Origin of the sequence: Lacrimispora struthionigena (genome assembly GCF_048627165.1) — a bacterium.
Lineage (GTDB): Bacteria > Bacillota > Clostridia > Lachnospirales > Lachnospiraceae > Lacrimispora.
This window is the reverse complement of sequence record NZ_JBMBWP010000001.1, coordinates 57,672-115,342: the sequence shown is the minus strand read 5'-3', so window position 1 is coordinate 115,342 and position 57,671 is coordinate 57,672. Positions and strand designations below refer to the sequence as shown.

Annotated in this window: 49 protein-coding genes (2 of these 49 cut by a window edge); 10 read left to right on the top strand and 39 right to left on the bottom strand. The window is 42.1% G+C overall.

Annotated elements, in window-relative coordinates:
* Both ACOAOT_RS00535 and bglB read right to left on the bottom strand, forming a co-directional pair.
* Positions 1-417, bottom strand: partial view of a hypothetical protein gene (locus tag ACOAOT_RS00535; RefSeq protein ID WP_420215151.1) — the 5' portion only. The gene continues 267 nt to the left of window position 1, outside the view; only the first 417 of its 684 coding nucleotides appear in the window; the start codon lies at positions 415-417; the stop codon falls past the left edge of the window.
* Positions 418-476: 59 nt separating this feature from the next.
* Positions 477-1,553 (bottom strand): beta-galactosidase BglB, encoded by a 1,077-nt coding sequence (gene bglB, locus ACOAOT_RS00530; protein WP_420215150.1) that lies wholly within the window; start codon positions 1,551-1,553, stop codon positions 477-479.
* A gap of 170 nt (positions 1,554-1,723) precedes the next feature.
* Between bglB and ACOAOT_RS00525 the strand changes: the two genes are divergently transcribed.
* A complete protein-coding gene (locus tag ACOAOT_RS00525; protein ID WP_420215149.1) occupies positions 1,724-2,638 on the top strand; it encodes a helix-turn-helix transcriptional regulator in 915 nt (304 codons plus the stop codon).
* Positions 2,639-2,744: 106 nt separating this feature from the next.
* Here the strand turns inward: ACOAOT_RS00525 and ACOAOT_RS00520 are convergent, their stop codons facing one another.
* The 9 genes from ACOAOT_RS00520 to ACOAOT_RS00480 all read right to left on the bottom strand — a co-directional run bounded on the left by ACOAOT_RS00520 (position 2,745) and on the right by ACOAOT_RS00480 (position 16,522).
* Positions 2,745-4,367, bottom strand: coding sequence for an extracellular solute-binding protein (locus tag ACOAOT_RS00520; protein WP_420215148.1), 1,623 nt, complete (start codon positions 4,365-4,367; stop codon positions 2,745-2,747).
* Between the two features lie 49 nt (positions 4,368-4,416).
* Positions 4,417-5,283: a carbohydrate ABC transporter permease gene (locus ACOAOT_RS00515; RefSeq protein WP_420215147.1), complete on the bottom strand. Its 867-nt coding sequence runs from the start codon at positions 5,281-5,283 to the stop codon at positions 4,417-4,419.
* Entirely contained in the window at positions 5,283-6,218 is a 936-nt protein-coding gene (locus ACOAOT_RS00510) for an ABC transporter permease (protein ID WP_420215146.1), read from the bottom strand. Before ACOAOT_RS00510 ends, ACOAOT_RS00515 begins: the two co-directional genes overlap by 1 nt.
* Positions 6,219-6,236: 18 nt before the next feature.
* Entirely contained in the window at positions 6,237-6,779 is a 543-nt protein-coding gene (locus ACOAOT_RS00505; protein WP_104438282.1) for an HAD family hydrolase, read from the bottom strand.
* 130 nt (positions 6,780-6,909) lie between these two features.
* On the bottom strand, positions 6,910-10,008 hold the full coding sequence (locus ACOAOT_RS00500) for an alpha-mannosidase (protein WP_420215145.1): 3,099 nt from the start codon (positions 10,006-10,008) through the stop codon (positions 6,910-6,912).
* A 124-nt stretch (positions 10,009-10,132) separates the two neighbouring features.
* Positions 10,133-13,270, bottom strand: a complete 3,138-nt coding sequence (locus tag ACOAOT_RS00495) for an alpha-mannosidase (RefSeq protein ID WP_420215144.1) — start codon at positions 13,268-13,270, stop codon at positions 10,133-10,135.
* A gap of 80 nt (positions 13,271-13,350) precedes the next feature.
* Positions 13,351-14,205, bottom strand: coding sequence for a carbohydrate ABC transporter permease (locus tag ACOAOT_RS00490; RefSeq protein ID WP_420215143.1), 855 nt, complete (start codon positions 14,203-14,205; stop codon positions 13,351-13,353).
* Between the two features lie 6 nt (positions 14,206-14,211).
* Positions 14,212-15,141 (bottom strand): carbohydrate ABC transporter permease, encoded by a 930-nt coding sequence (locus ACOAOT_RS00485; protein ID WP_330590520.1) that lies wholly within the window; start codon positions 15,139-15,141, stop codon positions 14,212-14,214.
* Positions 15,142-15,166: 25 nt separating this feature from the next.
* Complete coding sequence (locus ACOAOT_RS00480; RefSeq protein ID WP_420215142.1) at positions 15,167-16,522, bottom strand: ABC transporter substrate-binding protein; 1,356 nt, start codon at positions 16,520-16,522, stop codon at positions 15,167-15,169.
* 187 nt (positions 16,523-16,709) lie between these two features.
* Between ACOAOT_RS00480 and ACOAOT_RS00475 the strand changes: the two genes are divergently transcribed.
* From ACOAOT_RS00475 to ACOAOT_RS00465, 3 genes are read left to right on the top strand one after another with little or no spacing between them, the layout of a single operon-like run.
* Positions 16,710-18,470, top strand: coding sequence for a sensor histidine kinase (locus tag ACOAOT_RS00475; protein WP_420215141.1), 1,761 nt, complete (start codon positions 16,710-16,712; stop codon positions 18,468-18,470).
* 1 nt (position 18,471) lies between these two features.
* On the top strand, positions 18,472-19,998 hold the full coding sequence (locus ACOAOT_RS00470) for a response regulator (protein ID WP_420215140.1): 1,527 nt from the start codon (positions 18,472-18,474) through the stop codon (positions 19,996-19,998).
* Positions 19,995-21,122: a glycoside hydrolase family 88/105 protein gene (locus tag ACOAOT_RS00465; protein ID WP_420215139.1), complete on the top strand. Its 1,128-nt coding sequence runs from the start codon at positions 19,995-19,997 to the stop codon at positions 21,120-21,122. The genes ACOAOT_RS00470 and ACOAOT_RS00465 overlap by 4 nt, the downstream gene beginning before the upstream one ends.
* Before the next feature lie 34 nt (positions 21,123-21,156).
* Here ACOAOT_RS00465 and ACOAOT_RS00460 read toward each other — a convergent pair whose 3' ends face one another.
* The gene (locus ACOAOT_RS00460) at positions 21,157-22,020 is read right to left on the bottom strand and encodes an AraC family transcriptional regulator (protein ID WP_420215138.1); all 864 of its coding nucleotides are present in this window, start codon (positions 22,018-22,020) and stop codon (positions 21,157-21,159) included.
* A 148-nt stretch (positions 22,021-22,168) separates the two neighbouring features.
* Here ACOAOT_RS00460 and ACOAOT_RS00455 point away from each other — a divergent pair, with 148 nt between their 5' ends.
* On the top strand, positions 22,169-23,566 hold the full coding sequence (locus ACOAOT_RS00455) for a family 4 glycosyl hydrolase (RefSeq protein ID WP_420215137.1): 1,398 nt from the start codon (positions 22,169-22,171) through the stop codon (positions 23,564-23,566).
* A 64-nt stretch (positions 23,567-23,630) separates the two neighbouring features.
* Here the strand turns inward: ACOAOT_RS00455 and ACOAOT_RS00450 are convergent, their stop codons facing one another.
* From ACOAOT_RS00450 to ACOAOT_RS00395, 12 genes are all read right to left on the bottom strand, one after another.
* Complete coding sequence (locus ACOAOT_RS00450; RefSeq protein ID WP_104438300.1) at positions 23,631-24,125, bottom strand: YfcE family phosphodiesterase; 495 nt, start codon at positions 24,123-24,125, stop codon at positions 23,631-23,633.
* Positions 24,103-24,735: an RdgB/HAM1 family non-canonical purine NTP pyrophosphatase gene (gene rdgB, locus ACOAOT_RS00445; RefSeq protein WP_420215136.1), complete on the bottom strand. Its 633-nt coding sequence runs from the start codon at positions 24,733-24,735 to the stop codon at positions 24,103-24,105. The genes ACOAOT_RS00450 and rdgB overlap by 23 nt, the downstream gene beginning before the upstream one ends.
* The gene (locus ACOAOT_RS00440; RefSeq protein ID WP_420216630.1) at positions 24,732-26,015 is read right to left on the bottom strand and encodes a lectin like domain-containing protein; all 1,284 of its coding nucleotides are present in this window, start codon (positions 26,013-26,015) and stop codon (positions 24,732-24,734) included. The genes rdgB and ACOAOT_RS00440 overlap by 4 nt, the downstream gene beginning before the upstream one ends.
* Before the next feature lie 46 nt (positions 26,016-26,061).
* Positions 26,062-27,231: a THUMP domain-containing class I SAM-dependent RNA methyltransferase gene (locus ACOAOT_RS00435; RefSeq protein WP_420215135.1), complete on the bottom strand. Its 1,170-nt coding sequence runs from the start codon at positions 27,229-27,231 to the stop codon at positions 26,062-26,064.
* Position 27,232: 1 nt separating this feature from the next.
* Positions 27,233-27,781, bottom strand: a complete 549-nt coding sequence (gene yfcE, locus ACOAOT_RS00430) for a phosphodiesterase (RefSeq protein ID WP_104438303.1) — start codon at positions 27,779-27,781, stop codon at positions 27,233-27,235.
* 69 nt (positions 27,782-27,850) lie between these two features.
* Positions 27,851-28,159 (bottom strand): rhodanese-like domain-containing protein, encoded by a 309-nt coding sequence (locus tag ACOAOT_RS00425; RefSeq protein WP_277405984.1) that lies wholly within the window; start codon positions 28,157-28,159, stop codon positions 27,851-27,853.
* A 123-nt stretch (positions 28,160-28,282) separates the two neighbouring features.
* A complete protein-coding gene (locus ACOAOT_RS00420; protein ID WP_420215134.1) occupies positions 28,283-28,510 on the bottom strand; it encodes a hypothetical protein in 228 nt (75 codons plus the stop codon).
* Positions 28,511-28,941: 431 nt separating this feature from the next.
* Positions 28,942-29,004 carry a putative holin-like toxin gene (locus tag ACOAOT_RS00415; protein ID WP_420216629.1) on the bottom strand — a complete coding sequence of 21 codons (63 nt, stop codon included), beginning with the start codon at positions 29,002-29,004 and terminating at the stop codon, positions 28,942-28,944.
* Between the two features lie 230 nt (positions 29,005-29,234).
* Complete coding sequence (locus ACOAOT_RS00410) at positions 29,235-29,966, bottom strand: C40 family peptidase (RefSeq protein ID WP_420215133.1); 732 nt, start codon at positions 29,964-29,966, stop codon at positions 29,235-29,237.
* A 132-nt stretch (positions 29,967-30,098) separates the two neighbouring features.
* Complete coding sequence (locus tag ACOAOT_RS00405) at positions 30,099-30,791, bottom strand: C40 family peptidase (RefSeq protein ID WP_420215132.1); 693 nt, start codon at positions 30,789-30,791, stop codon at positions 30,099-30,101.
* A 195-nt stretch (positions 30,792-30,986) separates the two neighbouring features.
* Entirely contained in the window at positions 30,987-31,460 is a 474-nt protein-coding gene (locus tag ACOAOT_RS00400; RefSeq protein ID WP_420215131.1) for a DUF1700 domain-containing protein, read from the bottom strand.
* A 110-nt stretch (positions 31,461-31,570) separates the two neighbouring features.
* Positions 31,571-33,508: a fructose-1,6-bisphosphatase gene (locus ACOAOT_RS00395; protein WP_420215130.1), complete on the bottom strand. Its 1,938-nt coding sequence runs from the start codon at positions 33,506-33,508 to the stop codon at positions 31,571-31,573.
* Between the two features lie 149 nt (positions 33,509-33,657).
* On the opposite strand from ACOAOT_RS00395, the gene ACOAOT_RS00390 reads away from it, so the two are divergent.
* Both ACOAOT_RS00390 and ACOAOT_RS00385 read left to right on the top strand, forming a co-directional pair.
* Entirely contained in the window at positions 33,658-34,470 is an 813-nt protein-coding gene (locus tag ACOAOT_RS00390) for an MBL fold metallo-hydrolase (RefSeq protein WP_420216628.1), read from the top strand.
* 69 nt (positions 34,471-34,539) lie between these two features.
* On the top strand, positions 34,540-34,833 hold the full coding sequence (locus ACOAOT_RS00385; RefSeq protein ID WP_104438311.1) for a hypothetical protein: 294 nt from the start codon (positions 34,540-34,542) through the stop codon (positions 34,831-34,833).
* A 55-nt stretch (positions 34,834-34,888) separates the two neighbouring features.
* Here ACOAOT_RS00385 and ACOAOT_RS00380 read toward each other — a convergent pair whose 3' ends face one another.
* Positions 34,889-36,076: an iron-containing alcohol dehydrogenase gene (locus ACOAOT_RS00380; protein ID WP_420215129.1), complete on the bottom strand. Its 1,188-nt coding sequence runs from the start codon at positions 36,074-36,076 to the stop codon at positions 34,889-34,891.
* Positions 36,077-36,274: 198 nt separating this feature from the next.
* Between ACOAOT_RS00380 and ACOAOT_RS00375 the strand changes: the two genes are divergently transcribed.
* Both ACOAOT_RS00375 and ACOAOT_RS00370 read left to right on the top strand, forming a co-directional pair.
* On the top strand, positions 36,275-37,444 hold the full coding sequence (locus tag ACOAOT_RS00375) for a M23 family metallopeptidase (RefSeq protein WP_420215128.1): 1,170 nt from the start codon (positions 36,275-36,277) through the stop codon (positions 37,442-37,444).
* A 130-nt stretch (positions 37,445-37,574) separates the two neighbouring features.
* Positions 37,575-39,107, top strand: coding sequence for a GH39 family glycosyl hydrolase (locus ACOAOT_RS00370; protein WP_420215127.1), 1,533 nt, complete (start codon positions 37,575-37,577; stop codon positions 39,105-39,107).
* Between the two features lie 3 nt (positions 39,108-39,110).
* Here the strand turns inward: ACOAOT_RS00370 and ACOAOT_RS00365 are convergent, their stop codons facing one another.
* The 9 genes from ACOAOT_RS00365 to arcC all read right to left on the bottom strand — a co-directional run bounded on the left by ACOAOT_RS00365 (position 39,111) and on the right by arcC (position 50,900).
* Positions 39,111-40,016 carry a carbohydrate ABC transporter permease gene (locus ACOAOT_RS00365; RefSeq protein ID WP_420215126.1) on the bottom strand — a complete coding sequence of 302 codons (906 nt, stop codon included), beginning with the start codon at positions 40,014-40,016 and terminating at the stop codon, positions 39,111-39,113.
* A gap of 11 nt (positions 40,017-40,027) precedes the next feature.
* On the bottom strand, positions 40,028-40,963 hold the full coding sequence (locus ACOAOT_RS00360; protein ID WP_420215125.1) for an ABC transporter permease: 936 nt from the start codon (positions 40,961-40,963) through the stop codon (positions 40,028-40,030).
* Between the two features lie 69 nt (positions 40,964-41,032).
* The gene (locus ACOAOT_RS00355; protein ID WP_420215124.1) at positions 41,033-42,721 is read right to left on the bottom strand and encodes a type 2 periplasmic-binding domain-containing protein; all 1,689 of its coding nucleotides are present in this window, start codon (positions 42,719-42,721) and stop codon (positions 41,033-41,035) included.
* Between the two features lie 117 nt (positions 42,722-42,838).
* Positions 42,839-44,437 (bottom strand): response regulator transcription factor, encoded by a 1,599-nt coding sequence (locus ACOAOT_RS00350; RefSeq protein ID WP_420215123.1) that lies wholly within the window; start codon positions 44,435-44,437, stop codon positions 42,839-42,841.
* 18 nt (positions 44,438-44,455) lie between these two features.
* The gene (locus ACOAOT_RS00345) at positions 44,456-46,219 is read right to left on the bottom strand and encodes a sensor histidine kinase (RefSeq protein WP_420215122.1); all 1,764 of its coding nucleotides are present in this window, start codon (positions 46,217-46,219) and stop codon (positions 44,456-44,458) included.
* A 192-nt stretch (positions 46,220-46,411) separates the two neighbouring features.
* A complete protein-coding gene (gene aguA, locus ACOAOT_RS00340; protein WP_104438321.1) occupies positions 46,412-47,512 on the bottom strand; it encodes an agmatine deiminase in 1,101 nt (366 codons plus the stop codon).
* A 17-nt stretch (positions 47,513-47,529) separates the two neighbouring features.
* Positions 47,530-48,891, bottom strand: a complete 1,362-nt coding sequence (locus tag ACOAOT_RS00335; RefSeq protein WP_420215121.1) for an APC family permease — start codon at positions 48,889-48,891, stop codon at positions 47,530-47,532.
* A 12-nt stretch (positions 48,892-48,903) separates the two neighbouring features.
* Entirely contained in the window at positions 48,904-49,932 is a 1,029-nt protein-coding gene (gene ptcA / locus ACOAOT_RS00330) for a putrescine carbamoyltransferase (RefSeq protein WP_420215120.1), read from the bottom strand.
* A gap of 23 nt (positions 49,933-49,955) precedes the next feature.
* Positions 49,956-50,900, bottom strand: coding sequence for a carbamate kinase (gene arcC / locus ACOAOT_RS00325; RefSeq protein ID WP_420215119.1), 945 nt, complete (start codon positions 50,898-50,900; stop codon positions 49,956-49,958).
* Positions 50,901-51,172: 272 nt separating this feature from the next.
* Here arcC and ACOAOT_RS00320 point away from each other — a divergent pair, with 272 nt between their 5' ends.
* Positions 51,173-52,189 carry a LuxR C-terminal-related transcriptional regulator gene (locus ACOAOT_RS00320; RefSeq protein WP_420215118.1) on the top strand — a complete coding sequence of 339 codons (1,017 nt, stop codon included), beginning with the start codon at positions 51,173-51,175 and terminating at the stop codon, positions 52,187-52,189.
* Between the two features lie 26 nt (positions 52,190-52,215).
* Here ACOAOT_RS00320 and ACOAOT_RS00315 read toward each other — a convergent pair whose 3' ends face one another.
* The 5 genes in view from ACOAOT_RS00315 to ilvD are tightly spaced (at most 48 nt apart) and all read right to left on the bottom strand, a layout consistent with a single transcriptional unit that may run on beyond the window.
* Positions 52,216-53,454, bottom strand: a complete 1,239-nt coding sequence (locus tag ACOAOT_RS00315) for a DUF1015 domain-containing protein (protein ID WP_420215117.1) — start codon at positions 53,452-53,454, stop codon at positions 52,216-52,218.
* Between the two features lie 10 nt (positions 53,455-53,464).
* Positions 53,465-54,628, bottom strand: coding sequence for a phosphoglycerate dehydrogenase (locus ACOAOT_RS00310; protein WP_420215116.1), 1,164 nt, complete (start codon positions 54,626-54,628; stop codon positions 53,465-53,467).
* A gap of 15 nt (positions 54,629-54,643) precedes the next feature.
* Positions 54,644-55,738, bottom strand: coding sequence for a 3-phosphoserine/phosphohydroxythreonine transaminase (gene serC / locus ACOAOT_RS00305; RefSeq protein WP_420215115.1), 1,095 nt, complete (start codon positions 55,736-55,738; stop codon positions 54,644-54,646).
* 48 nt (positions 55,739-55,786) lie between these two features.
* A complete protein-coding gene (gene ilvB / locus ACOAOT_RS00300; protein WP_420215114.1) occupies positions 55,787-57,466 on the bottom strand; it encodes a biosynthetic-type acetolactate synthase large subunit in 1,680 nt (559 codons plus the stop codon).
* A gap of 16 nt (positions 57,467-57,482) precedes the next feature.
* Positions 57,483-57,671, bottom strand: the 3' end of a protein-coding gene (ilvD, locus tag ACOAOT_RS00295; RefSeq protein ID WP_420215113.1) for a dihydroxy-acid dehydratase. It continues 1,473 nt past the right edge of the window; only the last 189 of its 1,662 coding nucleotides appear in the window; the start codon falls outside the window, past its right edge; it ends in the stop codon at positions 57,483-57,485.

The following is a 57,671-nucleotide window of genomic DNA, read 5'->3' as shown; positions in this document are numbered from 1 at the left end:
CGGTATCATTCTGATCACTCTGGGATCAGGCACCAGCGCGTGCTTGCCAGGCTGGGCATAGACCACTGGATGGGTACCGTCCTTAAGGATCAGCTCACCATTTTCTAAGTCTACCATATTTAAAAACTTGCCATGGAAGCTGGCTTCCACTTTTTTTACTCTGCCATTATAGTCAACATAAACCCAGACATGTTCCAGCTCGTATAAATGCTGGATATCAAAATCATACCAGATGGCATACTCGATTGCAAAATCCACTTCTTCCTTATTAATCACAATCTCACGTTTTGGAAATGATTCGCTTTTCTTTGTTTCCCGGAAAATAGTACATCCCATGGCTGTAATTACAAAAGGCTCTTTTTTATCCTGCATGATGACTGGTTTATAGGCTGCCAGTAATTCTAAGTCTGTGCTCATTTTTTCCTCCATAGTAAAAGAGCGGATTGCCGTAAAATGGGTCCGCCCTTTGTCTTTTATTATTTTGATGCTTCTAACAGGAACAGCATAGCCATTGCCTGTCCGTATGGCATTGGGCGAAGTTCAATATCTTTATAGAACTGTACACTTTCTCTTCCCATCGGTGTTCCATAGGATACCTGATGTACCACACCTTCTGTATCAATACACTGAAGAACGGGCAAAAGAGCCTTTCTGGCACTTGCCTCAAAAGAAGCATCTACAAGTCCTAAATGAACCGCCTTTAATATTCCATAACCAAAACCACAGGTTGCACTGGCCTCAACATAAGAGGTATTGTCATCAATGACTGTATGCCACATGCCGTTTTCGTTCTGGTAAGAAACCAACGCATCAATCTGATTTTTTAATGCTTCTGTTAAATAGTGTTTAACAGCACCGCTGCATGGAATGATGCCGAACAGCTCCGGAATCGCCATTGTGATCCAGCTGTTACCTCTTCCCCAGAATGCGCCGGCGAAGTTATGGCAGCCATGGAACGTCCAGCCATGATACCAGAGACCAGTCTTTTTGTCAGCCAGATATTTTACATGGATCAGGAACTGATATTCAGCCTCGTCAATCCATTCCTGTTTCTTAAGAATCACACCCATACGGGCAAGGAATAAAACGGACATAAAGAGGGTGTCATCCCAAAGTTCCTGCTCATTTAAGGTATCAGAAGTCAGGTGCTGAAATCCGCCTTCTTCTGTTTTGGGAAGTTCATCCACAAGCCACTGTGCCCAGTCCCGGCAGATTTCCATATAGGTCTCATTTCCGTCTTTCTCAACCAGATAGGTTAAAGCCAGAAGAGGAGCTGTTGTGTTAATATTACGGGCAGGCAAACCAATGGTAAGCTGTCTTTCATAATACTTGTTCAGTTTCTCTATAATTTCTTCTTCACCGGTTTCTTCATAGATCTTCCATAAACCGAATAAGCCTACTCCCTGTGTCCATTCCCAATAGCGATACCGTTCCGGATTGTCTCCAGCAAGATTATTTGTCTGCATGTTTTTTAAAAAGATATCATCTTCATCATACAGAATTTTCTCAAAGCTGGATACAAGCAGGTTTATTTTTTCTTTTAAATTTTCCATTCTTTTGCCACTTCCTTTCTGCTGCCATCCAACAAAATAGTTGGGGCACATTGCAATCTCTACAATATTTTTCTTTTTTATTTGCCAATGTATTGCACATCTTGTCATCATTCTGCTATAATGTATATCCGATACATGACTATTCCATAGAAAGTATAAAGGTGGTTCCTATGACAAATCCTGATGATACTCTGCTTTATAAAAAAAGACATAATATCACCATTAACGATATCCAGCATTCCCTATACTATTACTTCGATTATGATGAACGCTCCTTTGATATCAATATGCCATTTCAGCATTTCCATTCTTTTTATGAATTGATGATACTGATCAGTCCTCAGGCAAGCCATCTGGTAGAAGGTATTCCTTATTCCATACGTTCTGGAGATATTGTGCTTCTACGGCCATCGGTTCTGCACCGGTCTGAATATCAGAAAGGTGCTCCAAGCAAACGGCTTGTGATCGGCTTTTTATATCCCCCTGCACTTTGGGGCATGCCAGAAACTTACCAGAAGCTGTTTGAACCGTTTTATTCCCCACTTCCGATCTTCCGTTTTCCTTCTAAACAGCAGCAGCTGATTAACGAAAAGCTCAATCGCATTTACCGCTACTCCTTTCAGGACGAGGAACCGGAACTTAAATCATTGATTGTTCACGGAATGTTTGTGGAATTTCTCTATACTTTACGGCAGCTGGCACCATTTAACACCTATACCAACGAACCACTAAAGGATGAAGCTTCCCAAAAAATATACACCATTGCCAACTTCATTCATAATCATTATTCAGAAGAATTAACACTGGACTCCCTTTCCAGGGAATTTTATATCAGTCCCTACTATCTGTCCCATCAGTTTAAAGATGTGACAGGCTACACCCTGACCCAGTACATTCAGATGACACGGATCCGAAACGTACAATACCTGCTGTTAAACACGAAAAAGAAGATTTCTGAACTGGCGGAAGAATGCGGATTTACAAGCTTTTCACAATTTAACCGAATCTTTCAAAAGTATTGCAGCCAGTCGCCCTCTGAATTCCGTAAAGATGGTGGCGGAAACAGCATTCCGACAATTCTTTAACGATCAGATGGGCAGAAAAAGCCCGTTACAGCTTCCCGGCATCATCCTTATTTCGATGAGAAAGAGCTGTAACGAGCTTCTTATAGCCTGCTGCCCCGTTAAGGAATTACTTTATTGTGTCAAAATATTCTGCTCTTGCGTCAAGAATCTTCTGCAGCCCTGCATTTACAAGGTTGTCATATTCTGTCTTCTGCAGACTATCGAACTGATCCGGTGTACAGCTGATCAGCTTGTAAACATAACCTACCATTAAGTTCTCAACATTCTTACCGTAATCAGCTTCTGCCTGTGAAACGTTAGCATATACAGGGAAACGGAACTTTCCTTCGGAACGAACATCATAGAAATTAGAGAACCAGTCAGGGGTTTCCCACTCAACAGACTGATCTTTCACCCATTTAGAAACGATTGAATCCTTATTTTTAGTCCAATCCATAGCAAGGTTAACGATATTTAAGTCATCACAGGTTCCTGGATATCCCTTAGAAGAAAGCTCTTCACTGGATAACTTAATCGGAACTCCGTTTTCATCTCTCTTGTGTTCTGCGGTGAATACGATATTTTCAGCAACTGCCGGATCTGCCATCCAGTTTAAATACTTCATGCAGGCATCTGCCTTCTTCTCGCTGCTCTTTGGTACCATTACAAACATACCGTATCTAGGCTCAAATGGTGTACGATAAGAACCATCAGCCAGTTCAAAGCACTGTACAGGAACGAAAGTTCTTCCGCCTGCGCTCTGATTTAATACAGTGATATAGTTCCAAGGACTTTCTGTATCGTCAAGGAAGAAACCAACGTTACCAGCTGTTACCTGAGCCTTGTAAAGATCTTCGTTTGTATCAGTTGCAAAATCTTTATTAATAAGTCCTTTGTTATAAAGTTCATTTAATTTTTTAATACCATCAATAGCGCCAGGAGCTACAGCCATATAAGCTTCACTGTATACATAAGCATCCTTATCGCCTGCAAGATTTACATAAGAACCAAGGTAATTGATATAACCCTTTTCAGTATCATTACGTCCGCTCATGGCCCATGGAATTACATTGTCTACGCCACCAGGGTTTTTGTCTTTTACTGCCTGTAAATAAGCAGTAAGCTCTTCTTTGGTTTTTGGCATCTGCATTCCAAGTTTATCCAGCCAGTCCTGACGGATATAAGCTGTATGGCGAGGAGATTCAACACCTCTCTGTTTCATAATTGCAAACTGCTTTCCATCAATCTGTCCCATGTTCTGAGCATCTGCAACGAATTTCTTAATATCTGCGCCGTTCTTTTCATAAGCCTCAGTTAAATCGGTAAGACCGCCAGCCTGGGCAAAGCTGTTGAAGAGACCCTGATTATAGGTAAATACGATATCAGGAGCACTTCCGCCAGACATCATAATATTTACTTTTTCATCAGAAGAAGATCTTGGTACTGAAACGTACTCTACGTTAATATTGTACTTTTCTTTAACCTGTTTCTTTACCCATTCTGTCTGGGTATTATTCTCTACAGTTGTACCGGGAGCTGCATCACCTCTGTCCCAGATCATAACCTTGATTGTTACTTCTTCGCCCTTGTCAGCGGAAGAGGAAGCCTCTGCTGCCTTTGTTTCTGTACCGCCAGCTGCTGCGGTTGTTGCGGTTGTTGCATCTTTTGCTGCGCCGGAACCACATCCGGTTACCAGAGATGCTGCAGCTAAAACAGCTACACAGCTCTTTAATAATTTTGCTTTTTTCATTATAAAACCTCCCTTTCATAATCGTTTTTATTATTTAATTAATAAATAATCAACCTTTAACGGCACCAAGCATAATGCCCTTTGTAAAATATTTCTGAATAAATGGATATGCAATCACCATTGGTGTCATGGAAATTACAATACTTGCTGATTTAATATTATCTGCTACAAGCTGAGACTGGATACCTTCCTCCTGGGTCAGCTTTACTGCTTCAATCAGCTGTTTTAATACCATCTGTACGGTATACAGCTTAGAAGAGTTTACGTAGTAAAGAACATCGCTTAAACGGTTCCATCTACCCACTGCATAAAACAGTGCCAGTGTTGCCAGTGTTGGATAAACCAATGGGAGTGCTACTTTGAATAATGTCTGTACTTCATTACAGCCATCAATCTTTGCTGCTTCGTAAAGGGATGAATCCAGTCCCTTAAATGCAGTACACATGATGATCATGTTATACGCACTCAGTGCTTCAGGTATAATCAAAGCCCAAACGGTATCGATAAGTTTCAGGCTTTTTACGTTTAAATACTTCGGAATAATACCTGGATCTAAATACATAGTCAGTACAAACAAGGTCATAATCACTGCTCCGCCCTTTAAGTTCCTCTTAGAAAGGGGATAAGCTGCAAGTACGGTCATGATGATACATACAAAAGTAGATCCAAGCATCAGGAACACTGAGTAAATAAATGAGGATACGAAGCTTCCGCTGTGAAATGATCTGACATAAGCTTCCACGGTAAACTGGACAGGATAAAGGAAAACTTTACCACCCAGAATGGCATCCTTGGAACTTAATGACATGGATACAACCCTGATTATGGGAATCAATGCCACGATGCTGATTACTACGAAAAATGTGTTCCAGAAGAGCTGGAACCTTCTGTCTGCTTTGCTCTTTAATTCGCTCATTACATAATTCCCTCCTCTCCCATTTTTTTAGAAATCTGATTCACTGACAGAATCATAATGATTCCGACAACGGACTGGAAGAGACCCACGGCAGTAGCGAAATCGAAACGGCCTGCCTGAAGACCTACACTATAAACATAAGTACTGATAACGTCGGATGCACTTTTAACCAGTGTATTTCCCATCATAAATGGACGGTCAAAGTCGATGGAGACGATCTTACCAAGCTGCATAATAAGCATGATTGAAATGGTAGGTCTGATCTGTGGAATAGTCACATGCGCAATTCTCTGTAATCTGGTTGCGCCATCAATATAAGCTGCTTCTCCAAGAGATGGATCCGTAGCAGTAAGCGCCGCAAGATAAATAATCAGAGAATAACCTGCTGACTGCCAGATTCCTGCAAACCAGTAAACAAATCTCCATATAAAAGGACTACTTAAGAAGTTCACTTCCCGGGCTCCTACTTTGCGGAAAATATCATTTACAAGACCGCTTGTAGAGAACAGCTGGGTAATGATACCTGCAATAATAACCCAGGAAAGGAAGTTTGGAAGATATAAAATAGTCTGTGTGGCTTTTCTGATATGCACATTTCTGATTTCAAACAGGAATACAGCAATCAGTACTGGTACCGGGAATCCAATAATCAGGTCACCGATATTTAATATCAATGTATTGACTAACGCATTCCAGAAATCTTTGGAACCGAATGCCTCTTTAAAATGAGAAAAACCAACCCATGGGCTATTCCATATTCCAGCAAATACGTTAAATTTCTTAAAAGCAATAATTCCTCCGATCATTGGCTTATAACGGAACATAAGCATATAAATAACCGGAATCAGAAGCATTAAGTAAAGCTGCCAGGTATTGCGCACATACACCTTAAAAGGAATCTTACGTGCCTTTTCCTTGATTCTCTTTTCTTTCATAATATCCATACCCTCCTTCTATTCGTTTCCGTCTTTTTGAAGCTTAGCCTCCAGACTCTCAATCAGTGCCAGAAGCTCTTTTGGCTCATGGACGGTATAGTCCGGCGTTTCCCATTCATCAGCCGGATTCATATCATAGCGTGGAGACCAGTCAATGAGGATAGAGGTAATTCCAAAGCGGTTGGCTCCGGCTACGTCCTTTCTTACATTGTTTCCAATCATAACCACCCGTTTTTTATCTTCTTCGGTCAGGTGATTTTTCTCCATGGCATCTATAAACATTCTCTCGGAAGGTTTCTGGACCCCAACGATCTCGGAAATTGTTCTGGTGTGGAAGCAATAACCAAGGCCATTTTCTTCATAAACATTGGTGAAGGACTGTTCTTCTCCGTCAGCCACCATAGCAATGACATAACCGGCATCGTAAAGAGCTTTTAAGGTCTCTCCCGCACCGGGAATTAATTCTGCGTGGATCACAATATCCTCATCATTACGAATTTCAGTACCTTCGTCAATAATGGTATCCCCACTGTCTGTAAAAATGATTAGCTTCTTTTGCATTTTGTTAACTCCATATCAAATTTTGGTGTGTTTTTTCTTAAAGCTGATGAAAACATTATAATATTTTGGGTACATTGTTGCTATGCGTAATTTGTTTTTATTGAAACCATCTTACTCGCATTTTTTGCGTTTATAAAACTAAACGCAATGTTTTTATTTCAAATGGAGCAAAATCCAGGAGAATCTCACTTTTATTCTCAAGTAGTTTCACAGGCAGTGTAGTTGGGGGTGATATGATTTCTTCCATATTAGTCTCCCACAATTTGCTGATTTTAAAACGAGTTTTAACGACGCTGGAAGTATGCCTTCCAAAAGCCTCATAAAATCTTAAAATCAAATGATTTTCTCCGTCTTCTGCCATTTTAACAGTCTCCAGAATCACATTATCTGACGAAATACTAAAGTATTCTTTCGTACCTTCCCCTTTTCCCCAGAATTTAAGTGGGCTGTTCAGCTGCATTCCTTCACGAACCACACCGCTGCCCGCAAAATCACTGCCTGTTACATAAAAGGAGTAAGTAAATTCCTGCATCCCTTTATCTGCATACATATCCGGCCACACAGGTGCTTTTAACAAGGTCAGTTCCATTGCATTCCCGTCCGTACTGATTCCGTACTTGGAATCATTGAGCACTGCAGCTGTTCTTCCAGGCTCTGACATCGCAGTATAACGGTTATTGCACACCTCATACCGGTCTGCATCATAACGGCGGTTACGGTGAGTTGGCCGTTTCACATAACCAAACTGTATTTCTTCCAACGCTTCCTCTGCCCGTATCGTAACCGGAAACGAAGTTTTTAACAGCTTGTGGGTTTCCTGCCAGTCAATCTCTGTTGCAAAATCGATCCGCCTGCTGTGATAAGACAAAGAGATTCTCTGGGTCATGGCTGACTTATGAATCTGCCGCTTTACAAGAAGCACCACCTTCAAAGGGCCTGTCTCCTCGATGGAAATTGCTGCTTCCTGATTCAGTTTCACTGGCACATTTTTATAGAAAGAGCTGATTTCCCATGCATCGTAATCCACATTGATATCCTGATAAAGAAGAAACTGATTTGCAATTCCGTCAACAAATTCCGTTCCACTTTCCCGTTCCAGTACGCTCCGTACCTGTCCAATGTGATCAATGATTACTTTTAAAAGCTGGTTTTCCAAAATAAAGAATCCGTTTTCTTCATAGATTCTGCAAGTATCTTCCGAAATTGCACAGCTGTTTTCTACAATCTGTGCATAACCACAGGAAGGTACCTTTACGGGTATCAGCAATTGATCTCCAATTCTCTGACTTACCGGCAGTCTGCCACAGCTGATTAATTCCTCTCCTTCTTCAAGGGGAATCTCCACAAGTTCTTCCCGCTCCCAGGAAAGTGAGTTAAACACCAGCAATCCGTCCTCTTTTGAACCAGTGATCTTTTTCTTCGCTTCCTCGTAAAGACTGCGTGCATCCTCTCCAGCTTCTTTTAACTGGGCTTGTGCATCCTCATAAACTCTTGTGATGGAAGTTCCCGGTATAATATCATGGAACTGATTAAACAGAAGGACTTTCCACAAAGCTTCCAGTTCTTCTCTTTTATTCTCACCGCTCTCCACAATACACGCAATGGCATTAAGCATCTCCGCTTCCCGGAGCTTTCGTTCCATCGACCGGTTTTCCTTCTTAATCCGCGCCTGGGACGTATAGGTTCCTCTATGCCATGGAAGGTATAGTTCCCCTCTGTAAACCTCTTTTACAGAGTTTTCTTCTTCCAGTCTTTCAAAGAATTTAACCGGACTTTCCATGCGGGTACGGGGCGCACCTTCTAAATCCTTCACCCGTTTTGCCACCTCAGCCATCTCTCTGGTGGCACCGCCGCCGCCATCACCGAATCCAAACGGGAAAATAAAGGTATCAATATTTTCCTGCTGTACCCGGTCTTCCTCCCATCTGGTTATCAGATCAAGAGGATCCAGCCTTGCATTGTTCTTTTTATAAAAATGGGTCAGTATCCTGGTACCATCGATTCCTTCCCACCAAAAATTATTATAAGGGAAACCATCACAGCCCTTCAGCGCTCTGGCCATCTTCTGAGTTGCAAAATAACGGATTCCACAGCCTTTCATAATCTGGGGCAGCTGTCCGTTAAAGCCGAAGCAGTCCGGCAGCCAGACCATAACGCTTTCTATGCCAAGTTCTTTTCGAAACCACTTTCTTCCGTACAGACACTGACGGATCAGGCTCTCTCCCGATACCAGATTGGTATCAGGTTCCACATACATGCCGCCCTCAGGGATAAAGGATCCCTCTTCCACTTTCTTTAAAAGGCGTCCATATAACTCAGGATAATGTTCTTTTACATTCTCCATAATCGGCGGCTCACATAAGAGAAATTTATAATCTTCATATTCATCGGATAAGGCAATCTGGGTGGATAGGGTTCTTGCACATTTGCGTTTTGTCTCTTCCCATGGCCACAGCCATGCCAGATCCAGGTGGGATTGTCCGAAAATGGTGAACTCCGGAGCCGTTGATCCGTTTACGCAGGTAAGAAGTGGCGCCAGTTTTTTCCTGGCCTCACGAAACGATTCATTCCGTCCTTCCCGGTCCAGTTCAAAGTCAGCTGTAAATGTAAATTCCAAAAGTCCCTGATTTATTTTCATCGCTCTTAAGGATTTGGGATCAAGCCCCTCAGAAAGCTTACTTAATGTAAATACGTCCATAAGCAGCTGAAATGCATCTTCGTTCCAGATTCCAAAATCCGAATCTCCTACCTTAACCTGAAACTCCGGTGGTTCTGGAACCGCAGTACGAAAATCAGGGCATGGTCCGCCCTTTTCCAGTCTCGGTCCATGCCCTGCATAGCTTTCTGCCACAACAACAAAACGCTCACCTGCCGTTGCATGGCGTGTCAGTGTAATTCCATCGTGCTTTAAATCTCTGGAACCTGCCGTTTTCCCATTTACCCATAAAAGCATCTCACCGCCCACCTCCGGGTGAAGGAAAATCCGCTTTCCCTCCGCCTCTTTCGGCATAACGATCTCTGTTAAAAACCAGCCGTATTCCCATTTGCTGCCCCAGGGGGTTCCCTGAGGCATGGGGTAAAACTCCTGTTTTAGTGCTTCCTCATAAGAGAAATGCTCTTTTGTCGTAAAACCGGTAAAAGTCACTGATGAAAGTCTTTCAAATAAATGGTTTTTTAATTCTTCCATCCATATGTGAATCCGTCCGTTTCGTTCTGCAGCAAGCTCCATCTGCATATCCTCCCTTTTCTGATACAGTTATATTGCACCATTATATGATATCTCACAGGCAGTGACTATGCATAGTTTGTCAAGTTACTGTATATCTTTTGCAAATCTTGCAAAAATATAATTCCTACAATTGAATCTTTATGGTTTTTATTTCATAAGGCTTAAAGGAAAGAGCAATCCGTCCGTTTTCTGCCGGAACCTTATTCGTCTCCTCTTCCATACAGTTGCATTCGCTGATCTGTGCACCCTCTGTCATGGAGAATGTTACGTGGGTATTGGTCCGCATGCCATAAGACTCATAGAAACGTACAATCAGTCCATCCCCATCTTCACAACGCTTCACTGTGTCAGCCAGTATATTTTCATTCTCAATTTCTAAGAAGGAACAGGACAGAACACCATCTCCCTTAATTTCAGTAGAAGTAAGAGGACAGTTTAAGTCATACGCTTCCTGTATTACTCTGCCAGTACGGAAATCTCCTTTATGAGGCAGCAGAGAATAGGTAAATGTATGCTCACCCTGATCTGCATCCGGATTTGGGAAAATGCCGGATTTTAATAACGTAAGGCGAATGACAGAATCTTGAACGTCATAACCGTATTTGCAGTCATTTAAAACAGCAGCGCCATACCCTGCTTCTGAAACATCCGCCCATTTATGGGCACATACTTCAAATCTTGCCTGATCCCAGGTGGTATTTTTGTGTGTCGGCCGGCTTACATTACCAAACTGAATGTCATAATTGGCCTCGTTACACAGAATATCCAGAGGGAAGGCAGCCTTTAACAGCATTTGATGCTCATTCCAGTCGATTCTGGTCTTAAAATCAATTCTCTTTGTATGACTGTAAAAGCAGATCTGCTGTTCAATGACAGAATCCATGAATTTCCGTTTTACAAGTACCACTGCTCTGACCGGGCCATTTTCTAACAGCTTTATTTCCGTTACGTCATTTACCTGCCACTGTTTCTCCTCAAAGGTAGAATCAATATTCCATGCATCAAATTCCAGTGGCCGGTCTTCAAATACAAGCAGTTCATTACCCGCTTTTCCTTCCTTTAACAGACTTCTTTCTTCTGTTCTGTCGTAGATACGGGATAGATTTCCTTGCTGGTCAAATTCCACCTCATAATATGGGCTGACTGCCTTTATCACAGCTCCCTCTTCCCTGCATTCCACAGAAGTAAATACGGACTCTGCCTTCTCCAATGAATCACCTGCCGAAAGTACCGTTACACCCTTTGATGGCACAGCCTCAGCCAATGCGATCATGTGTCCGTCAAAGGTTTGCTGGGTGATCGCTGAAAGATTCTTAACCGCAGTCTCAAATTCAACAATTCCGGTTCTTTTAAAACTTAGAGAGTTCCATACTGCAAGGGCAGTCGGGTTCTTTCTTTCACATTCAAATCCAGATACCTTCAAAATACTTTCATGGCTCTGATTAATTATATCAAGATCTGATTCCATGATTTTCTTATACTGAATCTCAGAATCCTCATATACCTCTTTAATGGATGATCCTGGGAGAATATCATGAAACTGGTTTAACAACAGAAGCTTCCAGTTTTCATCCAGCTGACTCTTTGGATATTTCCCGCTTTTGGTAAGAAGGGATTGAAGAACAGAGTAAAACTCTGCATCTCCGTTTAGAAACTCGCAGGTTCTATTGTATTTCTTGTTTTTTGCCATGGAGGTATAAGTTCCCCGATGGAATTCCAGATACAATTCACCAGCCCATACAGGAAGCCGTTTTTTATCCAGCCCCTCCTCCAGCTTGTGAAAAAAGTCCTTAACAAAAGTTTGTTCCGTCTTTGGACAGCGGGCCACATTTAATTCCATTCTACGGCTCTGTTCCAGCATTTCTTCTGTTGGGCCGCCGCCTCCGTCACCATATCCGTAGCAGGTCAGTACATCACGGCTGACGTCCTTGTTCTGGAATCTCTGCCAGGTCCCCATGATCTGTTTGGGATCCTGTCTGCCGTTGTAGGTGGTGCTGTAGCCTTTGGATGGCTGGTCTTTCTTGTGGTAATCCTTGGTGGAAATCAGATAAGTCAAAACCTCACTGCCGTCAATTCCACGCCACACAAAGGTATCATAGGGAAACTGATTGTATTCGTTCCAGCCAAGCTTCGTTGTCATAAAATAAGACAATCCGGACTGCTTCATAATCTGTGGAATGGCAGCGCTGTAGCCGAATACATCCGGAAGCCAGAGCACTTCGTTTACAGGACCGGAAAGTTCCTTTTCGAAGAATCGTCTTCCATAAAGAATATGACGGACTAAGGATTCACCTGATGCTAAGTTACAGTCCGGTTCCAGCCACATAGCACCCTCTGTCTCCCAGCGTCCCTCTTTTATTTTTTCCTTTATTTCTTCAAAAAGCTCCGGAGCCTCTTCTTTTACAAATTCATAAAGCTGGGGCTGACTGGACATAAATTTGTATTCCGGATACCGCTCCATAAGATTTAGAACTGTACGGAAACTTCTGACTGCTTTTTGTCTTGTCTGTTTTAAAGGCCATTTCCAGGCGACATCGATATGAGTATGCCCGATGCTGTGAACAGTCACCGGATTTTCCGGTCTGTCCTTATAGTAGGCATTCATAAGGAATTCATCTGCTTCTTTTACGGATATAAAGAACTGTTTGGAATGGGGTCTGGTAAAGTCAATCCGGTTCACTGCCTCTGACAGAACCTTAAATCCCTCAATCTGCTCCAAGTCATCTTCTTCCAGAAGATCTGCTGCTTCAAATGGAACTGCAAGATCATAATAGAGCTTTGCTACCTCTTCTTCGTAGGCTCCGATTTCCAGATGAAAGAAATTCGTGCGTCCAGAACTGTTGGAATAGGCATAAAATGCCAGCTCATGAGTTTCACCCTCGTTTGCATGGTCTGTCACAATAAAATCCTGATGATTCATATCCATGGTTCCGGAGTGCTTTCCGTCTAAAAACACCATGATCTGAGGATTGTCTGTATTCCAGATATCCGTCGCTCCCGTGTTTAAGACTGCTCTTACCTGCGCTCCTTTTAAATCAGACGGTACCGTAATACAGGTCTTAAACCAGTAATGCCGATCCGATCCTCCCCAGGTCTCATCCCTGCCAAAAGACTCCCAATTTAAAATGCTGCTGTCAAACTCTTCTTTCCACTCATAACTTCCGGGGCTGATCCACATTTCTTCTGCCGGTTTTAAATTGGAATAGCATAGCGGTTTCAGTGCTTCCAGCGCCGCCAATAATCTGTTTCTGATCGGATTCATTCGTCATTCCACCTTTTGTCTTAAATTTTAAAAAAGGCAGGAAACACCGCATATGCGGGTCTCCCACCTAAAAAGCCTTATTAGCCCTTTATTCCTGTAGAGGCGATTCCTTCCACCAGATATTTCTGCATAGTCAAGAAAATAACAAAGATCGGAATCAAAGATAAAGTTGCCATTGCAAACATCGCACCCCAGTCGGAACCAGCTGTCGGATCTGAGAACATCTTTAATGCATAGCTGACTGGATATTTTAATGGATCACTTAAATAAAGCAAAGCTGCAAGGAAGTCATCCCATCTCCACATGAAGGAGAAAATAGCGCTTGTAACCAGAGATGGCTTCACGAGGGGAAGAATGATCCGGTAAAATATGGAGTAGATCGTACAACCGTCCATTCTGGCAGCCTCGTCCAAATCAATGGGAATACCTCTTATAAACTGAACATTTAAGAAGATAAAAAAGCCCTGTCCAAAAAACTGCGGTACAATAATGGGAAGATAGCTTCCGACCCAACCCATTTTATTAAAGATAATGTACTGCGGAATCATGATAACCTGGAAAGGCAGCATCATTGCAAGAAGCATACATGCAAACCAGAAGCCTTTAAACTTAAAGTCAATTCTTGCAAATCCGTATCCTACGACAGCAGAGGAAATAACGGCTCCTACTGTGGATAAACCTGCAATTATAAAGGAATTCTTAAAAAATGTCCCAAAACCATAACCTGCAAAGCCTTTCCAGCCCACCTTATAGTTTTCTAAAGAAAAGTGTTCTGGCAAAAGGCTGGCAGCAGTCCGGAAAATCTCATTGGTATTTTTAAAGGAACTCATCACCATCCATACAAGCGGATATATCATAACACATGCAAATAAAAAGGTAAATACATGATAAATCGCTGTGGTGACAAATTTTCTTTCCTGATATCCTGTTTTCATATTTCATCACCCTTCCGCTTCGTAATGTACCCACTTTTTCTGTGTTTTGAACAGTACCAGTGTCAGCATGCCTACAACGAATACCATGAACCAGGCCATTGCACAGCCATATCCAAGTTTATTATAAGTAAAGGAATTCTGATACATGTATACGGTATAAAACAATGTTGTATCTCTTGGCTTTCCCTGGGTAATAATATAGCTTTGTGTAAATGCCATAAACCCATTGATCAGCTGGTTAATGAGATTGAAGAAAATAGTGGGTGTCAGCATTGGAATTGTGATTTTGAAAAATCTCTGAATTCCATTGGCGCCATCAACGGTAGCTGCTTCATAAAGGCTGACTGGAATCTGCTTTAAACCGGATAAAAAGATGAGCATGGAAGAACCAAACTGCCAGATTGCTAAAATAATCAGAGTCCAGATCGCTGTATCTGCTCTTCCCAGCCATGCAAGGTCAGAGGGAAGTCCGACTATTCCTAACAATGCGTTTACAACACCATCGCTTGCAAACATTCTCTTCCAGAGAATTGCAACAGCCACACTGGATCCGATAATAGAAGGCAGATAATATACCGCCCTGTAAAATCCGGATAGTTTGGTGCTTTTTACTAAAAGCATGGCAACTGCTAACGCCATGATAAGCCGGAGAGGAACCGAAAACAGAACATAGTACATGGTAACACCAAATACTTTCCAGAACTTTGGATCCGCCGTAAACATCGTTTTATAATTTTCCAGTCCTATAAAAACCGGTGATTTTAATATATTGTATCTGGTGAATGAAAACCCTAAAGATAAAATCATTGGAATTGCCATAAAGGCAAGAAATCCTATAATGAAGGGCAGGATAAATACATATCCTGCAACCTTCGGTGTGTTTAAGATCTGGCCCACTGATTTTTTTCTTTTCGGGATCATTTGATTGTTCTTCATCTTATCCCCTCCAGAATTTTACCTGTTATTTTGCCGCTTCTTCTAGTATTTTCTTTGCTTCAGGCACAAACTGGCCAACTGCGTCGTCTGCTGTTGCATCTCCGTAACGGACTGCTTCAGAAACTGTCTTTCCTAATGCTTCTACTTCACCTTTACCAGATGGGTCTGGAGCATCGATAGGTGTTGCAATTTCAGTTACTTTTGCAACATAATCAAATACTGTCTGAGCTGTTGCATCTGCCTTTGGTTTGATTGCATCAGCAACTTCTGTATTGATCGGGATTCCTCTTTCAGCAAGAAGGATTTCATTACACTCTGTGCTGTTTGTGAACCAGTCAATGAACTTTGCAGCCTCTTCCTTGTTCTTGGAAGATTCAGCGATGGAGAAGAACATACTTGGTTTTAAGTACAGTGGCTGTACTTTAGCATCTGTAATGGTTGGGAACATGGTAATTCCAAGTTCTCTGCCTGCTGTTTTGGAAATACTGATAAACTGGTTGGATAAGCTTAAATCATTCCAGGTTGTTCCATCAATGATTGGCTTTGTCTCTACAACATCAGGATTTTTCTCTGCTAATAAATCTGCGGAAATGCTGGCATCAGATTTAGCAAATTTTTCAATGGTGTTAAAATAAATCTTCATGGAATCTTCTTTTCCAGTGGTTAATTCATCAAATAAATGAGAACCGTTGGCTCTTGCCATGATCTGCATCATGTTGATTCCGCCATCATAAAGAGTTTTAGCACCGGTTTTCTCGCTGATTGTCTTGCCAAGGTCATAAAGCTGGTCCATTGTCAGCTGATCAGGAATGGTAACGCCTGCCTTTTCAACCACTGCTTTGTCATAAACCATCATAGGAGCATTGCTGCCAAGGCTGAGTGCATAAGTCTTTCCGTCAACCTCTCCACTCTTGATGATGCTTTCCGGAATCTTGGAAGTATCAATGACACCGCTGCTCATGAATTCAGATAAGTCAGCAAGCTGTCCGCTCTTCTGATACTGGTTTAAATAGGAGTAATCCATCTGAATGATATCAGGAAGATTTCCGCCTGCTGCCATAGCAGAAAGCTTGTCCCAGTAACCGGACCAGTCAGTAAACTCAACTTTGATGTCTACATTTGGGTTTTTACTCATGTAAAGATCAACTGCTTTTTTTGTTACATCGTTTCTTGTCTGATTTCCCCACCAGCAAAGGCTTAAAGAAACTTTGTCACCTGATGCTGCTGCTTTGGTATCAGTGGATGCTGCTGTGGTAGCTGCCTGTGTGGTAGCTGCATCTGCTTTTGTTGTTTCTGTTGGCTCTGTTTTGGAGCCGCAGGCAGCTAATGATGATGCTGCAAGAATTGCTGCAAGTGTTGTTGCTAAGATTCTTTTCTTCATTTTGCAAAACCTCCCATTTGATTTCATTAAGATAACCACATTTTATGTCAAATATGCACAAACGTAAAGTTAAAATACGGCTTTTTATGGTTGAAAAAACAGCTTTGTGTAATTTGAGAGCGTTTACCAATTTCTTTTTTTGGTCTTTTACTATATAATACGATTATCTGAGAAAGGAATTCTGATTATGAAACGATGTACAGTCTGGTTTAACAACCTGTCTTTATACAAAAAAATACTGACAGTTTTTCTTCTTGCTCTTTTTGCCCTGTGCCTTACTATCTTTATCAGCATTCGAATTCTGGCCAATCGATACAACGAAGTGCTTTATCAGGCAAATGCTGACTCTTTAAGCCATGTAACCACCTATCTGGAATCGGAAATGCAGATGGTTGAGAATGTTACGGATAATATCATCGGAGATACTGTTCTGCAGGAGAATCTGTCGTTTTTGATTGACAATCCATACAGTGACCGGCGTTCTCTTGCAAAAAGAGACATTTATCAACAGCTCTACTCCTATATCTATCAAAGCAGATATGTAAAATCAATTAACATCGTGTTAGATGACGGATCCAATATCTGTATGGGGCGTTCGGATGATATCAATAAATTTAACCGGGCAGAACTTGACCGTTCTATTGACCAGTTAAAAGGAAAAGCGGTATGGTCTTCTGCTATTGAACCCGGTGATGATACCGTGTGTGCAAGACAGATCTTAAAGCTTAAATATTTAAGCCTGAAAAAACTGGCAGGGCTCTATGTCACCGTCGATATGGAACACATGATTGAGGATGGTTTAAAAAGCTCTGGAAGTATGGCAGATAATTCCAGGTTTATCTTAATGACTGGAGAAAAGCGGATCTATCCAGCAGAAGCCTACCACCAGGAATACTGCCTAAAGCTCATTGCGGACAGGCAGGGCAGGGAAAATGCCTATACCATTACATCTCTGGATAACAAAAAGGAATTTATTATAAACGGATATATTCCCAATGTAGGTTGGGACTACCTTTATTTCAGAGATTACAATCCTTTATTTCGAAACGTCCGCCTCATTACCATGCAGATTCTATTATTTACCTTTTTCATTATTGTGGTTACGGCTATCCTGGTTAATTTGCTCTTCCGTTATATTTTCCGCCACCTGGATTACTTAATTGAAAAAATCCAGCGTTTTGGTAATGGAGAACCACCTGTTTACCACATCAGATCCTATGATTATGAGAACAGGCAGGATGAAATCGGCCAGCTTCACCGCAGCTTTGATGAGATGACTCACAGTGTAAAGGTATTAAGAGACGAAAATTATGATAAACAGCTTCTTTTAAGGGATTCTACCATTAAGATGCTCCAACAGCAGATTAATCCTCATTTTTTATACAATACACTGGATACCATTAACTGGATGGCTCAAAAATACGGAGCTGACGATATCTCCATGATGGTTCGCTCCCTGGGTAACTTATTTCGCGCTTCCATTGCGGGTCAGAAGGATATTATTCCCCTATCGGAAGAGCTGGAGGTGTTAAATGACTATATCCGGATTCAGGAAATGCGTTTTAAAGACAGACTGAATTTTGAACTGGAGGTTCCGGAGAATATCTCCCACATCTTCGTTCCCAAGCTGTGTATTCAGCCTTTGGTGGAAAATGCGTTAAAGCATGCCATGGAAGCCACAGACGAAATGTGCTGTATCCGGGTTACCATAAAAGAAATGGAACTGGATTACCAGATTAAGGTATCCAATACCGGTTCCATTATTGATCCTGACTTACTTTCCAAAATTGAAAACAAGGAAATCCATCCCCAGGGTTCGGGTGTTGGACTGGTAAATATTAATTCCAGATTAAAATTACTTTATGGCAACAATTACGGACTGAATTTTTACAATAAGAGCGGAATGGCAGTGGTTATGCTGTCCATTCCTAAAGAACAGGAGGTTTGACATGCTGAGGTTAATGATTGTAGATGATGAACAGATTATCAGAGAAGCCCTTTCTCAAATGATTGATTATGAATCTTTAGGATATGAGTTGATCGCAACAGCCAAAAATGGAATGGAAGCCTATGACATCATTTGTGATGAATATCCGGATGTAGTGATCACTGATATTCGAATGCCCATTTTAAATGGTCTGGATCTCATAGAGCGTTCCATTAAAACAGACTCTAAGATCTCATTTATTCTGCTTTCCGGTTATAATGACTTTGAATATGCCAAGCAGGCGATGAAATACGGAGTCCGGTTTTATTTATTAAAACCAACCGATAAAAATGAGCTGATCGATTCTCTTGTTTCCATTCGAAAGGAACGCCTTCAGGAGGAAGCACGCCGTAAATCCCAGCAGGTGGATCTTTTAAAGACTTTGCACATTCCGCTGGAACAGAGTTTCATCATGGAACTGCTGGAGCATCAGGACACTTTTTCAAGTGTATTTCATAAATATCAGGAACTGTTATCTCTGCCTGAAAGCTGCCTCTATGCATGCATCTGTTCCTTTGTAGAAGAACCTTATTTGAAAAATTTCGCCACTGATCTTGTTAAAATCCTTGGTGTGGAAGGGCTTCGTCTGGATTTTTCCATACTATATGTAAAAAATACTGCTGTTTTAATTTTCCCTGCTACCACTCTTGCAACCCAGGAACGGATTAAGAACTCCATTTTAAAGCTGCATTATCCCAATCAGTCCGTAACCTTTGAAACAGAATTTATCCATATGGATACATCGGAAAAGTTATTTTACTATGTAATTCAGAAGATTTCCCGTTTTGAGCGGATTCTTCTGCTCAGTGAAAAAGGAGAGAGCTATGAGATCAGAAACCATATCACAGCTCCTTGGATGATCAGTCATCTGGAGGATTCCATTACCTCTGCACCGGATATCATTCAGGCAAACGAGCTTTTAAATTCCGTTTTTATTGACTCCATGCCCCCGGCAACGGCCAGAAGCCTTGCCCTTGGTCTTTTCCTTCAGGCCGATTTAAGTCAGGAAAAACCACCCATTGACGCTGCCTGTGACTTTTTCCGCCGGCTTTATTCCTGTGATAACGTAACGGAAATCCGGAATCTTCTTTCCGTGGTTCTGGTACAGAAAGAGCATGAAACAGGGGGACATAAGGCCAGTTCTAACATAGCGCTATTAAAAACCTATATCAGGGAACACTTAGACTCAGAGAACCTTTCTTTAAAATGGCTGGCTGAGAATTACCTGTTTGTCAGTGTTGGATATTTAAGCAAACAGTTTGTTAAAGAGGAAGGTATGCGTTTTTCCGACTATTTAAACAAAGAGCGCATGGAGGAAGCCATACGGCTGATGACCTACTATCACAATGACAACATCAAACAAATCGCAAGGCAGGTGGGATTCGGAAGCAATCCCCAGTATTTCAGCCAGGTATTCAAACGTTACACAGGTCTTCCGCCCACAGATTACATCGAAAAGCTAAAAAACACAAAACATAAAGGAGAATGACAACAATGACAAACGAGAGGCTGCTGGAAAAAATCCATCTGGTTGTGGAGAAACTCATGAATCTGGGAGGCTGTGACTATAACAAAGATAAATCAGTCAGCTCCACAGACACCAAAAAAGGAATTATACAGAGGGATTTTGGCATTGAAGAATGGGACTGGCCTCAGGGCGTTGGTCTCTATGGCTTGTACAAACTGCAGGATTTTTACGGAGATGACCGGTATCTTTCCTTTTTTGAAAACTGGTACAGCGGACATATGAAAAACGGTCTGCCCTCCAGAAACATCAACACAACCGCTCCCTTCCTCCCCCTATCCTGCCTTCATTCCAGTCTGAAAGACTCAGAGAGCTTTTATCAGCTCTGTACGGAACAGGCAGACTGGCTGATTAACGGGCTTCCAAAAACCACCGACAATGGATTTCAGCACGTAACAAGTGCAATTGGTGACAGGAACGGAGTAACCTTAAATGAAGGGCAGATATGGATTGATACTTTATTTATGTCTGTGCTTTTCTTAAACCGAATGGGACAGCAGGCAGAAAATCCGGTTTGGAAAAACGAAGCCCTCCATCAGTTTCTGGTACACATCAAATATTTATTTGATAAACAGACCGGACTTTTCCATCACGGATTCAGTTTTGAGCGAATGGATAATTTTGGCGGCGTTTTCTGGTGCCGTGGAAACTCCTGGTTCACCTACGGAATCATGGAATTTTTAGATGCCTGCGGATCTGATTTAAACGAAGGCGTAAGAACTTATCTGATTGACACCTTCTGTTCTCAGGCAGCCGCTCTCTTAAAGCTCCAGGCTCCCTCCGGATTGTGGAGAACCGTACTGACCGACGAAACCAGTTACGAAGAGGTATCAGGTTCCGCTGCCATTGCTGCCGGTATTTTAAGAGGTGTTAAGGCAGGAATTTTAGATGATACCTACAAAGCAGCGGCAGAACGTGCAATTTCTGCTATATGCGATAACATTTCTGATGATGGAACTGTCCTTAATGTTTCAGCAGGTACAGGAATCGGTATGGATGGCGACCACTATAAAAATGTTTTAATTATGCCTATGGCCTATGGTCAGGCACTTGCTCTTACAGCACTGTGTGAGGCACTTGAAAAATAGAACTTCCCCACAAAAAAAAGAGGCGAAAAGAACGTTACTGCTCCGTTCTTTTCGCCTCTTTTCTGTACTTCAAAGGCGTTGCATCCGTATGCTTTTTAAATACCCGTTCAAAATAAGTAACACTTTCAAAGCCCAGAACTTCTGATATCTCTGTTACAGAATATTCACTGTTTAGAAGTAGTTCCCTGGCTTTGCGCACCCTTGCTAAATTTCTGTATTCATTAACTGAGAACCCCGTTACTTCCCGAAAAATCCGGCTTAAATAGGATTTACTGATAAAGAACCGTTCTGCCAGCTCCTCCAGACTCTCTGGCGTCTCACAATGAAGCGTGAGATACTCAGCCACCTCATGTACTTTACCATGTTTTGAGGTCTGGACCGTAATGGGCATATCCTTTAACAGATTTTTTTTACGGCTTCTGTAAACCATAAGAAGAATCCTGGAAATCAGGAGACGGACCATAACTTCATATCGTTCTCTCCTGCCTTTTATTTCATCTCTGATGGACAGAAGCAGGGATTTCATCTCCTCCCATTCCTTTTCGGAAAGTCTTGCAACCCCATAATAATCACCAAACAGCTTTTCCAGGGAATAAATCCCTGCATGATTTAACCAGGACTCCAGGTACCGTCCGTTGAGCTGGAGCAGAATACGGTCATGACTACCGTTTCCGGCCTGGCTTGTCTTATGCACCTGCTGCCGGTTGACCAATACCACATCTCCGGTCTTTACGTAATAGGTCTCTTTTTCAATAAAATAATAACGTTCTCCGCTTAAGAGAAAATACAACTCATAAGTATCATGAAAATGTTTCATTGTCATGGAAAATCCGTCATCTCTTGCCACTTCATCGATCACTACGCCTTCCATGCTCTCTTCAAATATGATTCGTTCCATTTTTCTCTCCTGATCAGTAGCCAAAAGTATGATTATTGCAAAATAAGCATCAATTTTATTAGTATTATAATACTATAATGCATTATAATATGCAATAGAGAGTGATACGAACCTATTCAATATTTCTTAGTTTCAGGAGGAAACCTTTATGAAATACGAAAACAACAAAGTAAGTGATATTAAAATCGCTTACATCGGCGGCGGTTCCAGAGGCTGGGCTTGGACTTTTATGACGGACCTTTCCATGGATGATTCCATGAGCGGAACAATCCGGCTTTACGACATTGATCCTGCTGCTTCAAAAAACAATGAAATTATTGGCAATCATTTAAGCGCCCGCAAGGATACCATCGGAAAATGGGATTATGTCCAGTCTGATTCTTTAAAAGATGCGCTGACAGGCTGTGATTTTGCTGTCATCTCCATTCTCCCGGGAACCTTCGACGAGATGGATTCTGATGTCCATCTTCCGGAAAGACTTGGTATCTATCAGTCAGTTGGTGATACAGCCGGCCCTGGCGGAATGATCCGTGCTCTGCGTACCATCCCAATGTTTGTTACCATAGCAGAGGCAATCAGGGATTACGCCCCTGATGCCTGGGTTATTAACTATACAAACCCCATGTCTCTGTGTGTAAAGACCCTTTATCATGTATTTCCGCAGATTAAGGCATTTGGCTGCTGTCACGAAGTATTTGGCACTCAGAAGGTGTTAAAGGGCATCTGTGAGGAAACCCTGGGACTGGAATCCATTGACCGCAGGGACATTCATGTCAATGTTCTTGGTATTAACCATTTTACCTGGTTTGATGAGGCTTCTTATAAAGGAATCGACTTATTTCCTGTTTACCGGGATTATATCAATGCTCATTATGAAGAGGGCTATGAAGAGCCGGATAAAAACTGGGCAAACAGCACATTTGAATGCGCACACCGGGTGAAATTTGACCTGTTCCGCCGCTATGGTCTGATTGCTGCTGCAGGGGACCGTCATCTTGCAGAATTCATGCCTGGAACCGATTATTTAAAAGACCCGGAGACGGTTAAATCCTGGAAATTTGGTCTCACCACTGTTGACTGGAGAAAGAATGACTTAAAAGAACGTCTGGAAAAGAGCCGCCGTCTGGCTGACGGAGAACAGGAGATTGAGTTAAAACCGTCAGGAGAAGAAGGAATTCTTTTAATTAAATCATTATGTGGTCTTGACCGGACCATCAGCAATGTAAATATACCAAACTCTTTCTTACAGATTGCAAATCTTCCAGAAGATGCGGTTGTAGAAACGAATGCAGTATTTGGCCGCGACAGCATTAAACCCGTGATCGCAGGTTCCATTCCTGAGGAAGTGCTGGAACTGATAAAACCCCACGTTGCCAATCACGAGCGCATTTTAAAAGCAGCCCTTACTTGCGACCGTACACTGGTTTATGAAGCTTTCTTAAGCGATCCCCTGGTAAAAGGCAGAGCAAGCGACGAAGAAGTGAAAAAGCTGGCAGACGATATGATCACCAACACTCTGGCATATTTACCCGAAGGCTGGAGATAACCAAATAAGAGAAAACCCTGACAGAGCTGGTCAAAAATCATCCTCTCCGTCAGGGTTTTTTCATTTATTCTTTATCCAGGAAATTCAGCGTAAAATGAGCTTCTCCCTGCTCATCCAGTTCCATAATCATATAAGAGGGTCTTCTGCCTTCCTGGCGTGGATAGGACATACTTCCGGGATTTAAAATTATGATCCCGTTATGTACCTCATAAAACGGTCTGTGGGTATGCCCGAACATGGCGATCTGAATATTACGCTCCATGGCCTCCGCTTCCAGCCGCTCCACTCCAAGAGATACGTTATAATAATGTCCATGAGTCAGAAGTATCCGGTAACTGCCCAGTTTGATTTCTTCCTCCCGTTCCAGATCAGAGAAAAAATCATTGTTTCCAAGAACCATATGCAGTTCACAGCCCTCATCCAGCCAGCTCTCAATCTTCTTTTCACTTCCTTCGGAATCTCCAAGATGTATGAGCATGTCAAAGGGTTTATTTTCTTGGATCACCCGCAAAAGATTTTCATCTCTACGGTGAGTATCACTGACAATCAGTACTTTCATGACGCTCCTCTCCCAACTGCTCTCTCAGCTTATCTTTCATGGCTTCCAGCGCCTTTCCCCTGTGACTGATCCTGTTTTTCTGATCCATGGAAAGCTCTGCTGAAGTCATATGAAATTCAGGTATATAAAGAATGGGATCATAACCAAATCCTTCCCCGCCAGCCGGCTTGTCCGCAATCAGACCTTCCATGGTTGCCTCCGTATGAAGAACCCTGCCATCAGGAAGAACTGCCGCAATGTTACATACAAAGCGTGCACTTCTATCCTCTCCCGCAAAAAGAGCCGCACGGTTTAATATGGTCTGATTTTTAATCTCGTAGGAAGTCTCCTCCCCCATGTAGCGGGCAGAATAAATTCCAGGCTCTCCGCCCAGGCAGTCTACTACCAGACCGGAATCATCAGCAAGAACAATTCCTCCGGACTTTTTCCACACTGCCATGGCTTTTATTTCAGCGTTTTCCCCAAATGTGGTTCCGTTTTCCTCAATATCAAGGCAAATGCCGGCCTCTTTCATGGAACAGACTTCCATTCCAAGATCCTTTAATATCTCACGGATTTCCCGCATTTTTCCTTCATTCCCGGTTGCAAAAATTATTTTGTTCTCCCTCATCTGTTCTCTCCTTCAAACCTTTTTCTATTGGCAGCTGTATATGCCTTCAGACACAAATTGCAGTTCTGCTTTTTTTCCACCCGCTCCCACACTTTGCCGTCAGCACTGATATAACCCTCCCCGTCAGATAGATCTACAAAGGTTCTTCCGTCCCCTGCATCATATTCAATGGCTGCAGGGTGAACTGTATCGGGAGTGGTAATTTTTACAATCACTGCAAACCGCTCTCCCTTTTTTAATTTCAGTTCCTTTTTTGTTTTTTTATCAAATGATACGGTATAATAACCAGCATTTTCAAACGCCCCGTCTGTCAGGAAAATCTTCCGGCCGAACTCATCCCCTTCAGTAATATCAGATTCTTTTCCCGTCTGACGTACCGCGTAAATCTCATAAGAGGTACCAGGTGCTGTTGCATAAAACCCTACAGCCTTTAAATACTGGGATTCTTCTGCTTTATAGACATTGGAAAACCATACGGTATCATTCCCATAGCCCAGCTGGCCAACCCAGCCCCGTAAATCTGACTGATAGATCCTGTCATATCTGCCCGGATCTTCTACACCAGAATATACAATGTTATTCATACCGATATTGGAATCATAATAGGATACATAAAAAAAGCCCTGGTCACCAAATCCATCTCCCCAGCTGTTCATGCAGATAAATGCACCATCACCATTGACCGGGACATTAAAATTTTCTCTGGAAAATCCATCATCCCAACCGACAATTACGGAATCGTGATTGGGCGGCTCCGAACCTATGTAGCAATAAGCGGACGCAGACTCATTATAACTGTCTGACTTACTCCTGTCCCCATTCATGGCGGTATAGAGGGAACTCTGAACTCCTCCGTAGCGAAGAACCGCCCGCTTTATTTTCTCATAATCTTTTCCTGGTATCATCTGGATTTCCTGAACATGCTTCACTGCTTTGAGGCCTTTGGGCGACGTTCCATCTCCATAAGGATCCTCTGACTCCAGTACCGGTCCCTGCCAGGAAAGGAGGTATGCCATGGACATGGTATATTCTCCTCCTTCTTCCTGAGGAATACAAAATCCATTATTTAAGGACATATGATCCTCGGATAAATCAAGGGATTCTTCTGGCAACAGTCTGGCCTCCAATGCCTGTAACGATGCAAACGCCCAGCAGGTGCCAAGGGATCCCTGATTTTTCACTGCCGGAGCACGGCCGTTTTTCCTTCCGTCATAGACAGCCGGAAGCTGCCCTGTATCTGGATTATCTGTCTGTAATGGTACAAAATAGTCCGCCGCCAGGACGGCTGCTGTGCATAACACAACAAGAAAAAGGGCAAACCGGGTTTTATTTTTCAAACTCATCTCCTGCTTTTCTTTTCGGTGGCCTTGGCCCCATAAACTGATAGAAATAGGTTTTCATCATACCATTATAAATCTTACGGTTCTTATCTGCTTTTCTTCCGATATATCGTTCTGCATCCTCATATGCAGTGATCATGTACAACGACCATGCATCAAGAGCAGCATATCGCTCTCCGATCTGGCGGTAAAGCTTTGGAAGATTTTCCTTTTCCTCAAGACGCTCTCCATAGGGAGGATTGGTGATAATAAAACCATATTTTTTCGGATGGCTTAATGCATCCACGGAGCGCTGCTGAAAATGGATGAGATGATCCACACCGGCAGATTCAGCATTGGCTCTGGCTGCTTTTACAATCTCAGGATCGATATCATATCCCTGTATATCAACCTTTACGTCATGATCTACCAGATCATTGGCTTCATCCATGGTATCATACCAGCATTTTCTCGGGATAATGTTCTTCCAGTCTTCTGATAGGAAGGACCGGTTCATACCCGGAGCTATATTAGCTGCCATCATGGCTGCTTCTATTACGAATGTACCGCTTCCGCAAAACGGATCCACCAGGATCCTGTCTTTGTTCCATGGTGTCAGCATGATCAGCGCTGCAGCCAGGGTCTCCGTAATGGGAGCCTTGCTGGTGAGGGTACGGTAACCTCTTTTGTGGAGGGAATCTCCCGTGGTATCGATTCCTACGGTAACCTGATCTTTATACAGAAAAACACGAAGAGGATAGCTTGCACCATTCTCTTCAAACCATTCTACTTTATATGCACCCTTCATTCGTTCCACCATGGCTTTTTTCATAATGGACTGAATATCAGATGGGCTGAACAGCTTACTCTTGATGGAAGAAGCTTTTGCCACCCAGAATTTTCCATCAGCAGGAATATACTCTTCCCAAGGTATTTTCTTAGTCGCCTGAAAAAGTTCCTCAAAGGATTCCGCATGAAAGCTTCCCACCTTTAAAAGCACTCGTTCAGCAGTTCTTAAAAATACATTGGCACGGCAGATGGCTTCATCATCACCAAGAAACGTCACTCTTCCGTCTTCCACTAAGGTTATATCATATCCAAGATCTGTTATTTCTTTCTTTAATACCGCCTCCATACCAAAATGGCAGGGAGCAATGAGTTCGTAAGTTTTTTTCACATTATTCTCCTAAGTTCATTTCTTTTACAATGTTACCATCAAAATCCATAATCCGGAATATCCGGTCTTCCAGCAGCGCATAGGTAGGAGGATTTCCTCCTTTGGGAATGGAAACAGAACCTGGATTAAGTATGGTAATGTCTCCAAAGGTTTCCGCAGTCAGGATATGGGTATGACCGTGAAGCAGAATATCACCTTTTTGCATTGGCAGAAGATTTTCTTTGTTATAGATATGTCCATGAGTGGCATAAATAGTCAGGCCATTAATCGCAAACAACGCATAATCAGAAAGGACCGGGAATTCCAGTACCATCTGATCTACTTCCGCATCACAGTTTCCCCGGACATTATAAATCTGATCTTTATAACTGTTAAGCATGGAGATGACCTCTTTGGGTGCATATTCTTTTGGAAGATCATTTCTTGGTCCATGATAAAGAATATCCCCAAGGAGGATCAGTCTCTCAGCTCCTGATTTTTTATATACATCTAACAGCTCCCTGCAATAATAAGCAGAGCCGTGAATGTCGGAAGCAATCATATATTTCATAGGTATTTTCTCCTTTACTGTTTATCAGGTATATTTTAAGACCTGGAAGGTATATCTGTCAATGAATACCTATCCACGTACCATATATTTTCCCCTGTAATAGGAGATTCCATTAGCCAGATTGATGACCTGATAACCCATTGACTCCAAATGTCTGCAGACATTCATGCTTTGTCCGCCCCTGGCACAATAAAAGATGAGTGTTTTGTCTCTGGGCAGCTGGTTTTTCCAATAATCATACTCCTCATAAGGAAGATTGACGGCACCCTTTAAATGTCCTTTTTGATAAGAAAATGAGCTCCGAAGATCTATAATCATAATATTCCCATTATATTCTATATATTGATCGACTTCCCATACCGGTATTGTCGTGAACATACTATCACCTGTCCTTTCTAGTAATAATATATTCCGAATTTTCCAGGATGCGAAAATACAAAAAAACGCGGGAAAGGACACGTTGTCTCTTTCCCACGCCTTTTTTAGTTTTTTAGTCTGTTATTAGTAGGATTTGTTCTTGCTGGAATCGCGACTGGAATCACGGCTGCAGTCACGACTGGAATTCTGCATCTTGTCCTGCATTTTATCCTGCATTTTGTCTTGCATCTTATCCTGCATCTTATTCTGGCTGTTTGTACTCTTGTTCTTATTGTTGTTCTGGCTTGATGTGTAATTCTTTGAAGAATTATCCATATTGTTGTAGCTGTCATTATAACTATTCTTAGACATTTTCATACCTCCTGTGGGCGTTTTTTGTTACATGGTGTAGTATGGCGAATATCCGACAGAATATACTTGATTTTTTGTATTGGATAATTCTGAATTTTTTAGAATTGTTTTTAAAATAACTTTGCATTTTTACATAGCCTATATTATAATTTACTTGAGGAATATTATTCCTCATCCTTATTAATTATTTATACTCCCCTCAGAAGCAGCCGAATAGCTCCCCTATTCAGGCTGTTTCTCTTTGATGAGAAATCTGTGTATTTTATGTAATGCATTATTGATAATTTATATTGATAGTTTATATTGATACCAAACAGGATATATGCTATATTAGATATATAAAAGGAACAACCGCCCACAAGGGGTTGACCTAGCTTAAGAGTTGAAAGAACCCCTGAACCGGTCAAGTTCACAGGGGTTTTTTCTATGTATTACTTCTTTGTTATAGTATAAACAAAGGTCAGTAATGCAAGAATGAATATTCCGAATTGCATTAGCTCTCCAAATGATATATTCATCTGCCTCACCTCCCTTCATGTAAAATGAAAAGAGGTCAACACACCCTGTAACACGATTGTTCCATGCCATTATGGTAACATATCCCATTTCAATGTGCAATTACTTTTGCTAACCCATCCATCGCCCGGCAAATACAAAAGACCTCCGGCAATCCCATGCCGAAGGTCCTATATCCCTTTCCAAAATCCGGTAATCCGCTATTCCATTAATCGCCAATCACGTTGACAATCTTTACAGGTGTCCGATAATTCCACGGAGATGTCTTAATACCTGTACTATAAGTTGAGGAATGTACTACTTCTCCATTCCCGATATACATGGCAACATGATTGATGGAGCTTCCGCTTCCGTAAAAAATCAGGTCGCCTGGGCGCATCTGATCTGCGCTCACGGATCTTCCCTGTGAAGCCTGTCCACCTGATGAACGGCTGATGGAAAGTCCTGCTGCATGCTGCATTACATATCTTGTAAATCCGGAGCAATCCACTCCTGTATGAGGATCACTGCCACCGTAGGAATAACGACCGCCTACGAACTGCAGTGCATAATTAACAATGCTTTGTCTGAAATTAACGGTTGACTGAGCCTGAGCCTTCTCTTCCAGTGCTTTTAAAGTTTCTTCATCGGTTGCAGTTACAGTGGCACTTCCTTCTGCCGGCAAATAGCCATATGTATCGTTCACCTTAACTTTTAAAAATCCATCCCCCATATCTTCCACAACTTCAAAGGCGGATCCTTTGGAAGCGTTCATTAAGGGTTCTGTACCTTCTTCATCTTTACTGATTGTAACCTGATCTGTATTAACGGTTACCATGTAGTTTCCAAAACTTAATCCTGGGCCGGATACCTCATCTGCTCTTACATCTGAAGGAACTGCAATAATCATTGTTCCACAAAAAGCCATAAGTCCTAACGTTTTCCATACTTTGTTTATCATCGGGAAATTTGCTCCTATTTTTACTTTTTGAGTTTCAAATGTTACGTAATTATTAATTTCATTACGGTTATTATACATTTATTTTATCTTTTCGTCAAGTATTATTTAAAACTGCACGAAATTAAAATTATATTAGTTTAAAACACTGACAAATTTCACAGGTTTGCGATACATGACGTTTGTTACGATAATTCCTGTTTTTTCGGTGGATGCATGGACTACTTTCCCATCTCCCATATATAAAGCGACATGATTAATGGATCCGTTTTTTCCATAAAATACCAGATCACCGGGACGGGCCTGATCATAACTTACTATTTTCCCTTCCCCTGACTGTGACCTTGCGCTGTGATCCAGCTCAACATCTGCGGTCTTTTTAAGGACATATCTGGTAAAACCGGAACAGTCCACTCCTGTGCTGGGATTTACACCACCATATACGTAACGTCCTCCAACGAACTGAAGAGCATAGTTCACAACTTCTTTCCGCTCCAGTGCAGACTCGTCCACTTTCTCCTGAGTTTTTTCGATCAGTGTTGCAGAATCACTCCGTATGTAACCATCACCTTCCGGAACTTTCACCTTCAGCCAGCCATCCTTGGCAGGCTCAATCACCTCACAGGTCTGGCCTTCTAAAGCAGAAGTCACAACTGATCCGCCATCCTCCGCAGTGGTTCTGACTGATACAGGCTTGTCCAGTCTTGCATAAAGAGTTGTACTGGTTTCTACTGTGATTTCATCCGCTTTTGCCTCTGTCTGATTGCTTAAACTTAAGGTAGTTAAAAGTCCTAAAAGTCCCATGACCTTCCACATTCTGATTTTCATAACGAATCTCCTGTCTGCGTATGATAGCTGTTACCGCAAATATTTGACTTAAATATTACATAATTGTTACATTTTGAATTATATCCCCTGTTTCAGCTTTTGTCAAGCAAAAACGGCATTTATGACCACTTTCAGTCATAAATGCCGTTATACTTTTGTAATATATTCCATTTATATTGTTACATATTAGTGACGTTATCGTTTCAATCCTCTTACAAACCAGTATATCAGGCCAATTAAAAGCAGTGGTCCCATCAAAGGTGCCAGAAGGCTGAAGATACCAGTAACGATGGTTCCCACAAGGAGGAAAAAAAAGACAATGGCGACTACTCCAAGAAGCTTCCAATACCATTTACTTAAATCATAATAATGCATCCCCCGTCTCTCCTGCCTGGGTTCCTCATATACATTCTGATCCTGTCCGGTAAAAGAATTGTAAAAACCGCCGGTGCTGCTGCTTTCTTTTGCATTCTCACTGGCCTCTATAATCGTCTTGGCAATCAGTCTCGGGTCTCCAATTGCTTCGGTGACAGCTTCTTCCGAAGAGCCCTTTAAAACTTCTCCACGGATATATTCTTCGTAATATCTGATATTTTCTTCCACCACGCTTCCGGGAACCTCTCCTGTAAGGGTATCCCTTAAACGCTGTAAAAATTCCTGTCTGCTCATCTGAGCCTCCTTCAATAAAGTAAGTAACTTCCGACTATTTTACCATTTGACAGGGGTTCCGTAAAGAAATCTTATCTGAAAAAAATATTAATTTTTCATAATGTGCCAGACTACTCGATCCGTTCTTTTATGATTCCCTCCCGGTATGCTGCCACAAGCTCCTTTAGATCCTCAATTCTTCCTGTCAGTTCCGCCCCTTTATCCGTATCGGCAACCATCACCCGGCGTTTCATATTCTCAACAACTGATACCCTTGGTGTGCTCTCCTTTTCCGGATCAAAAGGCTTATGCTCAGCCAGAGCCAGGTGGTTGGAATTATAAATCAGTGTATATCCTGCTATTCCCGTCTTAGACTGATATGCCTTTGACAGCCCTCCGTCTATGAGAAACAGTCTGCCTCCCGCTTTCACCGGAGATTCCCCTTCTTTAATTTTAACCGGGACGTGACCATTTATAATATGGGCACTTTCTCCGGAAAGCCCGAATTCACTTAATATTTTCTCGCAGTATTCTTCCTTTATGCTTAAACGGTAATAAGGATTCATGGGTTCCATATGGGTCTGATGATCTTCGATAAAATAATGTTCAAAGGTGGTCATCTTACCTTTTCCATATACCGGGGACTTGGCTCCGCACCATAAATACCACATAAAATCTCTGGCATCTCTGCTTTCCTGGGTGTGTTCCGGAAGAAAATAAGCATTCTGAATCTTATTATCAACATAATCCATAAGAGCTTTTCCGGAATAGGACGAGCCATCCATACAGATTTCTTCAAATGTACCATCTTCCCGCATGGGAATGCACCCATGATAGAGGAGGTTGGAATTATAGCATTTGTACATGCTTCCATGAGAATAGAGGAAACGCACATGACGGTGAAGCAGTTCATTATGGAGAAATGAAAGCTGCAGCGTACGCAAAAGTTCCTCTTCCTCTTCGTTTAGTGTCAGCGGACTTGCCGGATCAATGGTGGGAAACGATGTATCTAGAAGAGAATATTCCTTTCCCTCTACTGTTACAGTTCCCTTATTGTAATCAATGGCTTTCAGTAAAACTCTGTCATTCATTTCATATTCCGGGTGACGCTTTATGATCTGCCCTTCCACTTTAAACTGAATTATGGCAATTGCCTTATGCATCTTGGCTGCCAGTCCCGGATCCACAGCATCGTAAATATTTTTATCAAGAATCTGGGGTGAAAAACGCTCACAGGGGTCGTTGCGGTATACTCTGGCAGCAAACATGGAAAGCGGTCTTAGATTAATCCCATAACCATCCTCAAGCACATCAAAGCTGTTGTAGCTGATGGCAATTCTTAAAACGTTGCAGATACATGCAAGGTTGCCTGTGGCTGCGCCCATCCATGAAATATCATGGTTACCCCACTGAATGTCCACATCGTGAAACTGCAAAAGCTCATTCATAATCATATCTGCTCTCGGTCCGCGGTCAAAAATATCTCCTATAATATGAAGACAGTCAATGGTTAAATTCTGAATTAGCTCACAAAGAGCTATAATAAATTTATCTCCAATCCGAATATCAATAATGGATCTGATGATTTCGCTGTAGTATACCCGTTTGTTGTCATCGTTATAATCAACATGAAGAAGTTCGTCTATGATGTATGCAAATTCCGGTGGCATCTTTTTTCTGACTTTGGATCTGGTGTATTTTGAAGATACAACCTTGCAGATCTGCACCAGACGGTAAATTGTCACTCTCAGCCAGTCATCATCTGCCTGCCCGCTAAGCTCCAGCTGATTCATCATGCGGTCGGGATAGTAAATCAGGTTTGCCAATTCCACTTCCTCTTTTTCGGGTAAGATATGACTGAATGTTTCAGAAATCTTTTCCCGAATCACACCGGAAGCACTCCTTAACAAATGAATAAAGGCCTCGTGTTCCCCATGTAAATCACTGAAAAAATACTCAGTTCCCTTGGGAAGTCCCTGAATTGCAGTCAGATTAATAATCTCACTGGAAGCCGCCCGAATGGTAGGATATTCCCTAGCCATAAGCTTTAAATAAGCCAAATCTTTCATAAATACGTTCTCCCTTTTTTGACACAGTTGCATTGCTTTGAATTTTATAGTATCATAAAAAACGTCAATTTTAAACCCCTTTCGCCTGACGGCCGTTCATGACCGGCCAGGCTATGAACGTAAAACCGGGAACACCCCAGAAAAAGGAGATACATATGGAACAATTATATGTTTTCGGAACCGGCAATGCCGCTGCCACTAAATGCTATAATACCTGCTTTGCCTTAAAAAATGACGAAGAATATTTTATGATTGATGCAGGAGGCGGCAACGGAATCTTCTCTATATTAGATGACATGAATGTGGATCTGTCTTACATTCACCATATATTTGCAACTCATGAACACACCGATCATATTCTTGGTATTATCTGGATGGTGCGCTTTATCGGAGCCAGAATTAAAGCGGGAAACTACGATGGAGATTTAAACATTTACAGCCATAAAAATCTGGTTTCCGTAATCGATACTCTCTGCCGACTCACTTTGCAGAAAAAATTTTATGATCTCATTGGTTCCAGAATTCATTTAATTCCGGTAGAAGACGGAGAAACCAGATCCATACTTGGATATGACATCACTTTTTTTGATATTCTTTCCACAAAAGCAGAGCAGTATGGATTTACCACAACTCTGCGTAACGGAAAACGCCTGTCCTTTTGCGGAGATGAGCCCTATAATCCCAAATGCCATGAATTTGTTGAAGGAACCAGCTGGCTGCTCCATGAAACTTTCTGCCTTTATAAGGACCGGGATATATTTAAGCCCTACGAAAAGCATCACAGTACAGTCACCGATGCCTGTAAACTTGCAGAGGACTTAAAGGCAGAGCATTTGATTTTATGGCATACAGAGGATAAGAACTTAAAAAGCAGAAAAGAGCTCTATACCAGTGAAGGAAGTCCTTTCTTTTCTGGTGAACTTCTGATTCCGGAAGACAAAGAAATTATTAAACTTTCCTGATAAAAAAATCACGCTCGTCCCCGGCACTGCATATCATATAACAATAGAAAAAGCAAAGGAGTTTCTCATATGTTGTGCCCGGGCGGCTTTACCCCTTACCGTGACGTCGACTGCAGAGACCTGGCTATTTTCTATGAGGCCACCAGGGATTTACGCGGCACTACCTACAAGCCATATCTGGTGGCAACACAGGAAGCCAGGGGAGTCAACTTCCGATTTATCTGCAACTCCACGATTATGACCAGACCTCCTCAGAATGCAATCACCATGGTTTGCATTTTTAAACCCTTTTGCAAAGAACATGATAAGGCCAGGGCGGTTGTGACGAGTATCTGTAAAATGGGATGCTACAATTGTTATTAAATATAAATCGGAACGGTTTTCGCACCGTCCCGATTTTTTAATAATACCAATATTTTTAAAATGCCATACGGTAAATCTCTATCATATCTTCTCTTCCCAATTCACGGATTCCTGTCAGGGTTTTTTCTCCCTTTGAAGAGCATTTATCCGCCATAAGTAAGAAATCCTCCTGGGTAATGCCGGAATTTAATTCCCGCAAAGAAACCGGCATATCAAGACTTTTAAAATATGCTTCCAGCCGATCGATTCCCTTTAATGCTGTATAAACAGGATTTTCAAAATCCATCTCCTGGTTAAATACCCTTACAGCCAGCTGGGCAAATCTCATTGGTGCATCCTTACATACGTATCTGGCCCAGGAACAAAACAGAGCAGATAAACCGGCACCGTGGGCGATATTAGGATATAGCCCGGACAGTTCGTGTTCCAGCTGATGCACCTGCATGAGATAATCTCTTCCAAGACCAGTCAGTCCGTCATGAGAAAGGCTTCCAGCCCACATGAGGGTGGCGCGAGCCTCATAGTCCACCAGATTTTTATCCGCCTTCTCTCCTGCTTCCATTACGGAGGTTAATAGTCCTTCGGCAATCCGGTCTGTAAGAGGAGTATCTTTCGTAGATCCTCCCAGATACCGTTCCAGTGTATGCATCATAATATCCACCGTTCCACAGCCAGTCTGAAACTTATTCACAGTAAAGGTCAGCTCAGGATTTAGCACCGCAAACAATGGGCGGTGTGTGGGGCTGTTAAATCCTCTTTTTAGGCCTTCCTCTTCTTTGGTTATGACGCAGGACAAGCTGGTTTCGCTTCCGGAAGCAGACAGTGTCAGAATATTTCCATGAGGAAGAGCCTTGCCAGGAACGGCTTTTTTCATAAAATAATCCCACGGATCAATATCCGGATTTAATACTCCGTCAGCTATGCATTTCGCAGAGTCAATTACACTGCCTCCCCCCACAGCAAGAATAAATTCAACATTTTCCTTTCTGCACAGGTTTATTCCTTCCATTGCAAGTCCAAGGCCCGGATTTGGCCTTACTCCTCCAAGCAGTACGTATTCAATTCCATAATTCTTTAAGGAATCTTCCACCTGATCTAAAAGACCGCTTTCCCTTACACTTCCTCCGCCAAAATGAACTAGAATCTTTTTAAATCCATATCCGGCAATCAATTCTCCAATATTTTTATGGGTGTCACGGCCAAAAATCACCCTTGTTGGTACGCAATATTCAAAATTATTCATTTAGAAACCTCTCTTTCTCCATCAAATCCATTCTTAGCTGAAATTATAGCATGAACCCTTCTTTTTTCCAAGACTGACTCTCGTTCCACCTTTTCCGTCATAAATTCTGTCCTTTTTGCATATCTTATATGGGAAAGCCAAAGAAAGCTGCTTTCCCTTTTCACATGCATCTAACATGGAACGACAAGGAGAATTCTTATGAACCCATTCAAAAAGAGTTTTACATCTTTCCCAGTGGCAAGGCATCATCTGATTATATACATAGAAGTAGTCATTCTTACGTTTCTTTTAGTCTCCCTCTTTTTTATTTCTCCCGGCGGCAGATTCTCTTTTCCAGTTGTAAACCAGGAAGGGAAGGCCAGCTCTTCGGAAGCAAAAAAATACGTTAAATGGGTGGATTTTAACGTAACTGCAAGAGCCATGCAGGAAGCCTTTCGTTATGATGTCAATACCTGCCAGTCCCAGGTTCATTTAAACTGGGTGGATTTACTTGCCTATCTGGGGGCCAGATATGGAGGAGACTTCTCCAGATATTCCAGCAAAGATTTAGATTCACTTGCCGAACAGCTTCTCTCTGGAAAAACCATGGAAGAACTGACCGGCAAAATGAAATACTATTCGTATTACCGGGAAGCCTATGGAGCCGTGTTAGACGGTTTGGTTGGGCAATATGAGATTCAGATCCCTTCCGCCAATGCACCGCTTTACGCCACGCCGGACTTATTGCCGGACGGTTCGGTTAATCCAGATAAAGTATGGGTGACAAAATACGGTTTAAAAGGATTTTCTCCCATTGCCAAAGGATTTCCCTATAACGATTTTGACGATTTCGGGACTGCAAGATCCTATGGATTCAAGCGCCAGCATCTGGGGCATGATATGATGGGGCAGGTTGGAACTCCGGTTATCGCTGTGGAAAGTGGCTATGTGGAAGCCATCGGCTGGAATCAATACGGCGGCTGGAGACTTGGCATTCGTAGCTTTGACGGAAAACGCTATTACTATTACGCTCATTTAAGAAAAAATTATCCCTATCATAAATCATTAAAACAAGGCAGTATTGTAAACGCCGGAGATGTCATCGGATATCTGGGCCGGACGGGATACAGCCGGACAGAAAACACCAATAACATTAATGAGCCTCACCTTCATTTCGGACTTCAGCTGATCTTTGATGAGTCCCAGAAAGAAGGAAACAATGAGATCTGGGTAGATTGTTATGAACTGACCAAATTTTTGTCTATGAACCGGTCTGAAACGGTAAAGAATCAGGAAACCAAGGAATACAGCCGGGTTTATAATATGAAAGATCCTGGCATTCCGGAGAATTTTGTAGCACCGCCTCCACCTCTTGAAGAGGAACAATAAAAATGAAAGCAGCTTATTTACGGGACCTTAAAATCATTCCCGTAAGCAGGCTGCTTTTTATGGCAGATACATTTATTTTCAAGTTAAAAAATGGTATAATTAAGAGCAAATTACGGAGAAGGGGATTCATATGGAAAAGCAAATCAGCTATACAATTCAAAATGATACAGGGTACAGTTTTAAGAATCATGCAGATTTTTGTGTAGGAACCGGCAGAATGGGATTAACTTTGCAGCAGCAGTATCAGGAACAGTTAAAACTGGTGCAGGAGCAGATTGGTTTTCGCCACATCAGAGGACACGGAATCTTTTGTGATGATATGGCAATTTATCAGGAGTATACGGATGAGTCAGGTCACATCAGGGCAGAATATAACTTTACCTATTTGGATATGGTCATGGATGCCTATCAGAATCTTGGGATTAAGCCTTTTTTAGAGCTTGGATTTATGCCTCAGAAAATGGCTTCCGGCGATCAGACCGTGTTCTACTGGAAAGGAAATGTTACACCCCCAAAAAGCTATGAGGCGTGGTCAGATCTGGTACAGGCAGTTCTTTTGCACCTTTTTGACCGCTACGGGAAAGAAGAGGTGGTGACCTGGCCGGTTGAGGTATGGAACGAGCCAAATCTTCCCGGATTCTGGAAAGGGGCTGACAAAGAAGAATATTTTACTTTGTTTCAGAAGACCTATTATGCTGTTAAAAAGACTGACAGCCGATTTCTGGTTGGAGGCCCGGCAATCTGCGGAGTTGACGACGTTCTCTGGCTGAAGCAATTTCTGGAGTTTTGCAGAGCACAGGAGTTAAAACCGGATTTTATCACGCGTCACCTTTACATGTGGGATAACCCGGAGCAATGCGGTCATTACAGCTACGGATCCCTAAGAGATCCCCAAACCGCCATGGAGGAGCTTAAGGTTTCCCGGGAAATTATAGACAGCTTTGAAGGGTTTCAGGGGCTTCCCATGCATATTACAGAATTTAACACTTCCTACAGCCCTGACAGTCCGATTCACGACACCACAGTCAATGCCGCTTATGTGGCATGGTTTTTATCTAAGATGGGTGATCTGTGTGAATCCTACTCTTACTGGACCTTTGGTGATATTTTTGAGGAAAAGGGAGTTCCATTTACCCCATTCCACGGTGGATTCGGCTTGGTTGCAAACGGTACAATACCAAAACCCACATTCTGGACCTTTGCATTCTTTAAAAAGCTTCAGGGCAAATGCATTCACCGTTCCGACGAACTGATTGTTATGGAACAAGAGGATGGAAGCTACTGCGCAGCCGCCTGGAATCTATGCCTTGGGCAAAGGGAATGCCTGCGCCTTTCTTTAACATTACCGGTGAATGAAGACGGAGAATATTGTCTGCTTACAAAAACAGTTGATGAAGTTCATGGAAATCCCAGAAAAATCTGGCATGATATGGGAGAACCTTCCTGGCCCTCAAAAGAAGAAACAAAGATACTAAAAGATAGTGCACAGCCGTTGATTCATACGGAATCAGTAAGTGCTTCCGCTTTGGCTATTTCCTTTTCTATTTCACTGCAGCCATGGGCAGTTATGTGGTTTCAGCTAAAGAAAACGAAACGAATCGGGGACCGGGGGTATGATTACTGCCGCGGAGAAAACCCCGCGGCAGGTGCCAAAAGCCAATAATATTTATCCTTTAACGCCACCGATTGTAAGACCTGTGACGAAATACCGTTGTAGAAACGGATAAAGGCAGACGATAGGCAGTATGGTAAGTATGGTGGCAGCAGAGCGGACCGAAGTGGGCGTTACAGCTGCCACCGCATTCTTCATGGATTCTACAGAATTACTTTGATTACTTACAGATGACAATAACTTCATCAGTTCATACTGCAGTGTGGTCAGATTGGCATTCATCCGATTATAGAGCATGGCATCAAACCAGGAATTCCAATGACCTACTGCACAGAATAAGGCAATGGTTGCATATACCGGTTTGCATAAAGGTGAGATGATTTTTGTAAATATAACCAGGTCTCCGGCTCCATCTAATTGAGCCGACTCTTCCAGACTATCAGGGATCCCTACCATATATGTCCGGATCACCAGCATATTAAAGGCTCCTACCATTCCGGGAATTATATAGACCAGAAAGCTGTTGGTAAGACCTAAGCCCTTATATAAAAGAAAGACAGGAATCATTCCACCGTTTACGTACATGGTAATAACCCAGAATAAGGAGAGCTGTTTCTTAAAAAGAAACCGTTTCCGGCTTACAATATAAGCAAGAAGGGCATTGGCCCCCAGTGCTGTAATGGTGCCGATCACCGTCCTTGCAACACTTATATAAGCTCCTACCAGCAGATTCTTTTTATGAAGCACTGTAATATAATTTTGTAATGTCCATTTTCTGGGCCATAAATACAGCCCTCCCCTCAGAGCATCGGTTCCGTCATTAAAGGCCAGGACCAGTGTATTCCAAACCGGATAAAGGGTAATGATCACAAACAGAACCATGAATATGGTATTAAGGAAAACAAATATCTTATTACCCAATGAACTTTTCCTTTTATGTAACATTCTATGATTAGTCATATCTGCCCCCCTTAAAATAAGCGTTCTTCGCCGGCCCGCTTTGCCATCTCATTTGCAATTAATACAATGGTAATACTTACCACACTTTTAAATATTCCTGCTGCTGTACCCAGGGAATAATCTCCCTGACTGATACCCCATTTCAAAACATATATATCAATCGTCTGAGATACACTCTGCACAAGTCCATTTCCTAACAGATACTGGACTTCCAAACCGGCATTTAAAACATTTCCTGAATTTATCAAAAGAAGAATAATCATCGTAGGCTTAATACCAGGCAGGGTGATATATTTGATTCTGGCCCATCTTCCAGCTCCATCAATGGCAGCCGCTTCATAGAGAGATGTATCTATGGCTGTGATGGAAGCCAGATAGATAATTGCATTCCAGCCAGTTTCCTTCCAGACATTGGCAAAAGCAACAATCCACCAGAAATACTTAGGATATGCAAAAAAATTCAGAGGTTCCTTTAACAGCTGGAAACGAACCAGAAGATCATTGACTATCCCCGTCCCAGACAGAGCATCGTGCAAAATGCCGGTAACAATAATCCAGGATAAAAAATGTGGAAGATATGAAATTGTCTGAACAACCTTTTTCCCCCCCTGTGACTTCACTTCATTTAAGAGAATCGCAAACACAATTGCGGTGACCATGGTAGTAACTAAATTAATAACTCCCATAGCCAGGGTATTTCTGATGACACGAATAAATCCATCATCAAGAAACAGCTGCCGGAATTTTGCAAGCCCTATAAATTTTGAGTGAAAAAAACCTTCCTTCGGCTTATAGTTTTCAAATGCCATGAGCCAGCCTGCAAGAGGAAGATAACAGAATATAAATCCATAAATCACATAGCCTGCAGACAACAGCAGGAGCACTTTCTGCTTTTTTATTTCTTTCCAATTGATACGTTCTTTTTTAACCTTTCCAATGGATGCCATGGTATCACTCCTTTGCTAAAAAACAGGCTGGCGCAGATATCTATGATTGCACCGCCTGTTTTCTACTATTTAATTTGCTGCCGCTTCTTCTGCAATTTTAATTCTCCTGTCTACCTCCGGCTGTACTTCATCAAGAAATGCCTGTGGATTGCAGGTTTCATAAGCAGTTAAATATTCTTCCCAGCCAGCTTCAAAATCAGGTGCCATGACAACCTTTGGTAAATACTCATGTTTTAATTCTCTCATCTTAATCCATGCGGTACCGCCCGGTGTTGCCGTAGTCATGGTTCCAACAAACGTATAAATCGGATACCATGGACCAGGAATTTCATTTTCTCCTACCATGTCAACATAGGTTTTGCAGCCATATGCCTGAAGGCATTCCTGTACATTCTTTGGAAGACTATCCAGGAACTCATTGGGCTGCAGCTCCGGTTTTGCTGCATTGATTCCATCCTGGCTCATTCCGCCCCAGACTGGGAAATAGGAATAAGGACATAAATGAGAGGCTTTGTATGCGGTATTGGTAACTTTCATACGAATTTCAGGTGTCCGGTAGAATAAACCATCCTGATCCACCAGGTAATCCACATCCTTTTCTCCCCAGTTTCTGAGAGTGATCACTTCTTCACTTAACAGATCATCTACGAATTTTAAAGCTCCTCTGACATCTTTACAGCTTACGGTAATAGACAGACCGGAACCTACATTTAACGTATCCCCGGAGGTATGCCATCTGTTTTTTACTCCCTTGTCAATGGTAACCGGAAGGGGTACATAATTACAGCCCTGGTCCTCCAGCCCCTGTTGCTTGATTGCATCATTCACGTGCCCATAAAAATCCCACCACTGGTCGATCATTCCAAGTACACGGCCTGTGGAAAGCTTTGCAATATATTCATCATAGATCTGAGTAAAGGATTCCGGATCAACGATTCCCTTTTTAAATTCTTCATTCAGCTTCTGGAAATAGCGTTTTGCCGTAGGAGTGGTATTGTAATCAATTACTTTCTTCGTTTCAGGATCTACAATACAGCTTCCATCATTGGGATATCCGTCCAGGAACAACGGAGCATTCTCAAGGCAGAAATATCTCCAGTCATCACATAATATCGTGTATGGAATGTTTTTTGTTCCATCCTCCATGGTGGGGTTGGCTTCCTGATAACGCTCGATTAAGTCAAAATATTCGTCCATGGTGGTGATCTTTGGATATCCTGCCCATTTTAGTACACGGGTCTGAATCCAGAAGGCCTCATCGTTGTGAGTGGTCTGCATATCCTTTTCATAGCTGTTGTTGAACTGAGGGATCCAGTAGATATGGCCATCAGCCTGACGCAGCTGTTCCCATTCCAGCTTGGTAAAGAAATTCTTGATATTGGGATAATCATCAATATAATCATCAAGTGCGACCAGTGCTCCTGCATCATAAAGCTGGCTGGTTCCGTCACTGCCGCATATAAAATCGGGATATTCTCCTCCTGCTATCAGGGTTCCCACAGCTTCTTCCGCTGTCTGTCCGGTCAGCCAGGTTTCCTTTACTTTGGCTCCTGTAATCTCTGCAATATGCTTTTGAATTTCATTGTCATCATTGATTTCGTCTCCCGGTACTGCAAAAAAAGCGGTAAATTCTTTGATACCCCCGTCTTCTTTGGCTGTACTGCTGCCGGTAGCTGCTGTCCCCTTAGAGCAGCCAGTCAGAGTTTGCAACACCATGGCACCGACCACAAGCAGAGCTGTAAACTGTTTTTTTCTCAACGTCATATCCTCCCTTTTCTTTTATATTAATAGTTTACTTCAAAGCTGTGTTTTCACAACTGGAGAAAGCTAATAAAAACACAGGGTAAATTATAGAAGCAGTATCCATAATCTGCCCTATTTCTCTCTATTTTCCCCTCCCTTTCTAAACTTTGACGGTGTACAGCCCTTAACGCAAATGAAACGGTTTACAAAGTAATCCAGGTCCCGGTACCCAACCTCCTCTGCAATCTGGTATATTTTAAGATCGGTTCTTAACAGCCTGACTGCCGCCTGCTCAATACGGCAGTTATTTAAATAATCCTTAAAGGACATTCCGTACTTTTTCCGGAACAGCTGACCTAAATAGGCGCTGTTTAAATAATATTTATTGCTGTATTCCCTTAATGAAAGATTTTTAGCGTAATTTTTTCTGATATCCTTCTCCACCTCATGGAGAATATCCTTTGATACATGCTTTCGCAGCTGTTCTAAGTAAGCCGCATATTCACAGGATAACCGGATTAAATGCTCTTTTCCGCCTCTTAGCATATCTCCTTCAAAGACATTTTCACTGATATAGAGCATGATTTCTTCCTGATTTACATATCCGTCCTGCTCGGATGCCAGATGGATCAGCTGGAATAAAAGATAGTTAATATTCAAATTAACCGTGTCCATGGCAAATCTTAAATGATTCATTTCTTCATACAGCCGCTCTACGCTTTCCTCAATTCTTCCCCGTTCATTCTGCTCCACTGCAAACAGCAGATCATCCAGATATTGTTTACATAATACGATCCCATTGTTATTTACCTGTACCTCTTTTTCATAATAATAGATGGGCTGCTTTTTGCGAAAAGCCTGAAAAGAGCGGAGGATTCTGGCTGCCCCATAGGAATTAGATATTTTTGAAATATCATTTACCTTTTTTCCTACCAGCATGACAACCGGCAGGCTCATGGCCTCATTTAGGTACTTTTTAAACCGCTCCAGATACGCTTTCTGAGTCTCCCCAGCATTTTTTGCCATATAATCACAATAAATAAAACCAATATCATAGCTTTTTTCATGACTTGAAACATCAAAAATACAATGATCCCCATCTCCTTTTAAAAATGCAAGGCAGGCACGGTAAAGTTCTCTCTGCTGGTTACGCTTTTCCTCATCCATCAGCTCTTCCATCTGCTCAATATTGTCAATTTCGATGTCCACATAACTGATTCCTTCGGACCATTGCATCTGTTTTCTGATATAATCCAGATTGATCTGGTCGTATTTCCCAAAAATAAGAGATATCATATTTCTGGCAAGATATGCCTTCTCCATTTTGATTTTGTTAAGCTGTTGCTTTTTAGTGCCCTGTCTCTGATAATTCAGCCGGTGCAGTACCCGGAGCAGCTCTTCCTTCACAACTGGCTTTAATATATAATCAAAGCATTCAAATCGAATTGCCTGCTGGGCATAGGAAAAATCGCTGAAACCGCTTAATATGATAAAATCTGCACGGGAAATCTTATCTTTTCTCAAAATTTCCAGCAGTTCCATTCCTGACATCACAGGCATTTTTATATCTGCAATGATTAAATCTACCTGATTATTTTTCAGGTAATCAAGAGCTTCCATTCCATTTGCAGCCGTTTTGACAATCTCATAGCCTTCTTCCTCCCAGTTAATCAGTACCTTTAACCCCTGAACAATAAATGGTTCATCATCCACTAATAAGACACGTATCATAGTTACCCCCCATTATTTCTATATATTTGATACCGGAACTTTAATTGTTACCATGGTTGAAATTCCGGCCTCACTTTCCAGCTCAAAGCTTACCATATTATTTGTTGCCATCTTAAGCCGCAGGCAGGCATTTAATATGCCTACTCCTTTCTTAGCTTTTAGCATCTCAATACTGGCATGGTTCATCTTGTATTTCAATTCATCCAAAAATGACTCTTCCATTCCATCCCCGGTGTCTTCGATCTCAATATAAAACACTTCATCTTTTAAATATACATGAACAAAAATCCACCCATCTGCTGTTTTACTCTCAATGCCATGAATACAGGCATTTTCAGCAAATGTAACAATGGTCAGCTTTGGAATCCGGTAATCCATACATTCTTCCATAATATCAAGCCGGTAAGAAAGCCGATCTCCAAAACGGTACTTCTGCAGCTGCAGATATGCCTCTACAAATGAAATCTCTTCCCTTACAGTGATAAAATCCGTACCCCAGTCAAAGTTCTGGCGCTCCATTATTGCCAGCCGTTCCACCATGCTGGCGGTTTCTGTTTCATTTTTTAGCAGACTGTGCATACGGATGCTCTCCAATGCGTTAAATAGGAAATGGGGATTAATCTGGCTGTGAAGCGCTAAAAGTTCCGCTTTCTGCCGTTCGATATCCATCTCCTGCTCTTTTAAACGGTTAATATAAACAGTCTGGATTAACTCATTAATAGTAGCCACCATGCGATTATAATTGCGCATTACAATTCCAATTTCATCTTCTCCCCTGATGTTCTCAATCTTCATAAGCTTTTCATCATCAATTCGCTTAAAGGCCTGACTCAGCTCCTTCAGCCGTTCGGTAAAGGATTGATTGATCGCTATCATAAATCCCAGAGGCAGCAGGATATTAATAAAAACCAGCAGTATGAACAGGGGAATATTCTTTAACATCTGCCTTACGATTACTGTCTGGGGCTTTAGAACATAAATTGTCAGCTCAGCCCCGTAGGAAGCAAAGTTCATCTGGTAGCCCACTTTTTCCTGCAGATCAAAGGTCTCAAAATCCTTCCATTGTCCGTAATTACCCTGATTGGACAAAATAATTTTATCATTCCAGCACACATAAACCGGGGCCTCATAATTCATTTTTATAAAGCTCCGCGCCATGGTGCTATAGTCTATATCCATTTTTACAAGCTTTTCGCACCCATCTCTTTTGTAAAAATTCAATTTTCTGATAAAGGATATTTTCCGTTTGGAATCTACAGTGGGAATTCTGCTCTCATCGTAATACATATAAAGCACCCCATCCCTGCTTGAGCCCTTTAAATACTTGTACCACTCCTGGTCTTTTACTGTGGAAAGCTGTTTAAATTCCCCTCCGCTTACAATGGTGGGATTATCCGCATACATGGTGATAGAAGATGCTGTCGTTCCGATGCTGCTTTCAAACAACGAATCTTTCATAAAAGCCTGATAACTTAAAAAATAATCAAGCTCCGACTCAAACTGCTTATCCATAAACTGATTCACATATTTATTCATATATATTTTCTTAGTTGTACCAGCCGCTTCTTCAATATCATAGAAAAAATTGTATTTTACCGCACTTGCGGTATTCTCCATACCCTTTTTCATGGATGCACTTTCTGATGCTATAAATATGGCAACAATCACACTATCTGTTATAAAAATTGGCAGAAGTACGCTGTATATGTAGAGTATCCTAAGCTTTTTCTTTAATTTAAAATCATCTAATCTACTGCTGATTCTTTTTAAAATATGACTCATCCCTGATCCCCCTGTTAACTTTTGTACAATCCTATTATACCTCTTTCTAATAATTATACGGGATAAACTTTTTCTATCCTCCTGACAAATTATATAAACTACCCTGACAAAGTTTCATTATGTGGCTGATATACAAAAAAGCGTATCAGACGGTAGAAAATGAGTCTGATACGCTTTCAATATTTTATCTGATTATTTTACTTTTGGCTGCTGCTGGGTAATGCAGTGGATATTTCCGCCTCCAAATGCTACCTCTTCGGTACGTACTCCCACTACTTTACGCTCCGGGAACATTTCCTGAATCTGCTCTAAAGCCAATGCATCGTTTTCATCACCATACTGTGGTACAATTACACCGCCGTTTACGATAAGGAAGTTCATATAGGAAGCAATGGAGATTTCCCCATCTTCTCTTGGAAGAGTTCCTTCTACCATATCAATGGAGTCTGCACCGTTTAACCGTACTGGCTCTTTAGTAAGGCAGAGCTTGTGAACCTTAAGCCTGCGTCCCTTTGCATCAACTGCTTCAGAAAGAGTTTTGTAAGCAGCCTGTGCTTCTGCATAGAACGGATTTTCTTCATCCTCTGTCCAGATGCAGGCAACCTCACCTGGTCTTACATACTGGGCAACGTCATCAATATGGCCGTTGGTTTCATTTGGATCAATTCCATCTTTAATCCAGATCACTTTTTCACAGTTTAAGTACTGACAGAGCATTTCCTCTATTTCTTCTTTTGTCATAAGAGGGTTGCGGCCCTCGCTTAACAGGCACATTTCGGTTGTAATTACAGTTCCTTCACCGTCTACATGGAAGGATCCCCCCTCCAGTACAAATCCTTCTGTCCGATAGGAATCAATTCCTTCCAGATCACATACTTTCTGCGCTACCAGATCATCCTGATCCCATGGGAAGTACAATCCGTCAACAAGTCCGCCCCAGGCATTAAAGGTCCAGTCACATCCTCTGATTCCGCCTTTGTCATTGATCACAAAGGTTGGTCCGCAGTCACGAATCCAGGCGTCGTTGCTGGTTACTTCTACCACACGAATGTCAGATGGCAGATGTGCACGGCAGTTCTGAAACTGGGCTGGTGACGCACATACGGTAACCGGCTCAAACTGACGGATCGCTTTTGCAACCTGGGCAAATACGGTCTGTGCAGGCTTTGCACCATTTCTCCAGTTATCCGGTCTTTCCGGCCAAAGCATCCAGACTCTTTCCTGTTCTTCAAATTCTGCAGGCATACGGTAACCGTCCTGCTTTGGGGTTGTATTTTCAATTCTCTTTGCCATAATAAATACCTTCTCTCTTATTTATCTCTTTTTCTGTTAACAATTACTTCACCGATTATAATGAATATTACCGCACCTATGGTAATTGGGAGCTTTGATGTCAGAGTCTCTGTATCAAAGCTTAATGGGATTGCCGTAAAAATCAGTGCAACCACAATCAGTATCATAGGCAGACTTGCTAATATCTTTAAAAATAACGGACTGCCTGGAACTTTAAACGGCCGTTCTGTATCTGCATCTGTCTTTCTCAGCTTAATAAATGCAGGAAATACAGGCAGGTAAGAAAGCAGAAACATAACCAGGTTCAGTGCGAAGAAACTCCAGAATAAATCTTCATTTGGCATAAACGGAGCAATAATAAGAACCAGGCTGGCAACCAGACCGTTCATAACTGCTGAACCGATTGGCATATTTGTTTTTTTGCTGCGTATTTTAAATACTCCCGGCATATCTCCATTTTCCGCGGAATAAGCGGCCACATTGTTTACTCCCAGTGACCAGGAAATCATATTTCCAAAAAGCGTAAGCAAAAATCCAATTGCTACAGCAATTACAATCACACCTCTTGTTGAACCAGTTAAAATCTGAACACTTGCAACAAGTCCTGTACTGGTGCTGATCTGATCGGAAGGAATTGCAACTCCGATTCCAAATGCCATAAAGATGTAAATAGCTGCTATTACCAGACCTCCTGCAATGATTGACTGGGGAATCTGCTTTTTCGGATTTTCCATATCTCCCGCAAAGGTACAGACTACTTCAAATCCAAGGCAGTTAAACAAAATTACGGATATATAGGATAAACTGTTTAAATCAAATTTGGGAAGCATGGAGGATAAGGTGTATTCATTTGCTACACCATGGGTTACGGCTCCGTAAATACCAAGTATTCCTAACGTAACGGCAATTAAAATTTTAATTGCAGCTGCCCCATTTAAAATCCAGGCACTGTCACAAATTGAATTAAAACTGATTAATACGATGATCCATACAAAAGCCAGTTCGATCAGTAAAGATGGAACCAGTCCCATTTCGGTTCCTGTCAGCAAACTGATAATATTAGGGAACATCAGCGCCAAAGAAGCCATCCAGAGGGGAAAATTAATCCAGTAATACCACGATACTCTTCCTCCCCACTTATTTCCAAAAGCCTTTGATACCCAGTCATACATTCCACCGTCCCCTTCATAGGTTGTACCAAGTTCTGATGAAATCAGGCCATATGGCAGCAAGAATGTAATAAGCAGAAAGATCCACCAGAAATACTGGGAATTACCGATTGCTGCTACCGGTGCTGCTGCTTCTGCCACAAATACGACACAGATTACGGTCATTATGGCATCGATTAAACGAAATTTTTTCTTTGGCGCTTCTGACATGGTGACTCCCCCTTATCTGATATGTCTCTCATCCATGAATTTTTCTAACTGCTCTTTTGCTGCTGCGATCTGCAGTTCGCTTGCTGCCTGCTCTCTCTGATACTGAGTGAAATAAACCAGCAGACCTCTCATTGCAGTCAGACGGTTACCTGCCTCTAAAAATGCAATGGAACTTTCGCTGTCAAGTACCTCATCGGTTACGTCTTCCCCTCTTGTAGCCGGCAGACAGTGCATAAATTTGCATCCGATATTTCCAAGAGACATCAAATCTCTGTTTACCTGGTAATCTTTAAATGTAGCAACTCTCTCTTCTTTTGGAGTCTCGTTTTCATAAAGGCCATACCATACATCTGTGTAAATGAAGTCAGCACCTTTTACGCTTTCACGGTTGTCGGTCACTTCCCATGTGCCGCCTGATATCTTACAGTTCTCTTCCATGATCTTTTTGTGTTCTTCTAAAAGCTGGTTCTTTTCAGGTCCATAATGAACAAAATGCATGCCAAGCTTTGTTGTGATGAAACCAAGGGAAGCACATACCTGAGTGCCGTCTCCTACGAATACCACCTTGCAGTCTTCCAGTTTCTTTCCTCTTGGAAGATGCTCTACGATTGTACACAGATCGCCGATTTCCTGAGTTGGATGGTTATAGTCGCTCATTGCATTTAATACTGGAATTGAACTTGCACTTGCCAGTTCCACTACGCTCTTATGCTCGATGACACGTGCCATAACCACATCGATCATCTGGGATAAAACTCTTCCTGTATCACCGATGGTCTCATGACCGCCAAGCTGAATCATACCAGGCCCTAAGTACTGGGCATGTCCGCCAAGCTGCTCCATTGCAGTTTCAAAGGATACACGGGTTCTTGTAGAAGACTGCTGAAAGATCATACCAAGTGTCTTTCCCTTCATAAGGGGTGGATTGTAACCTGCCTTAATGCTTTTTTTGATCTCTAAGGAAAGATGAATGATGTCTAACAGTTCTTCCTTTGTAAAATCATTGGTGTCAATAAAATGACGAATTCCGTTTGCTCTCATGGTGAATCCTCCTGTTTTTTTATTTAATTAAAAGTGAATACAGTTCCGGTTTTTCCGTCCAAAGCTTCAATTGCTTTATCCAGAGAAGTGATAATTGCTTTTTTGGAGGGATTGGATCTTACAAACTTCATGGCTGCCTGCACCTTTGGAAGCATACTTCCGGGAGCAAACTGTCCCTCTTCGCAATATTTATTTGCTTCATAAATACTTAAGTGATCCAGATTCTTCTGATCCGGTTTATTGTAATTAACTGCAACCTTCTCTACCTCAGTAAGAATCATAAGGATGTCCGCTTCTACCTGTTCAGCCAGAAGCTCTGCTGCAAAGTCTTTATCAATCACTGCTGCAGTTCCGCAAAGACAGCCAGTCGGGTGTTCAATAACCGGAATTCCGCCGCCTCCGCAGGTAATTACGATTGCTTTTGGCCAAAGCTCCTTTACTGCATCAATTTCCACAATTTTCTGCGGAAGAGGTGATGCAACAACTCTTCTGTATCCCCGTCCTGCATCTTCCTTCATTACGTATCCTTTTGATGCTGTCAGCTCATCGGCTTCTTCTTTTGAATAAAAAGGACCAATTGGTTTGGTTGGATTTAGAAATGCAGGATCCTTCTCATTTACTACAACCTGAGTCGCAATGGTGACTACGGGGAAATTCTGATTTCTCTTATTCAGTGCATACTTCAGCGCCTGTTGCAGATGATATCCGATATATCCCTGTGACATGGCTCCGCATACATCAAACGGCATTGGCGGTGTTACATCCTTTGCTGCTTCACAAGCCATAAGAATTCTTCCGACCTGGGGTCCATTTCCATGTACAATGGCCATTTCATACCCGCGTTCGTTCATTTCTGCAATATACTCACAAGTCTTATGAACCACTGAAAGCTGAGCCTGCGCTGTTGCTTCTCCTTTTCCTGACTGAAGGGCATTACCGCCTAAGGCAAGAACTATTTTTACAGCCACTGGTGAAACCTCCTTTATTTTGTTTTTGCTGTGATTGCCGTTGTGAATCGCTCTCACAAGACGAAAATAGCAGTTTTTAGACCGGTTGAGAATGTAGCTAACGGGTAGAACTTTATAACACTTTTTACTGTTTTACACATAAACTTTTCTAAACTCTTGTGCATATTGCACTATATTTTTGTCGAATTTTGTAATTTCGCAGTTGAAAAAAGTTTTTATTTTGTTATACTGATATTAACTTACAATCAACGGCTTACGAACTGGAGGCACATATGGAAAAGGGTGTTAGCTTTCTCTACAATTTGTTTATCATCATTGTCTATTCCGGGATTATGTGGATGTCATTTTTTCTGTTTCTTAATGGAAAAGATAAGATTCTGCTTTGGATCGGGATTATTTACTCGGCAATTATAATAGATGATATTGTGACTTTCGCATCAGAACAGTTTCAGAGTTTTGCAGAAAACTATAATCGGATTTTTATGATCGTACCAACTCATAAGACATTAATTTATTTAACTATGTCACTTGGTTATCTGATCATATTTAAAAATCTGATCAATAAAAAAATAACCTGGTATGACTTCAGTATTCTTGGCATCTATGTAACCTACATGTTTTTCATCCCTGCTTTGGATAACAGTGCATGGAAGATCTTTCTCTATTACCTGCCAAGCCAGCTTTACAATGCCTATGTAGGTGCAGAGGTTTTATGGACAATAAAAAAGAACCCTGAATTTTATCAGGGCTCGTTCTATCAATGGTGCAGATTGCTTTTTTGTTTCACGATTATTATGAACCTTTGTATTATCGCGGAAGATTCCATTGTAATTTTTCATTTTGATGTGTATTCCAAATACTATATCAATATGAATAACCGGAGTATCACCTCCGATATTATGTATCTGACCCACGCTGCATTTTCCGCTTGCTATTTAATGTATTATTTAAAAACTTCACTGCGCAACAATACAATTGTGAATTCTATAAACTGCCATACTCACTCCAGTCTGCCTTCTGATATTGAAGAAAGCATTCTGCATCGTTTCTGTGAGACCTACCATTTAACAATCAGAGAACGTGAAATTTTAAAAGTACTGCTCTTAGATAAAACAAATCAGGAGATCAGCGATGATTTATTTATCTCTCTTGGAACAGCGAAAACCCACATCCATAACATATTTCAAAAAATAGGCGTTGTAAAACGCCCCCAGCTTCTGAGTATATACGACACCTTCCGGAAAGATCAGCTGAATGCAAAGCTCGAAAATGAAACACCGTCCCCGTAGCCTGCTGGCTTCGGGAACGGTGTTTTCTATTTCAGCATATGAATAAACAGCCCGCTTCTTAATTTGGGTTCAAACCAGGTTGATTTTGGAGGCATTAAAAGCCCTGCATCCGCAACGGAGAAGAGTTCTCCAATTGAGGTGGGATACATGGAAAACGCCACTGTCATATCTTCTTCACAGCGTTTTTCCAGTTCCTTTAATCCACGGATTCCTCCGATAAAATCGACCCGCTTATCAATTCTCGGATCTCCAATCCCCAAAATGGGGCCTAAGAGATTGTCCTGTAAAATAGATACGTCAAGACCTTTTACCGGATCCTCGCTCATTAACCCAGCCTTTGCCTTTAAGCAATACCATGTTTTATTTAAATACATTCCGAAGGTTCCCTTTTCAGATGGACCATAAGCTTCTTCTCCTACAGAAGTAACGGTAAATCCGTTGGATAGTTCCGTAAGGAACGCTTCCTGGGATAATCCGTTTAAATCCTTTACCACACGGTTATAAGGAAGAATCATCAGCTGGTCATCGGGAAAGAGTACGGACAGGAAGAAATTAAATTCCTCATCTCCCGTATACCCGGTGGTCTCTTCCCGTCTCTTTAAGCCTACTTTTACAGCAGACGCAGCACGGTGATGACCGTCAGCGATATAGGTAGCTGGGATTTGCAGAAAACTTTCTTCAATCATTCCCACGGTTTGGGGATCTGCGATTTTCCATACTTTATGACTGATTCCGTCATCTGCGGTAAAATCATAAAGCGGCTCTGTCTTCTTTTTTTCTTCCACCAGCCGGTTAATGTCTAAAACGGAACGGTACGCCAGGAAAATGGGTCCAGTCTGGGCATCTGTGGTATCCACATGACGGATTCTGTCCAGTTCCTTTTCCTCCCTGGTATTCTCGTGCTTTTTAATCACACCATTTATATAATCGTCAATGGATGAACAGGCCACAATTCCGGTCTGGCTTCTTCCTTCCATAATCAGCTCATAAATATAATACGCATTTGTTCCGTCCAGCTCAAAGGTTCCATCTTTGATCCAGTCTTTCAGCATGGCTGCCGCCTTATCATAAACGCGGTCATCGTATATATCTGTATCCTGTGAAAATTGTGTTTCCGGCCGGTCAATATTTAAAAATGATTTTGGATTCTCAGCCGTTATCTCACAGGCTTCTTTCCGGTTATATACGTCGTAAGGAAGGGCCGCCACCAGGCTGGCCTCTTCCTTATTCGGTCTTACACATTGAAATGGTTTTACAATTGCCATGATTTCTCCCCTATTTGATTACTCTGACCCGTATTACGCCTTTGATGGCATTCAGTTTCTGAATGCTTACGGCATCCGGTACATTCTCCAGATCAAGGAGAGTATATGCATACTTTTCACGGCTCTTATTAGTCATGTCGGAGATATTCACATCACCGGCTGCCAGCGTTCCTGTAATCTGACCGATCATATTAGGGATATTTAAATGCAGAACTGCAATACGGCTTGCAGCGTTGCAGATTCCCATATCACATGCTGGGAAATTTACAGAATTACGGATATTACCATTGTCGATATAATCCATGATCTCTTCCACTGCCATCTTGGCACAGTTATCTTCTGATTCCTCTGTAGAAGCCCCAAGATGAGGAATGACGATGGCGCCTTCCATATGTACTGAAGTTGGATTTGGGAAATCAGTTACGTATTTTTTAATCTTACCAGACTTTAATGCTTCAGCCATATCCGCCTCATTTACCAGAATGTCTCTGGCAAAATTGAGAATGACTGCTCCATCCTTCATATTATCGAAGGCTGCTTTATTGATCATTCCCTTTGTTGCATCCACTAACGGCACATGGAGGGTAATGTAATCACACTCTTTATAAATTGTTTCCACGGCAGTAATATGTTTTACATTTCTTGAAAGTCTCCAGGCAGCGTTAACTGAGATGAAGGGGTCATATCCGTACACATCCATTCCAAGGGAAGAACAGGCATTGGCAACCTCTGCACCGATGGCACCAAGACCAATGACTCCAAGCTTTTTGCCTCTGATTTCGCATCCGGCAAATGCACTTTTGGCTTTTTCCGCAGATTTGGAGATGTTTTCATCTTCCTGATTTTCCTTACACCAGCGGATTCCGCCTTCAATATCACGGGAAGCCAGCATCAGACCTGCGATCACCAGCTCCTTTACACCGTTTGCATTGGCTCCTGGTGTATTAAATACCACGATTCCCTCTGCAGCACACGCCTCTAAAGGAATGTTATTGACACCTGCTCCTGCTCTTGCAATTGCAAGAAGCCCGTCGGGGAGTGCCATCTCATGCATGGAAGCACTTCTGACAAGCACACCATCTGCACCTTCCATCTGATTTGTAAGCTCATATTCTTCTGTTAATAATGCGGTTCCATATGTAGAAATCGCATTAAGGCAATGAATTTTTTTCATGGCTGTGATCTCCTTTCAGTCTGCCTGTGCTGTATGTTTTTCTTCAAAGTCTCTCATAAAGGAAACCAGCTTCTCCACTCCTTCTAAAGGCATGGCGTTATAAATGCTGGCACGCATACCGCCTACGGATCTGTGACCTTTTAAATTCTCAAATCCCGCAGCTTTTGACTCTTTCACAAATAAGGCATCCAGTTCTTCATTGCCGGTAACAAAAGGTACATTCATAAGAGAACGGTCCTTCTTAACCACAGTGCCGTGAAACATCTTACTCTGATCCAGAAAATCATAAAGAATTGCTGCTTTCTTTTCATTAATCTTTTTCATTGCTTCCAGTCCGCCTAAGTTCTTTAACCACTTAAATACCTTGCCGCAGATATAGATTCCATAGGCAGGCGGTGTATTATAAAGGGATTTTGCATCTGCGTGAGTCTTATAACGAAGCATGGTAGGTGTCTCTTTTAAAACGTCCTCCCGGATTAAATCTTCCCGGATAATGGCAATCACAACACCGGCCGGCCCCACATTTTTCTGGGCTCCGGCGAAAATAAGTCCATACTTACTCACATCGACAGGTTCCGATAAGAAGCAGGAGGAGAGGTCTGCTACCAGTATTTTACCTTTCGTGTCAGGCAGTGTTTTAAATTTTGTTCCGTAAATGGTGTTATTTTCACAGATATATACGTAATCCGCATCTTCTGAGATAGGAAGATCGGAAACATCCGGTATATAACTGAATGTTTTATCAGCACTGGAAGCTACTGCATTGGCTGTACCATAAAGTTTTGCCTCCTGGTACGCTTTCTTTGCCCATTGTCCGGTGATGATATAATCTCCAACCCCATTCTGAAATAAATTCATGGGAACCATGGCAAACTGCTGGGACGCTCCGCCCTGTAAAAACAGCACCTTGTAATTATCCGGAATTGACAATAAGTCTCTTAAATCAGCTTCGGCTTCATTGATGATGGTCTCATAAGCCTTGGATCGGTGACTCATTTCCATCACCGACATTCCGGTTCCCTTATAATCCATCATCTCATCTGCTGCTTCTTTCAAGACTTCTTCCGGCAGGACGGCAGGTCCTGCAGAAAAATTGTACACTCTGCTCATATCTCTTCCTCCTCAAATTCGGGACTCTTATCCCTTTCCTTACTGATGTTAGATCTTTAAATCTTCTTCGTCAAAAGCATCCTCGATGGGGGCTCCCGGTGAAACCATAGGGAATACCTTGTCATCGCAATGAATCTGACAATCTATAACAACAGGAACATTAAGGGCAATGGCTTCTTTTAAGACTTCTTCAAACTCTTCTTTACCGGTAACCCGGTAAGCCTTTGCTCCCATTCCTTCTGCTATCTTAACAAAATCAACCTGGTCATTAAGAACTGTATGTGAATACCTCTTTCCATAGAACAGAGTCTGCCACTGACGCACCATACCCAGTACATGATTGTTTAATACAACCTGGATAATCGGGATGTTATAACGGGTCGCAGTAGCAATCTCGTTTAAATTCATACGGAAACACCCGTCTCCTGCCACATTGATAACTGTTTTGTCCTTACAGCCCATCTTAGCACCAAGGGAAGCACCAAGACCATATCCCATAGTGCCAAGCCCTCCTGAGGTGATAAAGCTTCTGGGCTTTTTATACTGATAAAACTGTGCTGCCCACATCTGATGCTGCCCTACCTCTGTGGTGATAATGGCATCTCCTTTTGTCACCTCATAGATCTTTTCTATAATATAGGGACCGGTCAGAATACTCTTCTCATAGCGCATGGGATACATATCCTTCAGGCGGTCGATATGAGCAACCCATTCCTCATGATTAATGGGATCCAGTCTTGCGTTTAATTTCCTTAAAATGGATTTCACATCACCAATTACACTGGCATAAGCCTTTACATTTTTATTGATCTCAGCCGGATCCACATCAAAATGCAGAATCTTTGCATTTCTTGCAAAACGGGAGGCATTGCCGGTTACACGGTCACTGAATCTGGCTCCGATTACGATTAAAAGATCGCATTCGGTAATACCAAAATTAGATGTCTTGGTGCCGTGCATACCAACCATTCCGGTATAGAGCTCATCTGTTCCGTCAAAAGCTCCTTTGCCCATCAGACTGTCTGCAACCGGTGCCTGAATCTTATGGGCAAATGCTGCAAGCTCATCAGACGCATTGGCAATGACTGCGCCTCCGCCTACAAAAATGTAGGGCTTTTGTGATTTGCGGATCAGCTGCAGTGCCTGCTCTAAATCCTCTTCCAATATGGTATCTTCCTGACGGATAATTGGCTCCGGTTCCTTCTGTTCATATTCGTAATTGCTGGCAGTCACGTCCTTTGTTATATCAATTAATACAGGTCCTGGTCTGCCAGTCTGGGCAATCTTAAATGCCCTGCGAATGGTATCCGCCAGTTTACTGATGTCTTTTACAATGAAATTATATTTTGTTATTGGCATGGTAACGCCGGCAATGTCAATCTCCTGAAAGGAGTCTCTGCCAAGGAGGCCAACTGCTACGTTGCAGGTAATGGCTACCATGGGCACGGAATCCATAAATGCAGTAGCAATTCCGGTTACCAGGTTGGTTGCCCCCGGGCCTGAGGTCGCCAGACATACCCCTACTCTTCCGGTTGCTCTCGCATATCCGTCCGCTGCATGGGCAGCTCCCTGTTCATGGGAGGTAAGTATATGGGTGATCTCATCCTGATGCTTATAAAGAGCATCATATATATTTAAAATGGTGCCGCCCGGATATCCGAAAACGGTATCCACGCCCTGTTCCTTCAAGCACTCGATTACGATCTCTGCTCCAGTTATTGTCTTCATAAGCTGCTCCTTTTCTTTATATTTCCAGGATTGCCCCACGGCTTGCCGGGGCTGCCATTGCCGCATATCTTGCCAGATATCCGGAAGTAACCTGCGGCTTCCTTGGCTGCCATTTTTCCTTTCTTGCTGCCATCTCTTCGTCAGATACATTTACATCCAGTCTGTGGTTGTCAATATCAATGGATATGATGTCGCCTTCCTCCAC

Coding starts and splice junctions, on each gene's coding strand:
- aguA (WP_104438321.1), bottom strand. CDS start 47,512: ATGGCAAAGAGAATTGAAAATACAACCCCAAAGCAGGACGGTTACCGT.
- ACOAOT_RS00495 (WP_420215144.1), bottom strand. CDS start 13,270: ATGAATCCGATCAGAAACAGATTATTGGCGGCGCTGGAAGCACTGAAA.
- ACOAOT_RS00400 (WP_420215131.1), bottom strand. CDS start 31,460: ATGAGCAGACAGGAATTTTTACAGCGTTTAAGGGATACCCTTACAGGA.
- ACOAOT_RS00525 (WP_420215149.1), top strand. CDS start 1,724: ATGACAAATCCTGATGATACTCTGCTTTATAAAAAAAGACATAATATC.
- ACOAOT_RS00320 (WP_420215118.1), top strand. CDS start 51,173: ATGGAAAAGGGTGTTAGCTTTCTCTACAATTTGTTTATCATCATTGTC.
- ACOAOT_RS00365 (WP_420215126.1), bottom strand. CDS start 40,016: ATGACTAATCATAGAATGTTACATAAAAGGAAAAGTTCATTGGGTAAT.
- ACOAOT_RS00505 (WP_104438282.1), bottom strand. CDS start 6,779: ATGCAAAAGAAGCTAATCATTTTTACAGACAGTGGGGATACCATTATT.
- ACOAOT_RS00455 (WP_420215137.1), top strand. CDS start 22,169: ATGAAATACGAAAACAACAAAGTAAGTGATATTAAAATCGCTTACATC.
- ACOAOT_RS00490 (WP_420215143.1), bottom strand. CDS start 14,205: ATGAAAACAGGATATCAGGAAAGAAAATTTGTCACCACAGCGATTTAT.
- ACOAOT_RS00420 (WP_420215134.1), bottom strand. CDS start 28,510: ATGTCTAAGAATAGTTATAATGACAGCTACAACAATATGGATAATTCT.
- ACOAOT_RS00360 (WP_420215125.1), bottom strand. CDS start 40,963: ATGGCATCCATTGGAAAGGTTAAAAAAGAACGTATCAATTGGAAAGAA.
- ACOAOT_RS00405 (WP_420215132.1), bottom strand. CDS start 30,791: ATGAAAATCAGAATGTGGAAGGTCATGGGACTTTTAGGACTTTTAACT.
- ACOAOT_RS00510 (WP_420215146.1), bottom strand. CDS start 6,218: ATGAAAGAAAAGAGAATCAAGGAAAAGGCACGTAAGATTCCTTTTAAG.
- ACOAOT_RS00520 (WP_420215148.1), bottom strand. CDS start 4,367: ATGAAAAAAGCAAAATTATTAAAGAGCTGTGTAGCTGTTTTAGCTGCA.
- ACOAOT_RS00370 (WP_420215127.1), top strand. CDS start 37,575: ATGGAAAAGCAAATCAGCTATACAATTCAAAATGATACAGGGTACAGT.
- ACOAOT_RS00475 (WP_420215141.1), top strand. CDS start 16,710: ATGAAACGATGTACAGTCTGGTTTAACAACCTGTCTTTATACAAAAAA.
- ACOAOT_RS00395 (WP_420215130.1), bottom strand. CDS start 33,508: ATGAAAGATTTGGCTTATTTAAAGCTTATGGCTAGGGAATATCCTACC.
- ACOAOT_RS00385 (WP_104438311.1), top strand. CDS start 34,540: ATGTTGTGCCCGGGCGGCTTTACCCCTTACCGTGACGTCGACTGCAGA.
- ACOAOT_RS00350 (WP_420215123.1), bottom strand. CDS start 44,437: ATGATACGTGTCTTATTAGTGGATGATGAACCATTTATTGTTCAGGGG.
- ACOAOT_RS00460 (WP_420215138.1), bottom strand. CDS start 22,020: ATGGAACGAATCATATTTGAAGAGAGCATGGAAGGCGTAGTGATCGAT.
- ACOAOT_RS00485 (WP_330590520.1), bottom strand. CDS start 15,141: ATGAAGAACAATCAAATGATCCCGAAAAGAAAAAAATCAGTGGGCCAG.
- ACOAOT_RS00500 (WP_420215145.1), bottom strand. CDS start 10,008: ATGGAGCTTGCTGCAGAACGAAACGGACGGATTCACATATGGATGGAA.
- ACOAOT_RS00450 (WP_104438300.1), bottom strand. CDS start 24,125: ATGAAAGTACTGATTGTCAGTGATACTCACCGTAGAGATGAAAATCTT.
- serC (WP_420215115.1), bottom strand. CDS start 55,738: ATGAGCAGAGTGTACAATTTTTCTGCAGGACCTGCCGTCCTGCCGGAA.
- ACOAOT_RS00380 (WP_420215129.1), bottom strand. CDS start 36,076: ATGAATAATTTTGAATATTGCGTACCAACAAGGGTGATTTTTGGCCGT.
- ACOAOT_RS00465 (WP_420215139.1), top strand. CDS start 19,995: ATGACAACAATGACAAACGAGAGGCTGCTGGAAAAAATCCATCTGGTT.
- ptcA (WP_420215120.1), bottom strand. CDS start 49,932: ATGAGAGCAAACGGAATTCGTCATTTTATTGACACCAATGATTTTACA.
- ACOAOT_RS00480 (WP_420215142.1), bottom strand. CDS start 16,522: ATGAAGAAAAGAATCTTAGCAACAACACTTGCAGCAATTCTTGCAGCA.
- ACOAOT_RS00515 (WP_420215147.1), bottom strand. CDS start 5,283: ATGAGCGAATTAAAGAGCAAAGCAGACAGAAGGTTCCAGCTCTTCTGG.
- ACOAOT_RS00410 (WP_420215133.1), bottom strand. CDS start 29,966: ATGATAAACAAAGTATGGAAAACGTTAGGACTTATGGCTTTTTGTGGA.
- ACOAOT_RS00315 (WP_420215117.1), bottom strand. CDS start 53,454: ATGGCAATTGTAAAACCATTTCAATGTGTAAGACCGAATAAGGAAGAG.
- bglB (WP_420215150.1), bottom strand. CDS start 1,553: ATGGAAAATTTAAAAGAAAAAATAAACCTGCTTGTATCCAGCTTTGAG.
- ACOAOT_RS00425 (WP_277405984.1), bottom strand. CDS start 28,159: ATGTTCACGACAATACCGGTATGGGAAGTCGATCAATATATAGAATAT.
- yfcE (WP_104438303.1), bottom strand. CDS start 27,781: ATGAAATATATGATTGCTTCCGACATTCACGGCTCTGCTTATTATTGC.
- ACOAOT_RS00470 (WP_420215140.1), top strand. CDS start 18,472: ATGCTGAGGTTAATGATTGTAGATGATGAACAGATTATCAGAGAAGCC.
- ACOAOT_RS00345 (WP_420215122.1), bottom strand. CDS start 46,219: ATGAGTCATATTTTAAAAAGAATCAGCAGTAGATTAGATGATTTTAAA.
- ilvB (WP_420215114.1), bottom strand. CDS start 57,466: ATGAAGACAATAACTGGAGCAGAGATCGTAATCGAGTGCTTGAAGGAA.
- ACOAOT_RS00310 (WP_420215116.1), bottom strand. CDS start 54,628: ATGAAAAAAATTCATTGCCTTAATGCGATTTCTACATATGGAACCGCA.
- ACOAOT_RS00375 (WP_420215128.1), top strand. CDS start 36,275: ATGAACCCATTCAAAAAGAGTTTTACATCTTTCCCAGTGGCAAGGCAT.
- rdgB (WP_420215136.1), bottom strand. CDS start 24,735: ATGAGGGAGAACAAAATAATTTTTGCAACCGGGAATGAAGGAAAAATG.
- ACOAOT_RS00335 (WP_420215121.1), bottom strand. CDS start 48,891: ATGTCAGAAGCGCCAAAGAAAAAATTTCGTTTAATCGATGCCATAATG.